33 protein-coding genes, 1 tRNA gene and 9 pseudogenes are annotated in these 45528 nt (G+C 63.8%); 25 read left to right on the plus strand and 18 right to left on the minus strand.

Translation table 11 applies throughout. The annotated features are described in order from the left end of the window. The coding region (locus OWR21_RS03105) for a molybdopterin cofactor-binding domain-containing protein (protein ID WP_332394593.1) at positions 1–878 on the plus strand (878 nt) is incomplete at its 5' end. 74 nt (positions 879–952) lie between these two features. Here OWR21_RS03105 and OWR21_RS03110 read toward each other — a convergent pair. From OWR21_RS03110 to lpxO, 12 genes and pseudogenes are all read right to left on the minus strand, one after another. Continuing rightward, the gene (locus tag OWR21_RS03110) at positions 953–1543 is read right to left on the minus strand and encodes a peroxidase-related enzyme (RefSeq protein WP_332394594.1); all 591 of its coding nucleotides are present in this window, start codon (positions 1541–1543) and stop codon (positions 953–955) included. Beyond that, a pseudogene (locus OWR21_RS03115) lies at positions 1540–3419 on the minus strand (acyl-CoA thioester hydrolase/BAAT C-terminal domain-containing protein). The gene OWR21_RS03110 and the pseudogene OWR21_RS03115 overlap by 4 nt, the downstream one beginning before the upstream one ends. Beyond that, a pseudogene (locus OWR21_RS03120) lies at positions 3382–4999 on the minus strand (ABC transporter substrate-binding protein). Before OWR21_RS03120 ends, OWR21_RS03115 begins: the two co-directional pseudogenes overlap by 38 nt. 48 nt (positions 5000–5047) lie before the next feature. After that, positions 5048–6048, minus strand: a pseudogene (locus tag OWR21_RS03125) (ABC transporter ATP-binding protein). Then, on the minus strand, positions 6045–7049 hold the full coding sequence (locus OWR21_RS03130) for an ABC transporter ATP-binding protein (RefSeq protein ID WP_027681129.1): 1005 nt from the start codon (positions 7047–7049) through the stop codon (positions 6045–6047). Before OWR21_RS03130 ends, OWR21_RS03125 begins: the two are co-directional and overlap by 4 nt. Further along, positions 7046–7975 carry an ABC transporter permease gene (locus tag OWR21_RS03135; RefSeq protein ID WP_147213849.1) on the minus strand — a complete coding sequence of 310 codons (930 nt, stop codon included), beginning with the start codon at positions 7973–7975 and terminating at the stop codon, positions 7046–7048. The genes OWR21_RS03130 and OWR21_RS03135 overlap by 4 nt, the downstream gene beginning before the upstream one ends. Further along, positions 7972–8955 carry an ABC transporter permease gene (locus OWR21_RS03140; RefSeq protein WP_027681131.1) on the minus strand — a complete coding sequence of 328 codons (984 nt, stop codon included), beginning with the start codon at positions 8953–8955 and terminating at the stop codon, positions 7972–7974. Before OWR21_RS03140 ends, OWR21_RS03135 begins: the two co-directional genes overlap by 4 nt. Continuing rightward, a complete protein-coding gene (locus OWR21_RS03145) occupies positions 8952–10451 on the minus strand; it encodes an NAD(P)/FAD-dependent oxidoreductase (RefSeq protein ID WP_332394595.1) in 1500 nt (499 codons plus the stop codon). Before OWR21_RS03145 ends, OWR21_RS03140 begins: the two co-directional genes overlap by 4 nt. Continuing rightward, entirely contained in the window at positions 10448–11422 is a 975-nt protein-coding gene (locus OWR21_RS03150) for a LysR substrate-binding domain-containing protein (protein WP_332394596.1), read from the minus strand. The genes OWR21_RS03145 and OWR21_RS03150 overlap by 4 nt, the downstream gene beginning before the upstream one ends. Positions 11423–11584: 162 nt before the next feature. Continuing rightward, complete coding sequence (locus tag OWR21_RS03155) at positions 11585–12736, minus strand: ABC transporter substrate-binding protein (RefSeq protein WP_332394597.1); 1152 nt, start codon at positions 12734–12736, stop codon at positions 11585–11587. Positions 12737–12940: 204 nt separating this feature from the next. Beyond that, on the minus strand, positions 12941–13558 hold the full coding sequence (locus OWR21_RS03160; RefSeq protein WP_147213845.1) for a BPSL1445 family SYLF domain-containing lipoprotein: 618 nt from the start codon (positions 13556–13558) through the stop codon (positions 12941–12943). Positions 13559–13872: 314 nt separating this feature from the next. Next, positions 13873–14775 (minus strand): lipid A hydroxylase LpxO, encoded by a 903-nt coding sequence (gene lpxO, locus OWR21_RS03165; protein WP_332394598.1) that lies wholly within the window; start codon positions 14773–14775, stop codon positions 13873–13875. Positions 14776–15037: 262 nt separating this feature from the next. Here lpxO and OWR21_RS03170 point away from each other — a divergent pair, with 262 nt between their 5' ends. Next, complete coding sequence (locus OWR21_RS03170) at positions 15038–15598, plus strand: hypothetical protein (RefSeq protein WP_332394599.1); 561 nt, start codon at positions 15038–15040, stop codon at positions 15596–15598. 26 nt (positions 15599–15624) lie between these two features. On the opposite strand, the pseudogene OWR21_RS03175 reads toward OWR21_RS03170, so the two are convergent. Next, positions 15625–16019 (minus strand): annotated as a pseudogene (locus OWR21_RS03175) (hypothetical protein). 104 nt (positions 16020–16123) lie between these two features. Here OWR21_RS03175 and OWR21_RS03180 point away from each other — a divergent pair. The 7 genes and pseudogenes from OWR21_RS03180 to OWR21_RS03210 all read left to right on the plus strand — a co-directional run bounded on the left by OWR21_RS03180 (position 16124) and on the right by OWR21_RS03210 (position 24280). Beyond that, positions 16124–16978, plus strand: a complete 855-nt coding sequence (locus OWR21_RS03180) for an NUDIX hydrolase (RefSeq protein WP_332394600.1) — start codon at positions 16124–16126, stop codon at positions 16976–16978. Positions 16979–16986: 8 nt separating this feature from the next. After that, on the plus strand, positions 16987–17853 hold the full coding sequence (purU, locus tag OWR21_RS03185; protein ID WP_332394601.1) for a formyltetrahydrofolate deformylase: 867 nt from the start codon (positions 16987–16989) through the stop codon (positions 17851–17853). A gap of 25 nt (positions 17854–17878) precedes the next feature. Then, the gene (gene dnaQ, locus OWR21_RS03190; RefSeq protein ID WP_332394602.1) at positions 17879–18604 is read left to right on the plus strand and encodes a DNA polymerase III subunit epsilon; all 726 of its coding nucleotides are present in this window, start codon (positions 17879–17881) and stop codon (positions 18602–18604) included. 71 nt (positions 18605–18675) lie between these two features. Next, positions 18676–18750: transfer RNA gene (locus tag OWR21_RS03195), tRNA-Val, on the plus strand. Between the two features lie 668 nt (positions 18751–19418). Beyond that, positions 19419–21341 (plus strand): PrkA family serine protein kinase, encoded by a 1923-nt coding sequence (locus OWR21_RS03200; protein WP_004634293.1) that lies wholly within the window; start codon positions 19419–19421, stop codon positions 21339–21341. 54 nt (positions 21342–21395) lie between these two features. Continuing rightward, positions 21396–22658, plus strand: coding sequence for a YeaH/YhbH family protein (locus OWR21_RS03205; protein ID WP_332394603.1), 1263 nt, complete (start codon positions 21396–21398; stop codon positions 22656–22658). 114 nt (positions 22659–22772) lie between these two features. Continuing rightward, positions 22773–24280 (plus strand): annotated as a pseudogene (locus OWR21_RS03210) (SpoVR family protein). A 90-nt stretch (positions 24281–24370) separates the two neighbouring features. Here OWR21_RS03210 and OWR21_RS03215 read toward each other — a convergent pair. Next, positions 24371–24649: a DUF1488 domain-containing protein gene (locus OWR21_RS03215; RefSeq protein WP_316873427.1), complete on the minus strand. Its 279-nt coding sequence runs from the start codon at positions 24647–24649 to the stop codon at positions 24371–24373. A 163-nt stretch (positions 24650–24812) separates the two neighbouring features. After that, entirely contained in the window at positions 24813–25472 is a 660-nt protein-coding gene (locus tag OWR21_RS03220) for a response regulator transcription factor (protein WP_332394604.1), read from the minus strand. Between the two features lie 248 nt (positions 25473–25720). Here OWR21_RS03220 and OWR21_RS03225 point away from each other — a divergent pair, with 248 nt between their 5' ends. The 4 genes from OWR21_RS03225 to OWR21_RS03240 all read left to right on the plus strand — a co-directional run bounded on the left by OWR21_RS03225 (position 25721) and on the right by OWR21_RS03240 (position 28247). After that, a complete protein-coding gene (locus OWR21_RS03225; protein ID WP_147214474.1) occupies positions 25721–26389 on the plus strand; it encodes a DUF2589 domain-containing protein in 669 nt (222 codons plus the stop codon). Between the two features lie 109 nt (positions 26390–26498). Then, on the plus strand, positions 26499–27257 hold the full coding sequence (locus tag OWR21_RS03230; RefSeq protein WP_332394605.1) for a DUF2589 domain-containing protein: 759 nt from the start codon (positions 26499–26501) through the stop codon (positions 27255–27257). Beyond that, positions 27247–27699, plus strand: coding sequence for a lysozyme (locus OWR21_RS03235; RefSeq protein WP_012762196.1), 453 nt, complete (start codon positions 27247–27249; stop codon positions 27697–27699). The genes OWR21_RS03230 and OWR21_RS03235 overlap by 11 nt, the downstream gene beginning before the upstream one ends. 41 nt (positions 27700–27740) lie before the next feature. Continuing rightward, positions 27741–28247, plus strand: a complete 507-nt coding sequence (locus OWR21_RS03240; RefSeq protein WP_332394606.1) for a hypothetical protein — start codon at positions 27741–27743, stop codon at positions 28245–28247. A 17-nt stretch (positions 28248–28264) separates the two neighbouring features. Here the strand turns inward: OWR21_RS03240 and rnhA are convergent, their stop codons facing one another. After that, the gene (rnhA, locus tag OWR21_RS03245; RefSeq protein WP_009240904.1) at positions 28265–28711 is read right to left on the minus strand and encodes a ribonuclease HI; all 447 of its coding nucleotides are present in this window, start codon (positions 28709–28711) and stop codon (positions 28265–28267) included. A gap of 39 nt (positions 28712–28750) precedes the next feature. Next, positions 28751–29656: a class I SAM-dependent methyltransferase gene (locus tag OWR21_RS03250; protein WP_316873434.1), complete on the minus strand. Its 906-nt coding sequence runs from the start codon at positions 29654–29656 to the stop codon at positions 28751–28753. On the opposite strand from OWR21_RS03250, the pseudogene gloB reads away from it, so the two are divergent. The 8 genes and pseudogenes from gloB (at position 29655) to OWR21_RS03290 (ending at position 40822) form a co-directional block, all read left to right on the plus strand. Continuing rightward, positions 29655–30492, plus strand: a pseudogene (gloB, locus tag OWR21_RS03255) (hydroxyacylglutathione hydrolase). The gene OWR21_RS03250 and the pseudogene gloB overlap by 2 nt on opposite strands. Before the next feature lie 136 nt (positions 30493–30628). Then, the gene (locus OWR21_RS03260) at positions 30629–32179 is read left to right on the plus strand and encodes a transglycosylase SLT domain-containing protein (RefSeq protein ID WP_332394607.1); all 1551 of its coding nucleotides are present in this window, start codon (positions 30629–30631) and stop codon (positions 32177–32179) included. 144 nt (positions 32180–32323) lie between these two features. Further along, a pseudogene (prpE, locus tag OWR21_RS03265) lies at positions 32324–34241 on the plus strand (propionate--CoA ligase). A gap of 327 nt (positions 34242–34568) precedes the next feature. Next, positions 34569–35705, plus strand: coding sequence for a glutamine-hydrolyzing carbamoyl-phosphate synthase small subunit (gene carA / locus OWR21_RS03270; RefSeq protein WP_147214480.1), 1137 nt, complete (start codon positions 34569–34571; stop codon positions 35703–35705). 21 nt (positions 35706–35726) lie between these two features. Continuing rightward, positions 35727–36401, plus strand: a complete 675-nt coding sequence (gene leuE, locus OWR21_RS03275; RefSeq protein WP_147214481.1) for a leucine efflux protein LeuE — start codon at positions 35727–35729, stop codon at positions 36399–36401. A gap of 16 nt (positions 36402–36417) precedes the next feature. Next, positions 36418–39663: a carbamoyl-phosphate synthase large subunit gene (gene carB, locus OWR21_RS03280; RefSeq protein WP_147214482.1), complete on the plus strand. Its 3246-nt coding sequence runs from the start codon at positions 36418–36420 to the stop codon at positions 39661–39663. A gap of 194 nt (positions 39664–39857) precedes the next feature. After that, positions 39858–40334 carry a transcription elongation factor GreA gene (gene greA, locus OWR21_RS03285; protein ID WP_027681156.1) on the plus strand — a complete coding sequence of 159 codons (477 nt, stop codon included), beginning with the start codon at positions 39858–39860 and terminating at the stop codon, positions 40332–40334. Positions 40335–40354: 20 nt separating this feature from the next. Then, positions 40355–40822 (plus strand): DUF4149 domain-containing protein, encoded by a 468-nt coding sequence (locus tag OWR21_RS03290; RefSeq protein WP_147214483.1) that lies wholly within the window; start codon positions 40355–40357, stop codon positions 40820–40822. A 51-nt stretch (positions 40823–40873) separates the two neighbouring features. On the opposite strand, the gene OWR21_RS03295 is transcribed toward OWR21_RS03290, so the two are convergent. Continuing rightward, complete coding sequence (locus OWR21_RS03295; protein WP_024972561.1) at positions 40874–41374, minus strand: YhbY family RNA-binding protein; 501 nt, start codon at positions 41372–41374, stop codon at positions 40874–40876. Positions 41375–41482: 108 nt separating this feature from the next. On the opposite strand from OWR21_RS03295, the gene OWR21_RS03300 reads away from it, so the two are divergent. The 4 genes and pseudogenes from OWR21_RS03300 to glmM all read left to right on the plus strand — a co-directional run. Further along, the gene (locus OWR21_RS03300; protein WP_332394608.1) at positions 41483–42148 is read left to right on the plus strand and encodes an RlmE family RNA methyltransferase; all 666 of its coding nucleotides are present in this window, start codon (positions 41483–41485) and stop codon (positions 42146–42148) included. Between the two features lie 131 nt (positions 42149–42279). Then, a complete protein-coding gene (gene ftsH / locus OWR21_RS03305) occupies positions 42280–44166 on the plus strand; it encodes an ATP-dependent zinc metalloprotease FtsH (RefSeq protein ID WP_147214485.1) in 1887 nt (628 codons plus the stop codon). Positions 44167–44379: 213 nt separating this feature from the next. Next, positions 44380–45173: pseudogene (gene folP, locus OWR21_RS03310) on the plus strand (dihydropteroate synthase). Between the two features lie 111 nt (positions 45174–45284). After that, positions 45285–45528, plus strand: a pseudogene (gene glmM / locus OWR21_RS03315) (phosphoglucosamine mutase); the annotation flags it as partial.

A 45528-nucleotide genomic window follows, 5' to 3' on the forward strand; every position in this document is an offset into this window, starting at 1 on the left:
AAGAAGATGTTCGTCACGACTTCTATCGCCCGCACGCCATCGCCCGGCTCAAGGCGCGCGTCGAAAACGGCAAGGTCACCGCGATTGCCTCGCGCAGCGCCGGCCAATCGATTCTGGCCGGCGAGCTGGATCGACTGTTCGGTGCGCCATCGGCGGGCATCGATCGCTACACCGCCGAAGGCCTGTTCGACCTGCCGTATGAAATCGAGCACGAGCACATCGCGCATCTGGCGGTCGATCTGCCGGTTCCCGTGGGCTTCTGGCGAAGCGTGGGGCACTCGTACAACGGGTTCTTCATGGAGGGCTTTCTCAACGAGGTGGCGGCCAAGGCCAAGCTTGATCCGCTGGCGATGCGGCGCGAGTTGCTGAAGGACCATCCGCGGGAGTTGAAGGTGCTGGACACGGCGGCGCAGGCTGCCGGTTGGGGACAGCCGCTGGCACCCGCCGCTGACGGCGCACCGCGTGCGCGCGGCATTGCGCTGCATCCGAGCTTCGGCTCCGTGGTCGCGCAAGTGGTGGAGGTGTCGATGAAGGATGGCAAGCCGCGCGTGCATCGCGTTGTGTGCGCGGTCGATTGCGGCACGGTGGTCAACCCGGGCATCATTGCGCAGCAGATGGAAAGCGCGGTCATCTTCGGCCTGACGGCGGCGCTGTACGGCCGGATCGACATCAATGACGGCCAGGTCGTGCAGTCGAACTTTCCCGACTACCCGGCGCTCAAGATGGCCGAGACACCCGTCATCGAAACACACATCGTGCCGAGCACCGCGGAGCCGAGCGGCATGGGCGAGGTGGGGGTGCCGCCGATCGCGCCCGCCGTGGCGCATGCCGTGGCGCAGTTGACCGGTAAACCGGTGCGGCAGTTGCCAATGGCGTGACGCTGCTGGGTTGAAACAAAAAAAGCCGCAGGCACAAACCTGCGGCTTTCTTCTTTGGAGCGATGCCGCCCGGCTCAGGCCGCGTCCGGAAACACCGGCTCGCCAAGATTCAGCATCAGCCGATTCGCCCACGCAAAGATGGCCACGGCGTGTATCAGGTCGAGAATCTCCGCGTCGGTCAGGCCAGCGGCCTTGAGGGGCTGCAAGTCTTCGCCGCGTACATCGCCCGGGCGCATCGTCAGGTCGATCGAGAACAGCACGATGGCTCGCTCGCGCGCGTTCGTGCCGGCGATGTGTGGGTCTTCAAAGACTTGCTTGATCACGTCGTTGCGCTTGGCAAGCTGTTCGAAGCGCTGTGCGTGGACAGACGCGCAATACACGCAGCCGTTGACGCGCGATACCACGGCGCTGGCGAGTTCGCGTTCCGCACGCGACAGGCCGCCCGGCGCATACATGATCGCGTTGAACGCCGCCGACCGCTGACGCAGGATCTCGGGCTGGTGAACGAGAAACCGGTAGTAGTCAGACGTTTTCGCCTTCGGATGGCTTTCTTCCAGCACGGCGATCTGCTTGGGCGTGGCGCGGTCGAGGTCGACCACATCCAGCCATGCTCGCCACTCAAGCGATTCGTTGGTGAAGCCGTGGGCGCGGATGATCTCGGTCATGCTGCGGTCTCCGTGGAGGCGGTGGCGCTGCCGTTGCCGGCAGCTTCGCGAAGCGCGCGCAAGCCGGCGACGAGCCGCGTCTGATACGACAGGAAAGCGATGAGCTGCGCGAGCGTCACGACGTCGGCCGTGGCGAGGCCCGCTGCGGGCAAGCGCAACAGCGCATCGCGGTCGCCCTCGATGGGGCGTTCGACGAGCGTGCGCGTGAAGGCGAGGATGGCGCGCAGGCGGGCGTCGGTCAGCGTGTCGATATCGCCGTGGTCGACGGCTTGCAACGCATCTGCGTCGACCGGCGTATTCGCGAGGCGTGCGCGGTAGTGTTCGGCCGGTTCAGCCGCCGGTGTCAGGCGGCAGGCGTACAGCGCGACGAGCAGGCGTTCGCCCAACGTCAGCCCGGGCAGGCCTGCGTCGAACAATGCGTCGTAGCTGCCCTGCGTAGCCGTGGCGACCTTTTCGCGGGCATGGCGCAGCGCATGCGTGGCGCTGCCGTCTTCCAGGCCGGCAACCTGGTCGACCACATCTTGTGCGGGCGTGAAATCCATCGATGAAAGGCTCCGGGAATCGGGTACGGACGCGCCGCGCGCGGCCACCGCGCTGGCGAGGAAGCGAAGCACAGCCGCCCATGACTGGGCGTCGGCGCGGGCATTGGCACGCGGCTCGCCGCCGCCGGTGCTGATGCGGCCCGACACGGGGTGCGCATAGACGAGCTGCGTGGTCGGCACGTATGGGAAGACGATGGCGTGACCCGCGCCTTCGTAATCGAAATGTTGGACGGGGTAGGGGTGGCGTACCTCGGCCAGTTTGGTGGTCACCATGCGCGAGTAGTCGCTCGAGGGCCACGAGCCGTCATCGGTGGCGGAGAGCAGCAGCACCGGACCGCGCGCGCGTTCGATGCGGATGCGCGCACGTGCCACGGCATCGGCATCCTGCAGCGCGGTGCGGATGGCGCGCTCGTGGCGATGCGGCGCGGGGCCTTCGTCGAACGGTGCCCAGGTCGCTGTGCGGTTGCCTTCCCACAGATGCGGCAACGGCTGACCGCGATACAGCCACGTCGGGCCTTCGCGGCCGACGGCAGGGTCCGCGGCGTTCTGCCCGCTATGCACGACGGCGCCCGGCACGTAGCCAATGACGGCAGATACCGCCTCGGGGAATGTAGCGCCGAGCAGCAATGCCAGTTCACCCCGCGCGACTGGCCGCTCACGGCAACGAAGTCGTGCAGCGGCTCCACGCGTTTGCGCAGCCAGGCAAGCGCGCGCTCGAAATACTCCAGCGGCGTATTCGAGATGTAGTCCGACAGCCCCGGCGCCTTGAAGTACGCCAGCGCAAACGCCGCATAGCCGTGCGAGGCGTACAGCGCCGCGCGTGGCTCGTTGATGCCGCCGCCCGAGCCGTTGAGGATGAGCACCGCAGGGCGCGGCCCCAGGTGCGCATACGGATCGGGCAGATAAAGCGTGCCGACCAGACCATCGTCGCGCACATCGTGGCGCGTCACACCCGGCGCGGCCAACCGTTGCACGAAGCTCGCATGGACCGACTCGCCGTTGGCCGTGGCGGTGAGCGTGGTCGTCAACGGCTCTGTGACTGGCTGTGGAAACACCTCGCGTGCCTTGCCGTCTTCCGGGCGCTGGCTCCAGACGATGCCCATCGCGCTGACGCCGGCGTAGTCACCGGAGACGGGCGCGTCGCGCGTCAGGTCCACGGTGCCGTGCGCATCGGCGACGAATGCGGCGCGGCTGTGCCACAGCACGCCATTGCCACGACGCGTTTGCGCGACGATGCCGACCTGGGCGCCGGGCGCGAGCCCCGTCACGACGATGCCGCGCGATACGTCGATCAGGTCATCCGCCGGCGTCACGCTGAGCGCGAACGTTCCCATGGCGCTTGCTTGCGTCCTTGGTGACCATTTGCGCCGCCGTGCGATCGCTTGTCATCGGCGTCACCTTCAGGCCTTTCTTGGCGGCCCACACGTTCTGGTAGTGATACAGCGGCATCACGCCAACATCATCCGAGACCAGCTTGACCGAATGGCGAAGAATCGCCGCGCGCTTTTCCACGTTGAATTCTTCGGTGGAGGCGTTCAACGCGTTGTCGACAGCCGCGTTGCTGTAGTGGCCCCAGTTGGATGCGCCCAGACCTTTCTTGGTGTCGACGGTGGCCAGCACGTTGACCAGCGCGTAGCTGGCTTCGCCCGTGCCGTTGCCCCAGGCCAGCATGCTCATCGCATATTCATTCTTGTTGGCGCGGCCCGAGTAGACCGACCAGGGCACCACTTCCACGCGCGCTTTCACGCCGATGCGCGTCCAGAACTGTGCCACCGCCTGCGCCGTTTCGGGGCCTTGCGGATAGCGGTCATTCGGCACGTGGATCACGAGGTTGAAGCCCTGCGGAAAGCCCGCGTCGGCCAGCAGCTTCTTGGCCTGCGCCGGGTCGTAGGCGATGTCCTTCACGTCGGGGTTGTAGCCGTACGTGTCCGACGGCATCCACTGGTTGGCGACGGTGGCGGCGCCTTGCAGGATGCGGTCGACGATGGCCTTGCGGTCGATGGCGAGCGACAGCGCGCGGCACGCGCACATCCAGCAGCGGATTGTTCGGCAGCGGCTTGCCGTCGTTGCCGGTGATGTAGTCGTTCGGCCCCTTGCGGAAGCTGGGTTGCAGCAGCATCACGCGCAGGCCCGGATAGGCGAACACCTTCACGTTGGGCGACTGGCGCAGGCGCGCAAGGTCAGACACCGACACCTTGTCGATGACGTCCACCTCGCCTGAGAGCAGGTTGGCCGTGCGCGCGGCAGCGTTGTTGATGTAGCGGTAGTTGACCTTCTCCCAGAGCTGCTTGCCGCCCCAGTAGTTGTCGTTGCGCGCCATCACCACGCGGTCGCCCGGCACATACGAGACGAACTTGTAGGGGCCCGTGCCCACCACGGCGCGGCCGGCGTTGTAGTCCTCAGTCGACGATTTTTCGCCCACATGCTTGCTGACGATGTGCACGGACGCGAGGTTCAGCGGCAGGTCCGGGTTCGGGATGTTCGTCTTGATGATCAGTGTCAGCGGGTCCTTGGCCGTGACGGACTCCACCGTGCGCAGATAGCCCGCGAACGTGGCCACGCTGCCCGGCACGCTGCGCGCGCGCTGGTACGAAAAGACGACGTCATCGGCCGTGAACGGCTGGCCGTCGTGCCATTTCACGTTCGGGCGCAGCTTGAATTCCCACGTCTTCGGATCCAGCGTCTTCCACGACAGCGCCAGGCCGGGCTGCAGCTTGTTCCACTTGTTCTCGACGAGCAGATCCCAGAAATGCACGTCGACGGAGCGGTCGCCGGCGTGGTTGTTCAACTGCGGGTCGAGCGACGACAGCGGATCGGCGAAGGCGATGTTCAGCGTCTGCGCGCTGACAGCGCCGGCAGCGCCGGCAGCGGCGAACAGCGCGACAGCAAGCGACGAGGCTAGGAGGCGTTTCACGTGGGTTCCCTTTTCCTGTTTTTGAATGGTTGGCTTATTGAATGTCGTTCAGGTCGCGTCGTTCAAATGGCAGGCGCTGACGTGGTTGACCGCAATGCCGCGCAGCGTCGGCGTTTCGGTCTTGCAGCGGGGCATGGCGTGCGGGCAGCGCGGGTGGAAATGGCAGCCAGTCGGCGGGTGCAGCGGGCTCGGCATCTCGCCTTGAATGGCGGTAAACGTCTTGTGCCGGGCCGACAGGCGCGGAATCTCCGCGAGCAGCGTCTGCGTGTAAGGATGGTTCGGGCGGCGGAAGACTTCCTCCGCCGGGGCCGATTCCACCACGCGGCCGAGGTACATGATCACCACCCTGTCCGACAGGTGTTCCACCACGCCCAGGTCGTGGCTGATGAACAGGTAGGTCAGGTTGAGCTGCTCGCGCAGGTCCATGAACAGGTTCAGGATCTGCGCCTGGATCGACACGTCCAGCGCGGCCACCGCTTCATCGCAGACGAGCATCGACGGCTGCACCGCCAGCGCACGCGCAATGCCGATGCGCTGTCGCTGGCCGCCGCTGAACTGATGCGGATAGCGGTCGCGCAGGGCGGGGTCGAGGCCGGCGCGCTGCATCTGCGCGGCCACGTAATCGGCAAAGTTGGCGCGGTCGGTCAGGCCGTGCACGCGCGCTCCTCGCCGACGATCTCTTCCACGCGCAGGCGCGGGTTGAGGCTTGCATACGGGTCCTGGAAGATCATCTGGATCTTCAGGCGGGCCGCACGGGCTTCTTCTGCGGAAAGCGTGTCGACAGCCTTGCCGTCCACGCGCACCTCGCCGGCCGAGGGCGGCATGAGGCCCGCTGCAATCCGGCCGAGCGTGGACTTGCCGCAGCCCGATTCGCCGACGAGGCCGACGACTTCACCGGGCTGGATCGCGAGGTCGACGCCATCGACCGCACGAACGATCGCAGGCGGATGCGCCAGGCCTGCGCGCTGCAGAAAGCGATCGGCCACACCGACCTTGCGATCGCCAAAGCGCTTGCTGACCTGCTTGAGTTCGACGAGCGGCGTGCTCATGCGACCTCCTGCGAGGAAGCGTGCTGCGCGCCCGGATGGAAGCAACGCACGAGGCGGTCGGGTATGGGCTGCGTGATGTCGGGGCGTACGCCGCAGACCTCGGTGGCACGCGGGCAGCGCGCCGCAAACGCGCAGCCCGCGGGCAGCGACAGCAGGTTCGGTGTCATGCCGGGAATCTGGCGCAAGCGCTGGCCGCGACGGTTCTCGCTGGGCAGGCTGTCGATCAGGCCCATGGTGTAGGGGTGCAGCGGGGCATCGAGCACCGCATCAACCGGCCCGTGTTCGACGATGCGGCCGGCGTACATCACGGCCACTTCGTCGGCCAGGCCAGCAACGACAGACAGGTCATGCGTGATCCAGATCAGCGCCGTGCCGTGCATGCGCGCGAGCTTCTGCACTTCGGACAGGATCTGCGCCTGGATGGTCACGTCCAGCGCCGTGGTCGGTTCGTCGGCAATGATCAGGTCGGGCCGATGCAGCATCGCAATGGCAATCGCCACGCGCTGACGCATACCGCCCGAAAGCTGATGCGGATAGGCGCGCAGCCGTTCTTCTGGGCTCGGAATGCCCATCAGGCCGAGCGTGTCGCGCGCGTGGTCCCACGCCTGTTTGTGGCTCATGCTGCTGTGCGCGCGCACGGCCTCGATCATCTGGGCATCGATGCGCAGCACGGGGTTGAGCGTCATCATTGGGTCCTGGAAGACCATGGCGATGCGGTTGCCCTGCAGCTTGCGCAATTCACGCGGGGGCAGCTTGGTGAGGTCGCGGCCCTGGTAGAGGATCTCCCCGCCGACGACGCGGCCGGGCGGGTCCACCAGGCCCATGATCGAGAAGCCGGTGACGGACTTGCCCGAGCCGGACTCGCCCACCAGCCCGAGGATGCGCCCGCGCGCGAGCGAGAACGACACGTCGTCCACGGCCGGCAGCACGCCTTCGCGCGTGAAGAAATGCGTGCGGAGGTTGCGGACTTCGAGGGTGGTCGCGTTGGTGGACGCCGTCATCGTTGCGTCCTCGGATTCAGCACTTCACGCAGGCGGTCGCCCACCAGGTTGATGGCCACCAGCGCCAGCAACAGCGCGATGCCCGGATAGAAACTGATCCAGTACTGGCCTGAGAGCATGTATTGGTATCCGTTGGAAATCAGCAGGCCCAGAGACGGCTCGGTAATCGGCACGCCCAGGCCCAGGAACGACAGCGTTGCCTCCAGCGTGATCGCGCGCGCCACCTGCAGCGTGCCCACGACGATCAGCGGCGGCAGGCAGTTCGGCAGGATGTGCCTGAGCGCGATGCGCCAGCCGGGCAGGGCGAGCGAGCGCGCGGCTTCCACGTATTCGCGCCGACGCTCGACCAAGGCTTGGCCGCGCACCGTCCGCGCGTAATACGCCCACTCCAGCAGCACGAGGGTCAGCACGACATTCGTGATGCTCTTGCCAAGATAAGCGAGGATCATCATCGCCACCAGCACCGACGGGAACGACAGCAGCAGGTCGACCGTGCGCATGATGATGCTGTCGACGCGGCCGCCGGCATACGCGGCAATCAGGCCGAGCAGCGTGCCGATCACCGCCGCCACGGCTGCCGAACCGATCCCCACGCCCAGGCTGATGCGCAGGCCGTAGAGGATGCCGGAATACAGATCACGCCCTTGGCCATCGGTGCCGAGCCAGTACGTGAACGTCCCCAAGCCATTCGGCGAGCCCGGCGGCAGGCGCGAGTCCAGCACGTCGAGCTGCATCAGGTCGTATGGATTCTGCGGCGTGATCCACGGCGCGGCCAGCGCGGCGAGCATCAGGATCACGACCACCACGAGCCCAAAGACGGCGGTCTTGGATGCCAGAAAATCGGACACCACGCGGCGCCACGGCGACTGCTTGCGCGGGGCGGCAACCGCCGCTGCGGTGGTGGGTCGCGGAGTTGTATTGATCATGCAGCCTCCGCGCTGTCCGCCGCACGCACGCGTGGGTCCAGCAGCCGATACAGGATGTCGACGATCAGGTTGAGCGACACGAACAGGCACACCACGACGATGAGGTAGGAAACGATGACCGGCCGGTCCAGCGAGTTGATGCTATCGAGGATCAGCTTGCCCGCGCCGGGCCACGCAAAGATGCTTTCCGTCACCACCGCAAAGGCGATGGTCGAGCCCAGCTCCAGGCCCAGCACCGTCACCAGCGGGATCAGCGTGTTGCGCAGCACGTGCGCCAGCACCACGCGCAGCGGCGACAGCCCCTTGGCACGCGCGAACTTCACGAAGTCCTGCGGCAGCACCTCGCGCACGCCCGCAGACGTCAGCCGCAGCACCAGCGAGAGCTTGAACAGCGACAGGTTGACCGCCGGCAGCACGAGGTGCCGCAGGCCATCGACCGTCAGCCACGACCATTCGATGCCGAACAGGCGCGCCGTTTCGCCGCGTCCGCTTGCGGGCAGCCAGCCGAGGCTCACGCTGAACGCCATGATCAGCATCAGGCCCACCCAGAACGTCGGCAATGAGAATCCCACCACGCTGCCCGTCATGAGCAGGCGCGACACCGGATGGCGCGGATACAGTCCCGCGAACAGTCCCAGCGGCACGCCGACCACCACCGCGATGATCAGCGCAGAAAACGCCAGCTCCAGCGTGGCCGGCAGCCGTTGCAGGATCAGCTGGATGGCCGGTTCGTTGTAGACGAAGCTCTTGCCGAGATTGCCGTGCAGCGCGCCGTTCAGAAAGGCGAGGTACTGCTCCCACAGCGGCTTGTCCAGACCCAGCTCGGCAATGATGCGCGCGCGGTCGATTTGGTCCACGTCCTGGCCGATCAGGATGTCGACCGGGTTGCCGATGGCGTGCAGGCCGATGAAGACGATCACCGTCATCACCAGCACGACCAGCAGCGCCTGGCCGATGCGGCGGATTAACCAACCTGTCATCGCGCAGCCTCCTGGCTGGATGTGGTATTCGCTTCCACGCCGGGCGGCGGGGCGGGCGTCCATTCATCGCCGAAGATTTCCGGTTCGGCATAGGCCTGGATGGCGGCGTAGTGCGCGTCGATGTCTTCCTGGTACAGCAAGCCGGCAATGCCTTGCGCCAGCCGCTTCGCACCTTCGCTGATGGCCGGGATGTCGCCCGAGACGCTGCCGTGCGTGACCGACGCCGGATAGCAGAAGCAATGCACGCGCGACAGGCCGGGCAGCGTGCCGGGCGTTTTCTCGCGAAATTCGAACGCGTGGCCGAGGTCGGGCGAATCGGCCAGTTCTGCGTCTTCCTCGCCGGGGCGCGGTGTGTAGCGGTCGCGCCATTGACGGATGTGCGGCGCCAGTGCGCTGAATTCGGGGCGCGCGGCCCAGTCGGTGCGAAAGCCCGTCGAGAAGATCAGGAAGTCCAGTTGGAATACGCCCTTGGTGGTGGCCACGTGCAGCACGCCGTCGTGCTCGTCGACGCCCAGGATGCCGCAACCCAGGTTGAAGCGCGCATTCGGATGCCGCGACACACGCAGCGTGCTGCCGCGCGGCGGGGGCACCTGCTCGACATTGATGTAATGGCGGATGCGCCATTTCCATGCGTCGGGCAGATGCAGGTGACCATGCACGAGGCCCGGGCTGCCGGCGCCCTTGCCCTTGTTCACGCGCGGCAGGTCGGGGCGGCGGATCAGCATGTCGACGCTGGCGGCACCGGCTTCCAGCGCCGTCGCGGCCGAATCCATCGCGGATGCGCCTGCGCCGATCACGCCCACACGCTTGCCGGCCAGCGTGCCGTAGTCCATCTCGTCAGACGAATGCGCCCACCAGCGGCGCGGCAACCGATGCGCGAAGTCGGGTACGGATGCACCGCCAAGCCCATCACGGCCGGTGGCCAGCACCACGCGGCGCGCAAACACGCGCTGCGTCGGTTGGCTCGGCGCGTCGATCAGCAATTCAACGGCGCCATCCACGCGCGGGTGGATCGCCTTCACGTAATGTTCGTTGCGCACGTCGAGCTGCAGGACGCGGCGGTACCAGCGCAGGTAGTCCATCCATTGCAGGCGCGGGATCTTGTCGAGCACCTCCCACGCATCGGTACCGAACTGCGCTTCAAACCATGCGCGGAACGTCAACGCCGGCAGGCCAAGCGCGGGGCCGGTCAGTTGCTTGGGCGAGCGCAGCGTTTCCATGCGCGCCGTCGTTGCCCACGGGCCTTCGAAGCCGGCTGGCGAGCGATCGAATATCACCACGCCGATGCCGAGATGTTTGAGCGATGCCGCCGCCGCCAGGCCGGCCATGCCACCCCCGATGACGGCCACGTCCAGCACGGGTTGCCCCTCTAAGGTGTGTGGCAGCGTCCAGTTTTTTGCGGGGAGTTCAAGCCACGACAGGTCCTGGTGCAAACGGGCTTCCAGCGCTGCAAGCCCGGTGACTTGCAGCGCGTTGTCTTGTTGTGCAGCGGTCATGCGGACGCGCCTTCGGTTTCGTTGATGGGTTCGCCATACAGCACCTGCAGCATGCTGGCATGGCGTGCCGGGTCGTGCAGCTTGCAGTCGGGCAGCAGGCGCTGCGCTGCCTGCGCGAGCGCGTCGGTCAGGGAAGTCACCGCCGCCGATGGCCGCTTGGCCTCGGGGGTGATCACACCAAAGAAGAAGGGAATGTCGGCGTCGATCGGGCGCACGGTGACGCCGTCGATCGGCACGCCGTAGGCCGTCACGGGCTCCAGCAACGCGACGCCCAGGCCTGCACGCACGGCGGTCAGCGCATTGAGCGAAGCGTTGGTCTCGATGAGCGAGGTGGGCTCTACGCCGGCCTTCGCCAGTGCCTGGTCCAGACGGCGGCGCAATCGATACGGGTTGTGCATCGTGATGATGCGCTGTCCGGCGCAATCGGCCAATGCGACGCGCTTGCCGGCGGCCAGCGGATCGTTTGCCTGTACGGCAGCCACGCATGCGGCTTCGCCGATCCAGTGCACGGTTACGCCGCGATGCTCCAGCGGCAGGCTGCTGATGCCAAGGTCGGCAGCGCCGGTCAGCACGGCGTGCACAACCTGTTCGGGCGACGCGCTGCGAATCTGGATGTGCTGCGCGAGTTCCGGCTCATCGGCCAAGGCAGCGGGCAGCAAGCCGGCCGCCAATGCGGACGTGGCCGCCAGGCGCAGCGGGCGTGCCTCGCCGCGCGCGATTTCTTCGGCACGGGTGCGGATCTGACGTAAGCTGATCAGCGTATGCTCAACGTCTTCGTACAGCAGGAAACCCTGCTCCGTCGGCGAGACGCGCGGCCCCGCGCGCGTGAACAGGGCGTAGCCGATTTCGGCTTCGAGGTCCTGGATGAGCCGGCTGATGGCAGGCTGCGAGCGCCCCAGCAGCTTGCCTGCCGCGGTGACGCTGCCGGTCGACATGACCGCGGCAAATGCTTCGAGTTGTCGGAGTTCCATCCGCCTGTTTGATCCCAGTCATGCATGTTGTTCGTGCATTCTGGTAGAGGCAGTATGCGATTTCCAAATAGTATTTTCTTATGTACTCATGCGTTTTGCGCTGGCAACCGCTATGTCCTGCGGTGTAACCACTGCCGAGGCAGGCTGCGGCGCAGCACGCGTCTATTTGACGAAGGTGCCGTTCGGCCCAATCACCGTCAGCTCGACATAGTTCGACCCCTTGCGCAGGTTCGGGCCGTAGCGGACTTCCAACCCCCCAAGGTCGATCGTGCCGGCTGATTCCAGCCCCGAGACAAAGCTGGCCCGCGTGGGTGACCTGCCCGCGCGCTTGAGCCCTTCGACCAGCACACGCGCGGCTGCGTAGCCTTCCATCATGGCGTACGACGGCGTCACCCCGGCCGCCTTCGCGCTGGATGCCAACTCCCGGCCCAGCAACGAAGTCGAGCGCACAGGGGAGGGCATGACCTGCGAAACCACCACGCCGCGCCCCAGCGCCCCCAGCGATTTCGCAAAGGCCAGACCGGCGTTGTTGGACAGCGCGGCAATCTGCGTCACCGTGCCTTGCTTGTTGGGCGCCTCGATCATTGCGCGCGCCGTCGTGCCCGGACAGGCCAGGATCACCGCTTGTGGTGCGAATTTGCCAACGTCTGCCGCCGCCTTGGCGATATCCGGTTTCAGGCGGTCGACGGTGAAGATGCTGTGCGCGTCGGCGGGAAGCTTTTTCGTGGCGTTGTTGAAGCCGATCTCGGTGTCTTTGCCGAAGGTGTCGTTCACGTTGACGAGCGCCAGGCGGCGCAAGCCGAGCGTGTCGAAGTAACGCACCAGCTCGGCAATCTCGGCCTGGTATTTGGCGCGCACCACGAAGAGCAGCGGGTCGGGCTGATCGAAGAACGTTGAGGCACCGGTGGACGGCGCCACCACCGGCACGCCGAGCGGACGCGCCTCCGTCATGATCGCCTCGGTATTCGGGGTGCCGCGCGGCAGGAAGAGGGCAAAGACCTGCTTGTCGACCAGCAGTGCGTGCGCGTGTTTCTTTGAGGCTGCGGCATCGAAGGCGTCGTCTTCCGAGATCAACTCGATCTTGCGCCCGTTCACGCCGCCCCCGCGGTTCACGGCATCGAGATAGAGCTTGGCGCCCTGCGTCATCTCCTGGACCTGTTCGCCGGCGGGACCCGTGAAGCCCGCCGTCTGGCCGATGATGATCTTGGTGTCGGTGACGCCCGGCTCGGCCATCGTGTGGCCAGATGCCAGCAACAGCCCCGACAGCCATGCGCATGCAATGGCGCCGCGCAAGGCGGTGTTGCGACCTGTCATGTCTCCCCTTTTTTTGGGTGATTGTTTTGTCTTGTGCCGATACGGCAGCGCACCGCAACATCGGCCGCACGATGCTAGCCGAGAAGCTCCGCACCGCCCCTCCGGATTTCCCTAGGGCTGCAACATTGCCACAACGCTGGATGCGGGATTCGGGCAAAAAACCGCCGTGCGAGACGGCGGCATTGGCGTTCAGCGAAGCGCCGGTCAGTTGTTCTGCTTCGTGATCTTCGTGCCTTCGATCGATGCGCCGGCCATCAGGCCCGCGTTGGTCAGGTTGAAGCCGATGATCGGCTGCTGGGCGGTGTTGGTATCGACCGCGCCGTTCGCGCCGATCTTTGCCAGCGCCACGGTGGCATCGACGCCGGCCGTCCAGCCTTGGCTGTTCTGGAATTTCTGCAGTGCTTCGTCCGTCATGAACAGAATGATGAGCGCACGCGATTGCGCACCGGCCTGGAAGCCCACCGACGCCGAAGCGATGTTGTAGTAGCCCAGCGGACGGCCGCCGCCGGTGCGCAGCACGCCTTCGCCGTACTGGCCGCCCACCACGAAGCCGGCGTTCAGCACCGATGGGAAGACCAGCACGCCCTTGGCGCGCGCAACCAAGTCACGCGAGCCATTGGCCGTGGTGTACAGGCGCGAGAGCACGGAATCCGCCTGCGAATTGGTGGTGGCGTGCTTGTTGGTCGACGACATTACGTCGGAGCCCTGCGCATTCGGGCTGGTCGTGGTACAGGCCGCGATCTGGGTACCGAGCAGTGCGACAGCAGCAAGCGCGGCGGCGCGGGTGACGAGGGTCTGGCGGCTGATGAGGTTCTTTTTCATGGCGATCGATCTCACTGTCTTTGTTGTTGACGAGGGACACAGGCACACGCGCATCCCGGCTCTGACTCGGTCCCATGCGCTTGGCAAGGGTGTCGACCAAGGTGGAGCAAGCGGCGTGCCCGCCATATCGCATAAGCGCCGGAGCGCTCAATTCCTGACATTAGGCGAGATTTGTGCCTCATGTGGCGCTTTTGCTTCACTGCTTTGTAAAAACGCAAGCCGACTGCAATGTGGTTCGCATTTTTCACGCGCAACAAAAAACCGGCGTTTCAGGCCGGTTCTTCGTGCAAGCAGGAGACGCGCAGGATCAGCGGTCAGATCCAGATGATCAAAGCTGCCACGCCAATGATCAGGCCGAACTTCACCACGTAATAGACCTTGCGGTTCCACGCCTTGAAGCGTCGGCGGTACTGGCCCATCAACCACACATAGCGGAACAGCTTGTTGATGCCGCCGGTCTGGTCGCCGTCGTCGTTGGGCGAGCTGGCGGCGGTCATGACCTTGCGGCCCAGCCATTTGTTGATGCGCTGCGCCCAGCCGAATTTCATCGGGCGTTCGATATCGCAGAAGAGGATCAGGCGGTCCTTGTCGGAGGCGTTTTCGGCCCAGTGCAGATAGGTCTCGTCAAAGACGACGCCCTGGCCGTCGCGCCAGCTGTGGCGCTCGCCGTCGACTTCGATGAAGCAACGGTCGTCGTTGGGGGTAGACAGGCCCAGGTGATAGCGCAGCGAGCCGGCAAACGGATCACGGTGCGGGTTCAGCTTGCCGCCCGGCGGCAGTTCGGCAAACATCGCCGCCTTCACGCTGGGCAGATCGCGCAGCAACGCGACCGTCTGCGGGCAGAGCTGTTCGGCTGAAGGGTGATGCGCTTCGTACCACTTCAGGTAGAAGCGCTTCCAGCCATTCTTGAAGAACGAGTTGAAGCCAGCATCGTCGTTCTTCTCGGCGGCCTTGATCTTGCGCAGGTTGATGAGCGCCAGGCCTTCGTCGCGGATCTGCGGCCACGCGGCCTGCAGCTTTTCCAGATCCGGAAAGCGTTCGACCGGCACATACGGCGTCTGCGGTACGCCGGAAAACGCGTACATGAAGCAATTGACCGGTGCCACGACGGCCGAGTGGTCGAACATCTGGCGCCAGAATTTCAGGCGCACCTTGCCGCGAAAGTGCACGTACAGAATGGAGCCCAGATAGAGGGCCACGATAATCCACTTGATCAAGGCGATTTCCTTGCCGCGCGAAGGCGGTCAGCAATTGAGTGCATGCGCTGTCAGCGCAATCCGGCATTTTACCCGTGGCGAGACCGCGCCGCGTATATGCCTGCCAACAGAGCACCGTGGTTTTGTGACGCCACGTTATCGTTTGCGGTGTCTTCGTAATATGGAACGTTTGTGTCGATTTGTCGCGAAATGTGCGTCGCGTTCTACAATTCCGTTTTCGTCCACCAGGCCCCCTGGTTACGGGCGATCACCGGAGGGAGCGATGGACGTCAAAAAACGCGACGAAGAATCCAGCGACATGCCGACCACCATCGGCATCGCGCCGGGCAGTGCGGAATCGCTGGAGGCGTCCATCCGCCGCGCCCAGGAAGCGTTGTCCGCGGTGTCCACCCGACTGGCAGGCCGGCCTGCTGCGCCGCGCCCGGAACCGGCCAAGGATCGCTTCGTAGAAACGGACGACGCCATGTCACCCGCGCAAGCGCGCGCCCTGGCCGAGCGTTGCATCGCCGGCGATGTCGTGGAGCCGGCAAGCCTCGCGCGGGCGTTTTCTGCGTTGCTCGGACAAATCGATGGATTGGAAGCCGACCATGCCGGCCGGCGTCGCGTGCTGCGGCAGTGGATGGTGAGCCAACTCACCTACAAGATGCTGTATCTGCACCACACCGGTCAGGATTCGACCGTGCCGCCACGCGCGTTGCGCGCTCAGAAGGAGCGGGTGAAGGCGCAGGTTTCGGCGTTGCTGGACGCTGGGCGCGCCTATGCCGATGTGCGCCTGACCGACCTGTGCTTTGCCGAGGATGGCGGTGCAGCCGGTCAGGACTGAATGATCATGCGATCAAGCGATCAGGCTCAATCGTCATCGTCTTCGTCGGGTTCGGAGTCGAGAAAATCGCGGCGGGTGAGCCAGTCGGCGATGGCCTGGTCGCAGGCGTTCTTCAGCTTGGACTTGTTATCCACCTTGTCGAACAGGGTGAAGTTCATCAGGGCCAGGCCCAGGTCGGTGATGTAGAACATCCGCTTCGGGTTGTCGAAGTGGACGATGCGGCCGTCGATGTCGCCTTCGTCTTCGGGCTCGGCGGGCGCGTCTTCGAGTTCGACCACGCGGCAGGTGAAGCGCGGTGTGCGGTGTGCGTCAGATATTCGAATTCATCGTGCGACACTTCGCCGGACGGTGTGACGGCAATGGCGAAACCCCAGATAAAGCGCGGGGTCGGCAGATCCGACAGCTCGTCGATTTCATCCATCCTTGTTTCTCCAGTCTGATGACGGCTTGTATTAACGGCGCATTATCGCGCGACCCGTGCTGCACGGAAAGCACAATGCACGCCCGACATTGTGGGGCGCCGGCATGACGGACCTGCGCATCCAGCGCATTCGGGACGGGTTGGCGGCACGGCAGGCATTCGACGCCGACGCGCTGATTCCCTGGATTGTTGCCGGACAACGCGTCGGCTGGCTGAGCCGCGAGCGCGCGTCGCTGCTTGCGCGCTGGCCGCAGTGGTTCGACGTATCGGCGCAGCGGGTCGATTTGCGGGAGGCGCTCGGCAACGAGGCCGCCCGCACCGCAGCGCTGGCCGAAGTCATCGCGCGCCTTGCCGAAGATGGCCACGTGCGGGGCTGGCGCGACGAGCGTTTCGCCGTCAACACCGGCTGGGGTACGCCCACGCTGGCGCTGATCGAGCGCGCTGCCGCGCGTTTCTTCGGCATCCGAACCTATGCCGCGCACATGAACGGCCTGATTGCCGGCGCGGACGACGCCGGGCCGGCGCTCTGGCTGGCCCGCCGCGCCGAAACCAAGCCGATCGACCCCGGCATGTGGGACAACCTTGTCGCCGGCGGCATCGGTCATGGCTTCGATGCACGCGGCGCTCTGGAGAAGGAATGCTGGGAAGAGGCGGGCATCGGCGCCGACCTGGCTGCGCAACTTGCGCCGTGCGGCACGCTGGATGTGCTGCGCGAAGTGCCGGAAGGCATCCAGCGCGAAACGCTGTTCGCCTTTGACCTGACGCTGCCGGACAGCTTTGTCCCCGCCAATCAGGACGGGGAGGTCGCCGGCCACTTGCGTGCCAGCCGCGACGCGGCGCTTGATATCATGGCGGACTTCGCGATGACGGTCGACGCGACGCTCGTCACCCTCAACGCCCTGGCGCGGCTGGGCTCGTCCCCTACGCCACAGCGGTTTGCGCCCGACAACAATACATAAAACGCTTCATGAGTCACTCCGGTTTCATTCTTACCTTGTCGTGCCCGGACCAGCCCGGCATCGTCCACGCCGTGTCGGGTCTGCTGTTCGAGCAAGGCTGCAATATTCTCGATTCGGACCAGTTCGGCGACGAATTCACGGGCCGTTTCTTCATGCGCGTGCATTTTGTGCCGCAGGGCCAGCCGCTGGACCTTGCCGCCCTGCGTGACCGCTTTGCGCCCATCGGCGAACGTTTCTCCATGCAGTGGGGCATGTTCGACGCGGCGGTCAAGCCGCGCGTGATGATCCTGGTCTCGAAGATCGGCCATTGCCTGAACGACCTGCTGTTCCGTGCCCGCGCAGGCCAGCTGCCGATCGAGATTGCGGCCATCGTTTCGAACCACCGCGATTTCTATCAGCTGGCGGCGTCGTACGACGTGCCATTCATGCACTTGCCGTTGCTGCAGGCGACGGACGCGCAGAAGGCCCAGCAGGAAGCCCGCATCTGGGAAATCGCGCAGGAGCAGCAGATCGACCTCGTCGTGCTCGCGCGCTATATGCAGATTCTTTCCGACGATCTGTGCCGCAAGCTGGAAGGCCGCGCCATCAACATCCACCATTCGTTCCTGCCCAGCTTCAAGGGCGCCAAGCCGTATTACCAGGCGCACGAGCGCGGTGTGAAGCTGATCGGTGCAACAGCCCATTACGTGACGGCCGACCTGGACGAAGGCCCGATCATCGAGCAGGAAATCGAACGCGTGGACCACAGCATGGACCTGGAACAGCTCACCGCCGTGGGCCGCGACGTGGAATGCGTGGCGCTGGCCCGCGCGGTGAAGTGGCATGCGGAACACCGCATCCTGCTCAACGGCCACAAGACCGTCGTCTTCAAGTAATCCAGTCAGAGTAGGGGAGCGCGCGATGCGACAGATCATTCTCGATACCGAAACCACCGGCCTGAATGCCGCCACCGGCGACCGCGTGATCGAAATCGGCTGCGTGGAGATGGTCAACCGCCGCCTTACCGGCCGAAACCTGCATTTCTACATCAACCCCGAGCGCGAGATCGACGCGGGCGCGATGGCCGTGCACGGCATCACCAACGAGTTCGTGGCCGACAAGCCGAAGTTTGCCGAGATCGTCGACGAGATCCGCGACTACGTACAGGGCGCCGAGGCGATCATCCACAACGCCGCGTTCGACTTGGGCTTCCTGGACATGGAATTCCAGCGCCTCGGCCTGCCGCCCTTCCGCGAGCACCTGTCGGGGCACATCGACACGCTGCGCGAGGCGCGCCAGATGTTCCCCGGCAAGCGCAACTCGCTCGATGCGCTGTGCGACCGTCTGGGCGTCAGCAACGCGCACCGTACGCTGCACGGCGCATTGCTGGATGCGGAACTGCTGGCCGAGGTCTACCTCGCCATGACGCGCGGCCAGAACACGCTGGTGATCGACATGCTGGAGTCGAGCGAGGGCGCATCGGCCGAAGCCGTCGCCGTCGACCTGAGCGCGCTGCAACTGCCGGTGCTGCTGGCGACCGAAGCCGAGGCCGAGGCGCACGCAAGTGTGCTGAAGGAGATCGACAAGGCCAGCGGCGGCAAAACCGTCTGGACGCGCGAGACTGTGGAAGTTGCGCCGGCTGCCTGATCAAAAAAATGTGCGGTCAGGGTATTTACACGGCCGCGCCTTTTCGCCATAATCTCGTTTTCACCGCATTCGGGTGGTTAGCTCAGCGGTAGAGCACTGCCTTCACACGGCAGGGGTCACAGGTTCAATCCCTGTACCACCCACCAAACTGGCGAGAAATCGCTTAAAAGGCCCTCAGGCAAACGCCGAGGGCCTTTTCTTTGTCCGCTCTCTGTGCGGCCTTTCCCGAACGCTCGTCCGGAGCGGCCGGCAAAACTTTCCCGCTGGCGCAAAAAAGAGACACCTCCCGTCGATCCGTCCCCATCCTTCCGCCGGACGGCGGGTGCGCGACTGGGTCGGAAACGCATTTCGTCCAATACTTTGCACAATGCGTTGTTGCGTCACGACGAGAAAAGCTGCCGCTACAAACGTACCGCCGCAGGCCGGTGCCATGCGCATCTCTGCGTTATCACGGTTGGCGCCGCGCTGAAATGCAGGGATATCCCCCTCCTGTATTCAGCGTGCGCGCGGGAACTCGCGCCGATCGGTTACGTACCAACCTGCGAGCGCGCGGCGGATGTCATGGGTACGCTTTCTGCTGTGCTCGGTGTAGCCGACCGTCGTGGTGCATGGGCTGATGCATCGTGCAAGGTTCGTTTAGCACTTGATGCAGTCGAGCGCTAACGCAATCGCGACGTGTTGTGCACCGTTCCGGGTCGTCAACCGTTCTTGTGATCATCGGTGATTCGTCTACAGTGGAATCAGCAACGCACGCAAGAACTAGCCTGGCTCTCGCTTGTTGGTGTGGAGTAGGGAAGAAATCTACGGGGGAGATATGGATATTTTCCGCCACTACGCAACGCGTTTTGAAGCTCGCAAAGAGGACGAGTACAGCATCCAGGAGTATCTGGATATCTGCAAAAAAGACTCGACCGCCTATGCGACTGCCGCCGAGCGCATGCTCACCGCGATTGGTCAGCCCGAACTGGTGGACACCCACCACGATCCTCGGCTGTCACGATTGTTCTTCAACAAGGTCATCAAGATCTACCCGGCCTTCCGGGAGTTCTACGGCATGGAAGACACGATCGAGCAGATCGTCTCCTTCTTCAAACATGCCGCGCAGGGCCTTGAGGAACGCAAACAGATTCTTTACCTGCTCGGGCCTCCGGGCGGCGGCAAATCCTCGCTTGCCGAGAAGTTGAAGTCGTTGATGGAGCAAATCCCCATCTACGCACTGAAGGGCTCGCCGATACACGAGTCCCCGCTCGGGCTGTTCTCGCCCGAGGAAGACGGCAAGATCCTGGAGGAAGACTACGGTATCCCGAGGCGCTATCTGAACTCGATCGCTTCGCCGTGGGCGGTCAAGCGGCTGCACGAGTTCAATGGCGATATCACGCGTTTCCGCGTGGTGAAGCTGCATCCGTCGGTGTTGTCGCAGATTGCGATCTCCAAGACGGAACCCGGCGACGAAAACAATCAGGACATTTCGTCGCTGGTCGGCAAGGTCGACATTCGCAAGCTGGAGGACTATCCGCAGGACGATCCGGATGCGTACTCGTATTCGGGCGGGCTGTGCCTGGCCAACCGCGGGCTGCTCGAGTTCGTCGAGATGTTCAAGGCGCCGATCAAGGTCTTGCACCCGCTGCTGACGGCCACGCAGGAAGGCAACTACAAGGGCACGGAGGGCTTTGGCGCAATCCCGTTCGATGGCGTCATCCTGGCGCACTCGAACGAGGCGGAGTGGCAGAGCTTCAAGTCTGATCGCAACAACGAGGCGTTCCTGGATCGCATCTACATCGTCAAGGTGCCGTACTGCCTGCGTGTGTCGGATGAGGTGAAGATCTACGACAAGCTGCTGCGTAACAGTTCGCTGGCGGCCGCGCCGTGCGCACCCAACACGCTGAAGATGATGGCGCAGTTCGCGGTGCTCACACGCATCAAGGAGCCCGAGAATTCCAACATCTTCTCGAAGATGCGCGTGTACGACGGTGAGAGCCTGAAAGATGTCGACCCGAAAGCGAAGTCGTATCAGGAGTACCGCGACTTTGCCGGCATCGACGAGGGCATGACGGGCTTGTCGACGCGCTTTGCGTTCAAGGTGCTCTCGAAGGTCTTCAACTTCGATGGAACGGAGGTGGCGGCGAATCCGGTGCACCTGCTGTACGTGCTCGAGCAGCAGATCGAGCGCGAACAGTTCCCGCCGGAGACGGAATCCAAGCTGATGTCCTATATCAAGGAGTACCTCACGTCGCCGTACGTGGAGTTCATCGGCAAGGAGATTCAGACGTCGTATCTGGAGTCGTATTCGGAATACGGGCAGAACATCTTCGACCGCTACGTGGTGTTTGCCGACCTGTGGATTCAGGATCAGGAATATCGCGATCCGAACACCGGCGAGATTCTCGATCGCAGCGCATTGAACGACGAGCTGGAGAAGGTGGAAAAACCGGCGGGCATTTCCAACCCGAAGGATTTCCGCAACGAAATCGTCAATTTTGTGCTGCGGGCGCGTGCCAAGAACGGGGGCAAGAACCCCGTCTGGACGAGCTACGAGAAGCTGCGCGCGGTGATCGAGAAGCGGATGTTCTCGACCACGGAAGATCTGCTGCCCGTCATCTCGTTCAATGCCAAGTCGTCGCATGACGACAAGGAAAAGCACGAGAACTTCGTCAATCGCATGGTGGAAAAGGGCTACACCCAGAAGCAGGTCCGCTTGCTGGTGGAGTGGTATCTGCGCGTGCGGAAGTCATCTTAAGGAGATCAGGAGAGGGCGAACACACCCAGCGGACTTCCAATCGAGGGCAGTTACATGGGCACGATCATTGATCGGCGGGAGAACGGTGGCGGCAAGAGCACCGTCAACAAGCAACGCTTCATCAAGCGTTACCGAGACCAGATCCGCCGCGCGGTGGCCAAGGCCGTGACGGGCCGCAAGATCATGGACATCGAGCAGAGCGGGCAGGTGTCCATTCCCGTCAAGGACATCTCGGAGCCCATGTTCCACCACGGCTCGGGCGGGCGCCGCGAGGGCGTCCACCCGGGCAACAAGGAGTTCATTCGCGGCGACAGCTTCGATCGCCCGCAGCAGGGCAGTGGCGGCTCTGGCTCGCAGGCCAGCGACTCGGGCGAGGGCGAAGACGATTTCATCTTCACGCTCTCGCGCGAGGACTTTCTCAACTTCTTCTTCGAAGACATGGCGTTGCCCGATCTTGCCAAGCGCAGCCTGGCCAAGATCGCCGAGGTGCGCAAAGTGCGCGCGGGTTTCTCGCTCGATGGCACGCCGTCCAACCTGTCGATTCTGCGCACGATGCGCAGCTCGCTCGGTCGCCGTATCGCGTTGTCCAGCCCGTATCAGCGCCGCCTGCACGAGTTGGAACGCGAGTACAACGAAGAGCTGGAAAACGACGGCCCTTACAGCGTACGCGCGCAAGAGCTGATGAAGGAGATGCGCCATCTGCGCTCGTGCCTTGATCGCGTGCCGTTCATCGAAAAGCTCGACCTGCGCTATAACAACCGCGTCCTGCGCAAGCGACCGCAGGCGCAGGCGGTGATGTTCTGCGTGATGGACGTGTCCGGCTCGATGGACGAATCGCGCAAGGACTTGGCCAAGCGTTTCTTCATGCTGCTCTATCTGTTCCTGAAGCGGAACTACGAACGCATCGATGTCGTCTTCATCCGCCACCACACTGTGGCCAAGGAGGTGGATGAGGAGGATTTCTTCCACTCGCGCGAGTCGGGCGGCACTGTGGTGTCGAGCGCACTCAAGCTGATGGCGGAAGTGATGCAGGAGCGCTATCCGCCCAGCCAATGGAACATCTACTGCGCGCAAGCTTCGGACGGCGACAACTGGGCGGGCGACTCGGAACTGTGCGCCAAGATCCTGCGCGAGTCGATCCTGCCGCTGACGCAGTATTACGCCTATGTCGAGGTGGTCTCCACGGAGCCGCAGAACCTGTGGGAGGAGTATCTTACGTTGAAGGCCGGGCACGAGAACTTCGCAATGCAGCGCATTCTCAAGGCGGATGAAATCTATCCGGTGCTGCACGAGCTGTTTCAGAAGCGCGCCGCCTGATCGCTGATTGGGCAGCAGCAGGTTGCTCCGGCTCGGCACCGCTGTGCAGTGGCAGCGTGAGCCATGGCGAGCACGCCACCTGTGACCCTGTGTGATGGACCAACGGGAACGAGCATGGCCTACCTATCTACGGGCTCGGAGTGGACCTTCGAGCTGATCAGGCGCTACGACCAAAGCATCGCCCAGATTGCCGCAGACTTCGGTCTGGACACGTATCCGAACCAGATCGAGATCATCACCGCCGAGCAGATGCTCGACGCCTACGCGTCGTCCGGCTTGCCGCTGGGCTACAACCATTGGTCGTACGGCAAGCACTTTCTGGCGTCCGAACGCGGCTATCAGCGCGGCCTGATGGGGCTGGCCTACGAGATCGTCATCAATTCGAACCCTGCATCGCCTACCTGATGGAGGAGAACACGATGCCGATGCAGGCGCTGACGATCGCGCATGCCTGCTATGGCCACAACTCCTTTTTCAAAGGCAACTACCTCTTCCGCACGTGGACGAACGCCGACGCCATCGTCGACTACCTGCTCTTCGCCAAGAACTACGTGGCCGAATGCGAGCAGCGCTATGGCGAGCAGGAGGTGGAACTGCTGCTCGACTCCTGCCACGCATTGCAGAACTACGGGGTCGATCGTTATCGGCGGCCCAAGAAACTGTCGATCAATGAGGAACAAGCCCGTCAGGCGGAGCGCGAGAAATACCTGGAAGCGCAGGTGAACGACCTGTGGCGCACGCTGCCCACGCACCGGACACGCGCGCTGGCGACGGCCGACGACGTGCCGGAGCCGGAGCCGCAATTCCCGCCCGAGCCGGAAGAGAACCTCCTGTACTTCATCGAGAAGAACGCGCCCAAGTTGCAGCCGTGGCAACGAGAGATCGTGCGCATCGTGCGCAAGATCGCGCAGTACTTCTATCCGCAGCGGCAGACCAAGGTGATGAACGAGGGCTGGGCCACCTTCTGGCACTACACCATCCTGCACAAGCTGTACGACGAGAAGCTCGTCAACGACGCCTTCATGCTCGAGCTGCTGCAGGCGCATACAAACGTGATCTACCAGCCGCCGTTCAACAGCCCGTACTACAGCGGCCTGAATCCGTACACGCTCGGTTTCCTGATGTTCCAGGACATCCGCCGCATTTGCGAATCTCCTGAGGAAGAGGACTACCGCTGGGCCCCCGAGATTGCCGGCAGCGACTGGCAGAAGACGCTCGACTTCGCCATGCGCAACTTCAAGGACGAGAGCTTCCTGCTGCAGTTCCTGTCCCCTCGCGTGATCCGCGAGTTGAAGCTGTTCTCGGTGCTCGATGACGACCGCGACGCGAGGCTGCGCGTCACCGCGATCCACGACGACGATGGCTACCGCAAGATCCGCGAGTTGTTGGCTGGGCAGTACGACCTGTCGAACATCGAGCCCAACATCCAGGTGACCAACGTCGACGTAGGCGGGGATCGCTCATTGACGCTGCGCCACCTGCAAAGCAACCGGCGCCCGCTTGGACCGAACTACGAAGAGATGCTGCGGCACGTCGTGCGCCTCTGGGGCTTCACATGCCGGCTTGAGGTGGTCTATGAAGACGGCCGACGCGAGATGAAGCACGAGTGCAAGCCTGACTAGCCCACGCCCGTTTCCACGAGGCCAGCCTTGCGCTGGCCTTCTTTTTGCCTGCTGCCGACACGGATGTCGACCATGCTGCCCACGGCGCAGCTACATGCCGAAGCGGAAATGGCCGCTGCGCAGCACGATGTTGTGTGAGTCCGTCAGCTTGAACAGCGAGCGCGCCATGTCTTCAATGGTGCCGCGATGCGATTCCATGGCTTGCAGCAAATCTTCCTGCCGCCACGAGCGCGCGCCGAAATGTTCTTCGAGCGCTTCGGCCGTCACGGCATAGCAGGCCGGGCGGCCGTCGACGCTGGCGGTGCAGGTGAGAGTGAGATCCGCGGCGCAGTAGCGTGGCGGGCTGGCGTGGAATTCGATGGTTTCCATGGGCGGCCTCCATGAAAAAACGGCGATGCACCGTGCGCCGCCTTCCAACCAGTGTATGGCGTGGTCGCATGAATGCAATGTCGCCGCTCAGTGTTTTCACCGGCGGCGTAATCCTGGCCCGCAACGTCCGACCAGGGCGGCGGCCACGGGGAGGCGAGCGGCGCTACATCGCACACATCTGCAGACGGGCAAGGCTCGCCTTGCAACGCGACAGCCACAGCGCCGCTTCTGTCCGGTTGTTAACGCCGATCTGCCGGAACAGCGCGTACAGATGGTTCTTGATTGTCCCTTCGGCCACGTTCAGTACGCGACAGATCTGCTTGTTGGATTTGCCCTCTGCAAGCAGTTGCAGCACCTCATGCTGCCGTGGCGTGAGGCGGCGCCAGAGTTCGGCCGGGCTTTCTCCGGAGCCTTGGCGCGGATCGTCGGGTGAGAGATTGCTGATGGGCGGCAAGTAGACCGCGCCCGAGGTAATGCGCTGCAGGGCTTCCAGCAGAATATCCGCCGTGGCCTGCCGGTCGACCACGCCGGCCGCGCCGAAGCGCAGTGCGTCGCCTACCACGTGCCGGCCGACGGTTTGCACCGTCAGCAACACAGGCACTTCCGGCAACACCGCTTTCAGCTCCGATAAACGTTGTCGTGCGTCGTCGTCTTCTGCGCTCCATTCCATCACGACGGCGCTCGGTTCGGCTTGCCTGCAAGCCGGTCCGATTTGCGCAGTGTAGTGCGTATCGATAAACACACCCTGTGCGTCGAGTGCATTCAATACATTGGACACACCTGCCGCAAAAAGCGGCAAGCTATCGATTACCAGAATATTCATCGACCCCTCGTACTTCAGTTAATTATTTTCGGCGAAACCGATTATTTTGTAGGGCGGGATCGACCCGGATGCATTGAAACGGAAGTTCAGTGCCGAAAGTCACGGGCTGCCTATCGCCATGTACTGGGCCGCTGTACCGTGGCCTTGGCTGGGACTTTCGAGGCATCGAACCTTGGCGGGAAAACTCTTACTTTGGATTCGGGCGCACAAACCTGTGCGTCGAAATAATTCAATGTGAGGAGTTTTAAATGGACAACGGACTTATCGGGTCGGTTATCAATGCGCTGCCGATCGACAAGATGATCTCTGCGCCGCTGCAGGCCATGATCGCAGCGCAAACCTCGGCGGCAAAATCCTATGCGGATTTTCTGCTGCAGGTCTGTATTCAGAACGGCAAAGCCGTCGCGGTGCAATTTGACTACGACGAAACCATCGTCGACGAGAAGGGCGTGTCGCAAGGCACGATCCAGAAGACGATGCGCATTCCGCTGCTGTGCGCGGTCGTGCATCCGGTGATCGCCATCGAGGAAGGCACGATCGACTTCGAGCTGGAGATTTCGCAGTCAGAGAAATCGTCGTCCACCACCGAGGCGGAAGGGTCGTTCCAGGCCAAGCTGGGCTGGGGCCCGTTCAGCGTGTCGGTGTCGGGCCGCGCCTCGCACAAGTCGGAGCAGACGCGTAGCACCGACACGCGCGCCAAGTACTCCTTCCACACCCAGGTCAAGCGTCAGAACCCGCCGGAAGCGCTGATGCGCGTGATGGAGTTCCTGACTGACGCGGCAACCAAGCCGGTGGTCGTCAAGGGCAAGGAGAACGACGTCAAGCCGCTGCCCGCCACGCCGACCGACGGCACGATGATCGGCGAAAAGGTGCCGGCTGGCGGCAACGCGCCGGCCCCGGCTCCGGCAAATCCGTAAGCCGCCACGGCGATGGACGCCGGCCGGCCTCCCCACGGCCGGTGTCCTGATCGGTGCGCGCCCGCCGCGCGCCGCCCATTGATCTCATCGATCCGACCGACCCGACACCATGTTCAATCTCTTCAGCCGCCGCAGGCGTGACGATGGCCGTGCGTCGTCAGCGCCCGCCACACCGACAGCGCCGCCACCCAGTTCGCCACCTGCGCCGCCTGCATCTTCCGATGCCGCGCCGTTTCCCGAGACTGCGTCGGACACGCCTCCGCCATCGCCGCCGAGTTCGTTGCCCCCTGGCGGCGGCATCGGCGGTGGCAGTAACGGCCACGGTCATCCAGGCGTGAATGGCCTGACGCTGGACGACATCACGCGCGGTATGCAGCACGCCGCAGCTTCCGCCAACCAGATGCTTGCGCAGCAGTACACCACGTTGCTCGACCAGTTTTTCGACGCCGACGAGAGCGGCACGCTGGTCGCCCGCGAAGTGGAACTTGCGCTCGACAGTCAGCACCGGCTGGCGCTGCCACTGGTGTCGCTGGCGATGCCGCGCGGCCTCGCACTCGACGAAATGACGGTGAACATGACCGTGCGCAGCGACCTCGCCGAAGCCTTGCCCTTGCACGGCGCAGCCACCGGCGGTGTGGGCCGGTTCTACGTTTCGCTTGCGCCGCATTCCCAGCGTGAGACCGGCCGCGATAGCGAGCACATCGACATCGAAATGAAGTTCACCGCGCTGCAGCCGCCGGAAGCCGTGATGCGCGTGATCGACGAATACACGAATCGGCTGGTGCCAAGGCCCTTGCAGCCCAATGCCGCAGGTTCCGACGGCCCCGGCACCACCAGCACGCCCCAGGAGAAAAGCGATGAGCACTGAGCACAACCCGCGCACCACAGGCGAGCGAGGCCTCGCGCTGATCAAGGAATCGGAAGGGCTGCGTCTGTCGACGTATCTGGATGCGGTCGGCAAACCGACCATCGGCTACGGCCACCTGATTCGGCCCGGCGAGACCTTCAACGGGCCGATCTCTCAGCAACAGGCCGAAGCGCTGCTGCGCAAGGACCTGGCCGACACCGAACAGGGCATTGCCAAGGCCGTGCGCGTGTCGATCACGCAAGGGCAGTTCGACGCCCTGGCGTCATTCGTCTTCAACCTGGGGGCGGGGCGGCTGCGCTCGTCGACGCTGCTGCGCAAGCTCAACGCGGGCGATTACGCCGGCGCGGCCAATCAGTTCCTGCTGTGGGACAAGGCCGGCGGCAAGCCGCTCAAGGGGCTGACGAAGCGTCGTCAGGCCGAACGCAAGCTGTTCCTGTCCTGATTCACCACCACGTTACTTCAACGTTCAACGGAGAAGCTCGCATGCATACCGAACCGATGTCCGTGATTCCCACCACCCGTCCGCGCCGCTTGTATCGCGTGCTGACATGGCTTGCCGCCGCTGCCGTTGGGATCGGCATGTCCTACGCCCGCGCAGCCGACGCCGGAGCCTCTACGTGTACGGCCGAGGTGCAGCGCATCCGCGTCGAACTCGGAAGCCAGGATCTTCCGACGTTCAACGATCAAGCCGGGCGCTACCTGGCCGACACGCTGAATCAGCTCTACGCATACGGCACGTTGCCCAACCGTTACGTGCCGGAGCGCCAAGCCAACTGGGAGCCGGGCGCGAATCGCCCCGTCATGATGCAGAAGCGCAGCATCGGCGGTGATGCATGGGCGCAGACCGGTCTGCTGCAGGCGGATATCGACGATGGCCTTTCCAAGCGCGGCCCGCTGCGGCTGATCTATGCGCAGGACGGCAAGCCGCAGTACGTCACCACCGCCGCCAATGCACCGCAGATCCCGACGCAGCGTTGCGCGGGCAAGTGAGCGTGTGCGAGGGTGCGTCAGGCTTTTGCCTGGCGCGCCATTTCGACGCCCTTGTTGGCCAGCGCATCAGCGCGCTCGTTGCCGGGGTGGCCGGCATGGCCCTTGACCCAATGCCAGCTCACCTCATGTCCGGCGACGAGTTCATCCAGCGTGCGCCAGAGGTCGTCGTTCTTGACCGGCTTCTTGTCGGCCGTCTTCCAGCCGCGCGCCTTCCAGCCGGCCAGCCATTCGCTGATGCCTTTCTGGACGTACTGCGAATCGGTATAAACCTGCACCCGGCATGGCCGCTTCAGCGCGCGAAACGCTTCGATCACGGCCATCAATTCCATGCGGTTGTTGGTGGTCAGCGCTTCGCCGCCAAAGAGTTCTTTTTCGTGGCTGCCCGAGACGAGCACGGTGCCCCAGCCGCCAAGGCCGGGGTTGCCCTTGCACGCGCCATCGGAATAAACGGTGACTTCCTGCATTGAGAAACGATGGGTGATCAGTGAGTGGAACGGGCGCGCTCAGACGCCCGATTTGCCGTCACGCGCGGTGGCCGATGGCGCCTTGGTCGAATGTGAGCCCGAAGGTGTCGCGACCGGGGTGCCGGCCGGCACCAGGGCCGGCGATTTGCGTGTCTTCCATGCCGGGCCGACCAGGCGCATGGTGCGCACGCGCTTGACGGCCTGCAGCATGTACACCGCGCCGAAGATCGGCCACCAGCGGTCGCCGGCCTTTTCCATGAAGGCGGTGCGCTGCAGCCATTTGTCCGAGCGATTGGGCGGGCAGTAGCAGCCGAAACGGCCGCGCACGATATCAAATCCAAGCAGCTTGAGCCAGTCCTTCAGACGCGTGAACGCAATCATCTGGCTCTGCGCAGGCAGAAACGATTCCGTGCCCAGGCGCCGCATGCCCTGTCGCATGCCCCATAGGCTGAGCGGGTTGAAACCGGTGATGACGAGACGCCCCTCCGGCATCAGCACGCGCGCCACTTCACGCAGCACTTCGTGCGGATCGTCAGTAAATTCCAGCACGTGGGGCAAGGCGACCAGGTCGATGCTCTGCGACGCGAAGGGCAGCTCGTCATAGCGGCAGATTACGCGGGGCGTGGCCTGGCGCTGCGGCGTGTTGGCGTCCGGATCTGCGTCGGCGGCATCGGCGGATTCTGCCGGGTTGCCGTCCATCGGGTCGAGCGTTTCGATGGGGGCCGTCGGGTCAATGTCGTCCACCACGCGGGCGATCAGCGGGATGCGGTTTTCGCGCAGTGCCCCAAAGCCGGGGTGGCCCAGCTGCAGCGCGTGATAGCCGAACATGTCGGCCACCGTGCGATCGAATTGAGCCTGCTCCCAGCGCAGGACATATTGCCCGGGCGGCGAAGCGAGCCAGTGGTGCCAATCTATAATGCGACGATCGTTAGAGGAGTCGGACATGGTCCAGGGTGGTGTGCCGCGTGGTGTAGCGCTTGAGGTGGAGGCGATCGCTGCGTTTGCCGACAATTATATTTGGGCACTACACGATGGCCGAGTGGCTGCTGTCGTCGATCCGGGCGACGCGCAACCGGTGCTGCGCTTCCTGAAGGAGAGGGGCTCGCGCTCGGTGCCATTGTAATCACACATCATCATGGCGATCACGTCGGCGGGGTGCGCGAACTGCTCGCGGCGTATCCGGAGAATCCCGAAGGAGCGCCGCTTCCGGTCATCGGCCCAGCCAACGAGTCGATTCCGTGCCGCACGCAGGCCGTGCGCGAAGGCGATGTCGTCACGCTCACGCAGCCGGCCGCCACATTCCGGGTGCTCGACGTGCCGGGTCATACCAGCGGTCACGTTGCCTATGTGGGGCGCCTTCAGGGTAATGCCGCATCGGCGAGCCTGTTTTGTGGCGATACACTCTTCGCTACCGGTTGCGGCCGGCTTTTGAAGGGACGCCTGCGCAGATGCGCGCGTCGCTGGCCAAGCTGGCGGCGCTGGCGCCCGATACGCGTGTCTATTGCGCGCATGAATATACGGCATCGAATGTGCGCTTTGCGCGTGCAGTCGAGCCTGGCAACGCCGACTTGGCAGCCTGGGAGGACGAGGTAACGGCGTTGCGGGCCGAGGGCCGCTCGACTGTACCCACTACCGTTGGCCACGAGCGGGCGACCAACCCATTCATGCGATCGGATGACGCCAATGTGACGCAGGCGGTGGCCCGCCATGCGGGTATCGACGCCGATGATCCGGTTGCGGTATTCGCTGCGTTGCGCCAGTGGAAGAACGATTTCCGTTGAGAAACCCGGCGCGCGGCGATGACGCAGCCCATGTGATGCCTCCAGCCGGCGCCCCGCCGGGTGAACGCGGGTTGACGCGGTCGGATGCGTTTCTTACTATCTGGGGCAATTTTTAGCCCTAACCCCACAGAACTTGATGCGATCCGTGCGACTTCTTGCGGCAACTGTGCTCAGTCTGCTCCTTGCGGCCTGTGCAACGGCTCCCGGGCCGAATGCCGACACGGCCAGCACCAGTGCCTCCTCCGCCACCGGCCAATCCCCCGCGCCGGTCGTCAATGTCGATCAGCAGCCCGTCGCGTCCCTGAAAGGGCCGGCCAAGGACCTCTGGGCGCGCATTCGCCAAGGTTTCTCCATGCCCGACCTGCAAAGCTCGGCCGTGGATGACCGTACCGATTGGTATGCGCAGCGCCCGGACGCCTTCCGCCGCATGGTGGATCGCTCCAACCGCTACCTGTATCACATCGTCGAAGAGCTGGAGCGGCGCAACATGCCCACCGAGCTGGCGCTGCTGCCGTTCGTGGAAAGCGCGTTCAACCCGCAGGCGGTGTCGAGCGCCAAGGCTGCCGGAATGTGGCAGTTCATCCCGAGCACCGGCAGAACGTACAACCTCAAGCAGAACGTTTTCCAGGACGAGCGCCGCGATGTGCTGGCCTCGACCGACGCTGCGCTCGACTATCTTTCCAAGCTGCACGACCAGTTTGGCGACTGGCAACTCGCGCTCGCTGCCTACAACTGGGGTGAAGGCGCGGTGGCGCGGGCGATTGCGCGCAACCAGGCCGCCGGCCTGTCGACCGATTACGTCAACCTGAACATGCCCGCCGAGACGCGCATGTACGTGCCCAAGCTCCAGGCGGTGAAGAACATCATCGCCAACCCGGAGCGCTACGGCGTTACGCTGCCGGATATCCCGAACCACCCATATTTCGTCACCGTCACCACGTCACGCGATATTGATGTGACGCTGGCGGCCAAGCTGGCGAATCTGCCGATGGATGAGTTCAAGGCACTGAACCCGTCGTTCAATCGGCCGGTGATCCTCGGGGCGTCGAACCCGCAGATTCTTCTGCCGTACGACAACGCAGAAACGTTCCAGTACAACCTGAACACCTATCGCGGCGGGCTTTCCAGCTGGACGGCCGTGACGGTTGGCAACCGCGAGCGTGTGGAAGCGCTGGCGGCCCGGCTCAAGGTCGACCCCGACACCATTCGCGAGATCAACCGTATTCCGAAGGGCATGCGTTTGAAGGCGGGCTCGACCGTGGTCGTACCGCGTGCCGACGGCGCCCAGGAAAACGCACCCGACATCAGCCCCGAGCTGGCCGAGAACGCCACCATGGCGGTCGAACCCGACATGCCGGATCTGAGAAAGGTGGTGGTGCGCGCGGGCAAGCGCGACACGGTGGCGGGTCTGTCGCGGCGTTACGGCGTATCGGTTGCGCAGATTCGTGCGTGGAACCAGTTGGCTGGCGACGCCATCCCGAAAGGGCACAGTGTCGTGCTGATGCTGCCGCAAGCGCGCGGTGGCAGTCGTGGCGGGCATGTGCGTGTGATGCGGGTATCGGCCGCAACGTCGCGCGCCGCAACGGCAACCCCGCGCGTGCCGACTGCAAAGGTGGCCGGCAAGCCGGTGGTCAAGGCGAAACCGGTGGCCACCTCATCCAGTTCGGTCAAGCGCAAGAAGCGCTGAGGCTGGCAAGAAAACGGCGTCCTTCGGGGCGCCGTTTTGTTTTTGGCCCGCCGGTAAGACCTGCGTAAGTTGGCCGCCGCACAGTAGGCGCATACAGTACATCCAAGATCGAGCCATCGCAGACGATGGCCAGGAGACAACGTCATGCCCATGTCCGCCGCGTATCGCGCGCTGTATCAGCGTTCCATTGACGACCCTGTCGGCTTTTGGGGCGAGCAGGCCCAGCGCATCGATTGGCAAACGCCGTATTCCGCCGTCCTCGACGATTCGCGCCTGCCGTTTGCCAAGTGGTTCGTGGGCGGACGCACCAATCTATGCCACAACGCCGTCGATCGGCATCTCGCCACGCGCGGGGAACAGGCGGCGCTCGTGTACGTCTCCACCGAAACAGGCGTGGAGACGGCGTACACGTATCGCCAGCTCCATCGCGAGGTCAACCGCATGGCGGCGAGCCTGCAGGCGCTGGGCGTCAAGCGCGGCGACCGCGTGCTGATTTATCTGCCGATGATTCCCGAAGCCGCATTTGCCATGCTGGCCTGTGCACGCATCGGCGCGATCCATTCGGTGGTGTTCGGTGGTTTCGCATCCAACAGCCTCGCCACGCGTATCGACGACGCCACGCCGCGCGTGATCGTCAGTGCGGATGCGGGCTCGCGAGCGGGCAAGGTGGTCGAGTACAAGCCGTTGCTCGACGCTGCGATCGAGCTGGCAGGGCACAAGCCCGAGCGCGTGCTGCTCGTCGATCGCAAACTCGCGCCCATGCAGCACAACGCCCGCGATGTCGACTACGCAACGCTCGCCGCACAGCATGCCAACGCTGATGTGCCGTGCGAATGGATGGAATCCAGTGAGCCCTCGTACATCCTTTACACATCAGGTACGACCGGCAAACCGAAGGGCGTCCAGCGCGACACGGGCGGCTACGCGGTGGCGCTGGCGGCGTCGATACCGCTGATTTTCGGCGCCCAGCCTGGCGACACGATGTTCACCGCATCCGATGTGGGCTGGGTGGTGGGGCACAGTTACATCGTCTATGCGCCGCTGCTCGCGGGCCTGACGACGGTCATGTACGAAGGCACGCCAATCCGCCCCGACGGCGCGGTCTGGTGGCGCATCGTCGAGCAATACCGCGTGAACGTGATGTTCTACCGCGCCGACCGCCATTCGCGTGCTCAAGAAGCAGGATCCTGCGCTGCTGCAGCGGCATGACCTGTCGAGCCTGCGCCGCCTGTTCCTTGCCGGCGAGCCGCTGGACGAGCCCACCGCCAGCTGGATCGGCGAGGCGCTGCACAAGCCCATCGTCGACAACTACTGGCAGACCGAGACGGGCTGGCCGATGCTGGCGATTCCGCAAGGTGTCGAGCCGTCCATGCAAAAGCTTGGCTCGCCGGGCTTCCCGGTCTATGGCTACAAGCTCGACATCCTGGACGAGGCCACCGGCGAGCCCTGCGCCCCGGGCGAGAAAGGCCTGCTGGCTGTTGCGGCGCCCCTGCCACCGGGCTGCATGACCACCGTCTGGGGCGACGACGCCCGCTTCCTGCAGACGTACTGGTCGGCGTTTCCGGGCCGGCACATTTATTCGAGCTTCGACTGGGGTGTGCGCGACGAGGAGGGCTACGTGACCATCCTCGGCCGCACCGACGACGTGATCAACGTGGCCGGCCACCGCCTCGGAACGCGCGAGATCGAAGAAAGCCTGTCGTCGCATCCCGCCATCGCCGAGGTGGCGGTGGTGGGCGTGGCCGATCAGCTCAAGGGCCAGGTGGCGATGGGGTTTGCCATCGTGCGTGACGCCTCGCGCATTGCGGATCCGGCGGGGCGCTTGGCGCTGGAGGGCGAGTTGATGCGCACGGTCGAGGCGCAGCTTGGAGCCGTGGCGCGGCCATCGCGCGTATTTTTTGTCGGGGCGCTGCCCAAGACGCGCTCCGGAAAACTGCTGCGGCGGGCCATGCAGGCCGTCGCGGAAGGGCGGGATCCGGGCGATCTGACCACCATTGAAGACCCCACGGCGCTCGCTCAGGTGCAGGCGGCCATGCGCGGTGAGCAGGGCCACGAGAAGTGACGTTCCAGCCAGTCAGGAGTGGCGTTTGCCGGCATGGCGGGGCGTCACAATTCGGCGGGCATGCGCCGTTAAGTCCTTCCTTTCATTGAGTTTTTTGCGGCGCCGGGGTATACTCGTCGGGTTTGAGTTCAGAAACCCATCACCCTAGCGCCAACCGCTTCCTACCTCCCGCCTACCGCCCCGTCTGCCTCGTTCCTCGGTGATTTCTGGTGAGTTCTGTCCCAGTCCCGACTCGACGCGCAAACGGCCGGATTCCGCGCAGCCGGAATTCCGCTTTGGCGCCAAGGTGATCAGGTCGGCACAGGGTGAATCCAGCAGGAGCTACCCGTGTTGCCGTCTTTCCCGCCCGCCATCCTCGCGCTTGCAGACGGCACGGTCTTTCGTGGCTATTCCATCGGTGCGGCCGGTCATACGATCGGCGAAGTGGTGTTCAACACCGCGATCACCGGCTATCAGGAAATCCTCACCGATCCGAGCTACTCGCGCCAGATCGTCACGCTCACGTACCCGCATATCGGTAACGTTGGCGTGAACCGTGAGGACGTCGAAGCTACGAAAGTCCATGCCGCCGGCCTCATCATCAAGGATCTGCCGATCCTCGCGTCGAACTTCCGCAAGGAGCACTCGCTCTCGCATTACCTGAAGGGTGAGAAGGTCGTCGCCATTGCCGGCATCGATACCCGCAAGCTGACCCGCATCCTGCGTGAGAAGGGCGCCCAGAACGGCTGCATTCTCGCCGGCGAAGACAACGTGCAGAAGGCCATCGACCTGGCGCGCTCGTTCCCGGGCCTGTCGGGCATGGATCTGGCCAAGGTCGTGTCCGTGACCGAACCGTACGAGTGGACCCAGACCGAATGGGCGCTGGGTCGCGGCTACGGCAAGCAGGAAGCCCCGAAGTACCACGTGGTCGCATACGACTTTGGCGTCAAGTTCAACATCCTGCGCATGCTGGCCGAGCGCGGCTGCCGCGTGACGGTGGTGCCGGCGCAAACCAGCGCAGCCGACGTGCTGGCGCATAACCCGGATGGCGTCTTCCTCTCCAATGGCCCCGGCGATCCGGAACCGTGCGACTACGCCATCGCCGCTGCCAAGGAGTTCTTGGAGCGCCGCCTGCCGACGTTCGGCATCTGCCTGGGTCACCAGATCATGGGCCTGGCTGTCGGCGGCAAGACGCTGAAGATGAAGACCGGCCACCACGGCGCCAACCACCCGGTCAAGGATCTGCAGGACGGCCGCGTGGTCATCACCTCGCAGAACCACGGTTTTGCAGTCGATCCGGAATCGCTGCCGGCCAACGCGCGCGTGACGCACGTCTCGCTGTTCGACGGCACGCTGCAGGGCTTCGAACTGACGGATCGTCCGGCATTCTGCTTCCAGGGTCACCCGGAAGCGTCGCCCGGTCCGCACGACATCGCGTATCTGTTCGACCGCTTCACTGCGGCGATGGACGCAGCGAAGCAGTAAAGCAATCGAGATCGCATCGCCATGAACGCTTTCATGCTCGCCCACTTCGGCATCACCGAGTTCTGGACCTTCCTGCTCGGCACGATCTTCATCGTGCTGCTGCCCGGGCCGAACTCGATGTACGTGCTGTCGGTGGCGGCCCGTCGCGGTGTGCGCGCGGGCTACCAGGGCGCGTGCGGCGTGTTCCTGGGCGATGCCATCCTGATGGTGTTGTCGGCGGCGGGCGTGGCTTCGCTGTTGAAGGCGAGTCCGGCGCTGTTCTACGTCGTGAAGTACATCGGTGCGGCGTATCTGGCTTGGATCGGCCTGCAGATGTTGCGCGGCGCGGTGCGCAACTGGCGCGCGCGCAAGGCTGGTGAGTCCGGCGCACAAGACGCGGCCCCGGCTGATGAATCGCACCCGTTCAAGAAGGCGCTGATCATCAGCCTGCTGAACCCGAAGGCGATCCTGTTCTTCATCTCGTTCTTCATCCAGTTCGTCGATCCGCACTACGCGCTGCCGGTGGTGTCGTTTGTCGTGCTGGGGCTGGTCTGCCAGATCTGCAGCTTCCTGTACCTGACCACCATCATCTTCGTGGGCGCGCGGCTGGCCGCGGCGTTCCGCGCGCGACGACGTTTGTCTGCCGGTATGAGCAGCGGCGTCGGCGCCATGTTTATCGGCTTTTCCGCCAAGCTGGCGACGGCCACACTGAATTAATCGAATCGAGCGGGTTATGCCAAAACGTACAGATATCAAAACCATCCTGATCATCGGCGCGGGTCCGATCATCATCGGCCAGGCGTGTGAATTCGATTACTCCGGCGCGCAGGCTTGCAAGGCGCTCCGTGAAGAAGGTTTCAAGGTGGTCCTGGTCAACAGCAATCCGGCCACGATCATGACCGACCCCAGCACGGCCGACGTGACCTACATCGAGCCGATCACCTGGGAAGTCGTCGAGCGCATCATCGCCAAGGAGCGCCCCGACGCGATCCTGCCGACGATGGGCGGCCAGACCGCGCTGAACTGCGCGCTGGACCTGCATCGCCACGGCGTGCTGAAGAAGTACAACGTCGAGCTGATCGGCGCGTCGCCCGAGGCCATCGACAAGGCCGAAGACCGCCAGAAGTTCAAGGACGCGATGACCAAGATTGGTCTCGGTTCGGCCAAGTCCGGCATCGCACATTCGATGGACGAGGCCGTGGCCGTGCAGTCGCAGATCGCCAAGGAAACCGGCACGAGCGGCTACCCGATCGTGATCCGTCCGTCGTTCACGCTGGGTGGCACGGGCGGCGGCATCGCCTACAACCGTGAAGAATTCGAAGAGATCTGCAAACGCGGTCTCGACCTCTCGCCGACCAACGAGCTGCTGATCGAAGAATCGCTGCTCGGCTGGAAGGAATACGAGATGGAAGTCGTGCGCGACAAGGCCGACAACTGCATCATCGTCTGCTCGATCGAGAACCTGGATCCGATGGGCATCCACACCGGTGACTCCATCACCGTGGCCCCGGCGCAGACCCTGACCGACAAGGAATACCAAATCCTGCGTAATGCCTCGCTGGCCGTGCTGCGCGAGATCGGCGTGGATACCGGCGGCTCGAACGTGCAGTTCTCGATCAATCCGAAGGATGGCCGGATGATCGTGATCGAGATGAACCCCCGCGTGTCGCGTTCGTCGGCGCTGGCGTCGAAGGCCACCGGTTTCCCGATCGCCAAGGTCGCTGCCAAGCTGGCCGTGGGTTACACGCTGGACGAGCTGAAGAACGAAATCACCGGCGGTGCGACCCCGGCGTCGTTCGAGCCGTCGATCGACTACGTGGTCACCAAGGTGCCGCGCTTCGCGTTCGAAAAATTCCCGCAGGCCGACAGCCACCTGACCACGCAGATGAAGTCGGTCGGTGAAGTGATGGCCATGGGCCGGACCTTCCAGGAATCGTTCCAGAAGGCGCTGCGCGGCCTGGAAGTCGGCGTGGACGGTCTGGACGAAAAGTCCACCGACCGCGACGAGATCATCGAAGAGATCGGCGAAGCCGGTCCGGACCGCATCTGGTATCTGGGCGATGCATTCCGCCTGGGCCTGTCGATCGACGAGGTCTACGCCGAGACGTCCATCGACCCGTGGTTCCTCGCGCAGATCGAAGACATCGTCAAGACGGAAGCACTGGTCAAGGCACGCACGCTGGAAAGCCTGTCGGCTGCCGAGCTGCGTCTGCTCAAGCAGAAGGGTTTCTCCGACCGTCGCCTCGCCAAGCTCACCAAGACGACCGCCAAGGCCGTGCGCGAAAAGCGTATCGCCGAGAAGGTGCGCCCCGTCTACAAACGCGTCGACACCTGCGCCGCTGAATTCGCGACCAACACGGCGTATCTGTACTCGACGTACGAAGCCGAGCATGGCGAGTGCGAAGCCGAGCCGACCGGAAACAAGAAGATCATGGTTCTGGGCGGTGGCCCGAACCGGATCGGCCAGGGTATCGAGTTCGACTACTGCTGTGTGCACGCCGCGCTGGCACTGCGCGAAGACGGGTACGAGACCATCATGGTCAACTGCAACCCGGAAACCGTCTCGACCGACTACGACACGTCCGATCGCCTGTACTTCGAGCCTGTGACACTGGAAGACGTGCTCGAAATCGTCGACAAGGAAAAGCCGGTTGGCGTGATCGTGCAATACGGCGGCCAGACCCCGCTGAAGCTCGCGCTGGATCTGGAGGCCAACGGCGTGCCCATCATCGGTACGTCGCCGGACATGATCGACGCGGCCGAAGACCGTGAGCGCTTCCAGAAGCTGCTGCACGAGCTGGGCCTGCGTCAGCCGCCCAACCGCACCGCGCGTGCCGAAGACGAAGCCCTCAAGCTAGCCGAAGAAATCGGCTACCCGCTGGTGGTGCGTCCGTCGTATGTGCTGGGTGGGCGCGCGATGGAAATCGTGCACGAGCCGCGCGACCTCGAGCGTTACATGCGCGAAGCCGTGAAGGTGTCGAACGACAGCCCCGTGCTGCTCGACCGCTTTCTGAACGACGCCATCGAATGCGATGTGGATTGCCTCTCCGACGGCAAGCGCGTGTTCATCGGCGGCGTGATGGAGCACATCGAGCAGGCCGGCGTGCACTCGGGCGATTCGGCTTGCTCGCTGCCGCCGTATTCGCTGTCGCAGGCGACCGTCGACGAACTGAAGCGCCAGACCGCCGCGATGGCGAAGGCGCTGAACGTGGTTGGTCTGATGAACGTGCAGTTCGCCATCCAGCAGAAGGGCGGCGAAGACATCGTCTACGTGCTGGAAGTGAACCCGCGTGCCTCCCGCACGGTGCCGTACGTTTCGAAGGCGACCGGTGTCTCGTTGGCCAAGGTTGCGGCTCGCTGCATGGCAGGGCAGTCGCTGGATTCGCAGGGCGTCGAGACGGAAGTCGTGCCGGCGTACTACAGCGTCAAGGAAGCGGTGTTCCCGTTCAACAAGTTCCCGGGCGTTGATCCGGTGCTCGGACCGGAAATGCGCTCGACCGGCGAAGTCATGGGCGTCGGCAAGACGTTTGGCGAGGCGCTCTTCAAGAGCCAGCTCGCCGCCGGTTCGCGCCTGCCCGAGAAGGGTACCGTGCTGATGACCGTCAAGGACAGCGACAAGCCGCAAGCCGTGGAAGTGGCTCGCGCGCTGCATACGCTCGGCTACCCGATCGTGGCGACGCGCGGTACCGCCTCGGCCATCGAGGCCGCTGGCATTCCGGTGCGGGTGGTCAACAAGGTGAAGGACGGCCGTCCGCACATTGTCGACATGATCAAGAACAGCGAGATCGCGCTCGTCTTCACGACCGTCGACGAGACACGTGCCGCGATTGCCGACTCGCGTTCCATCCGCCAGGCTGCATTGGCGCAGCGCGTGACTTACTACACAACCATCGCTGGTGCGCGCGCCGCGGTGGAAGGTCTGAAGCACATGCAGCACCTCGATGTGTATGACCTGCAGGGCCTGCACGCCACGCTGTAAGCCCATCGTCAGCGCCCGCGACGCGGCATAGCGTCGCGGTGAACCAGCCGGAGAGGAGCAGTTGCCGCCTCCGGACGGTTCGCCTAAACTAGAGCGTCCGTGTCAAAACAACGACAGCCGCCGTCAGGCGGGTGTGCGCTACGCGCCCTCCCGCTTCGCAGCGGCTGATTTTTTGTGATTCCGAATTACTTACGATGAGCACCATTCCGATTACCAAGCGCGGTGCCGAGATGCTGAAAGAGGAGCTTCAACGTCTGAAGACCAAGGAGCGTCCGGCCGTCGTCAACGCCATCGCCGAGGCGCGAGCCCAGGGCGATCTGTCCGAAAACGCCGACTATGATGCCGCCAAGGAGCGCCAGGGCTTCATCGAAGGCCGCATCCAGGAAATCGAAGGCAAGCTGTCTGCTGCGCAGATCATCGATCCGGCTTCGCTGGACGCCGACGGTCGCGTGGTTTTTGGCGCCACCATCGATCTGGAAGATCTGGATTCGGGCAAGCCCGTCACATACCAGATCGTCGGCGATGATGAAGCCGATCTGGAAACGGGCAAGATCTCGATCAGCTCGCCGATCGCACGCGCGTTGATCGGCAAGTTCGAAGGCGATGTCGCTACCGTGGTTGCTCCCGGTGGCGAACGCGAATACGAAGTCCTGGCCGTCAAGTACCTCTAACCAGATCCAAGGCAACCACCATGCCGCAGCGCTTCTTCCAGTTGCTTGCCACGGTATGGTGCGGTTCGCTCTGGACCATCGGTTACATCGTCGCGCCGACGCTGTTTGCGATGCTAGAAGATCGCCAGTTGGCCGGCTCCATTGCCGGCCGATTGTTTCATGCGCAAGCGTGGATCGGCCTGGCGACAGGGTGTTTGCTGCTGCTGGCTGCCACGGCGCTCGTGCGCCGCGGTGAGGTCGGTTACCGGCGGCTGCGCTGGCTTGTGCTGGCGATGCTGCTATGTGTGCTGGTGGGCTATTTCGGCCTGCAGCCGTTCATGGCTTCGCTGCGCGAACAGGCCGATGCGCTTGGCGTGGCGGTGGGGGATTCGCCTTACCGCGCACAGTTTGGCATGCTGCATGGCGTATCGAGCGTGTTCTATCTGGTGCAGAGCCTTCTGGGGGTGGCCCTGATCTGGAAGGCGGCGGGCATTCGGCAAACCGCCTGAGGCAAAGACCGGCTGAAAAGCCGGTCGTTTTCTGTGCAGCCCCGAATTGGATCAGGACAGCGCCTTCTTTTTCTGGCTGGTTTGACGCGGCTTTGCACGCTTGACGTTGCCGCCGGCCGTGACGCGTTCGTTGCCAAGGACGCTCAGCCGCACCGGCTTCGGGCGGCGCGCGCTATTCGGGTTCGGCTTGCGCACGGTCACCGAACGTGGACCGGCGCCCACCGTGGTCTTGCGCGGCGGCTTGAGGTCTCGCGGCTGGTTTTCCTTCAGGTACGCTGGGCCTTCGCGCCAGATCACCAGCAGCTTGCCGATGTGCTGTACGGGAGCTGCCTGCAGGCGAGCGCAGATGGTGTCATAGAGTTCGATGCGTGCTTCGCGGTCATCGCCGAAGACGCGGATCTTGATCAGCCCGTGGGCCGCCAGCGAGCGGTCGATTTCAGCCAGAACGGCCTTTGTCAGACCCTCCGCACCGATGATGACGACCGGGTTCAACGCGTGCGCTTCGGAGCGCAGTTCCGATCGTTGGGCAGGGGTGAGGGTAAGGGCGGGCATAAATGAGGGCGGAATCGCGCAAATAGACAAACGGCGCGTATTATCCGCCAAAACCAGTCCTGGCCGCCATGTTTGGCGCTACATCCGGGCGAAATTGCAACCAATTCGATGGCAAAGAACAAATTCAACCAGTCGTGGCTGCACGACCATATCAACGATCCGTACGTAAAGCTGGCGCAGCGCGAAGGCTATCGCGCCCGTGCTGCCTACAAGCTCAAAGAGATCGACGAGCAGGACAGGCTCATCAAGCCGGGTCAGGTCATCGTCGATCTTGGTGCCGCGCCCGGCAGCTGGAGCCAGTACGTACGCAACAAGCTGGCCGCCTCGCCGCGCGCCAAGGACGGCCGGATTGACGGGGCGATCGTCGCCATCGACATCCTCCCGATGGAAGCCATCGCCGACGTCACCTTCATTCAGGGTGACTTCCGAGAGGAGGACGTTTTCCGGCAACTGGAAGAAATCGTGCTGGAAGCCACCGGCGGGGGCAAAGTGGACCTTGTTTTGTCCGACATGGCCCCCAATCTCTCAGGCGTGGCGTCGGCAGACGCCGCGCGCATGGAGCACATCGCCGAGCTGGCTGTCGAATTTGCCATGGCGCACCTGAAACCTGAGGGCGCGCTGCTGATCAAATGTTTCCACGGCAGCGGCTATAGTCAGATCGTCGAGATGTTCAAGCGTCATTTCAAGATCGTGGCGCCGCGCAAGCCCAAAGCCTCCCGGGACAAATCGTCCGAGACATTCCTGTTGGGCCGCCAGCTCAAGCATCCGGGCTGACGGACGATACTCAGGAAGGGGCCGTCGGCTGGCACGGTGGTCCGTCGGTCTTGCGGGCAATCAACCCGCGGCGGTGTCCGTGCATTACAATGCCAAGCATCCCGTCAAGGCATTTCTAAAGGAGTCTCGCCTTGAATAACAACTGGTTTCAGAAGGCGGCCATCTGGCTGGTGATTGCCTTGGTGCTGTTCACCGTCTTCAAGCAGTTCGACAAGCCGCGCACCCAAGAAGGTGTGACGTACTCGCAATTCATGGACGACGCGAAGGCCGGCAAGGTCAAGCGTGTTGAAGTCCAGGGCCGCACGTTGTTGGTTACGCCCAACGAGGGCAACAAGTATTCGATCATCTCGCCGGGCGACATCTGGATGGTCGGCGACCTGATGAAGTACGGCGTGCAGGTGACCGGCAAGGCGGAAGAAGAGCAAGGTGTGCTCCTTACCGCGCTTTACTACCTCGGCCCCACGCTGCTGATCATCGTGTTCTGGTTCTACATGATGCGGCAGATGCAGGGCGGCGGGAAAGGCGGCGCCTTCTCGTTCGGCAAGTCGCGGGCGCGGTTGATCGATGAGAACAACAACAGCGTCACGTTTGCTGACGTGGCAGGCTGTGACGAATCGAAAGAAGAAGTCGTCGAACTGGTCGACTTCCTGAAAGATCCGCAGAAATTCCAGAAGCTTGGCGGGCGCATCCCGCGCGGCGTGTTGCTGGTGGGCCCCCCGGGTACCGGTAAGACGTTGCTGGCGCGCGCCATTGCCGGTGAAGCCAAGGTGCCGTTCTTCAGCATCTCCGGTTCGGATTTCGTTGAAATGTTCGTCGGCGTGGGCGCGGCCCGCGTGCGCGACATGTTCGAAAACGCCAAGAAGCAGGCGCCCTGCATCGTGTTCATCGATGAAATCGATGCAGTGGGTCGTCATCGCGGCGCTGGCATGGGCGGCGGCAACGACGAGCGCGAGCAGACTCTGAACCAGATGCTGGTCGAGATGGACGGTTTTGAGGCCAACTCTGGCGTCATCGTGATCGCGGCAACCAACCGGGCTGACGTGCTCGACAAGGCGTTGCTGCGTCCGGGCCGCTTCGATCGTCAGGTCTACGTGGGCCTGCCCGACATCCGTGGCCGCGAGCAGATTCTCAAGGTTCACATGCGCAAGGTGCCGATCGGCAACGACGTCGATGCATCGGTGCTGGCGCGTGGCACGCCGGGCTTCTCGGGCGCCGATCTGGCCAACTTGGTTAACGAAGCTGCGCTGTTTGCTGCACGCCGTAACAAGCGCGTGGTGGACATGCAGGACTTCGAGGACGCCAAGGACAAGATCTTCATGGGTCCGGAGCGCAAGTCGGCCGTCATTCGGGAAGAGGAGCGCCGCGCTACGGCGTACCACGAGTCGGGCCACGCGGTTGTCGCCAAGCTGCTGCCGAAGGCTGATCCGGTGCACAAGGTCACGATCATGCCGCGCGGCTGGGCGGGCGGTCTGACCTGGCAGCTGCCCGAGCACGACAAGCACTACGCCTACAAGGACACGATGCTCGAAGAGGTTGCGATCCTGTTCGGTGGCCGTGCCGCAGAAGAGGTGTTCCTGGGCGCGATGAGCACCGGTGCCTCAAACGACTTCGAGCGTGCCACCAAGATGGCCCGCGACATGGTGACGCGCTATGGCATGAGCGACGCGCTCGGCACCATGGTCTACGTTGATACGGAACAGGACGGCTTCTTTGGCCGCATGGCATCGAAGACGGTGTCTGAGGCAACTCAGCAGAAGGTGGATTCGGAAATTCGCCGTATCGTTGATGAACAATACGCCTTGGCGAAGGGTCTCCTCGAAGCGAATCGCGACAAGGTCGAAGCGATGACTGCGGCGCTGCTCGAGTGGGAGACCATCGACGCCGACCAAGTCAACGACATCATGGACGGCAAGCCGCCGCGCCCGCCGCGCTACGGCTCGACCGGCGGCGGTAGCACTCCTCCGGGTGGCGGTACGCCGGCTGGCGTGAGCCCTGGCAACGTGCCTGCCACGGCGTGATGACGCTCCATTAAGTTTGTCGCCTCGGGGCGGCGCGGAAGAGCCGGTGCAAGCGCACCGGCTTTTTTGTTGGCGCTTTCTGGCGTGCCTGGCGTAGCATTCCGGTCCTGCGCAGCATTTCCGTCTATCTATATCTTGTCTGTCTCCATTCCGACCACCACACACTTCCAGTGCGGACGTTTTCTTTACGCGCGTGACCGGCGCCCCCTGGTCATGGGCATTCTTAACGTTACGCCGGACTCGTTTTCCGATGGCGGGCAGCACGCCACGCGCGATGCGGCCTTGCGCCACGCAGAGCAATTGATCGCCGAAGGCGTCGACATGATCGACATCGGCGGCGAATCGAGCCGGCCTGGTGCCGAGCCGCTGAGCCTGCAAGCGGAATTGGACCGCGTGATGCCCATCGTCGAGGCGCTGCGCGATTGCGGCAAACCGCTCTCGATCGATACCTACAAGCCCGAGGTGATGCGCGCCACGCTGAATGCAGGTGCCGATCTGATCAACGATATCTGGGGCTTCCGCCGGGCGCCATTGAGGCAGTGGCCAAGGGCAATGCGGGTTTATGCGTCATGCACATGCAGCGCGATCCCGAAACGATGCAGGAAGCGCCCAGCTATGCGGATTTGATGGGCGAGGTGGAGGCTTTCCTCCGCGTGCAAACGGAGGCGCTGCTGGCCGCCGGCGTGGCGCCTGAGCGTATTTCGCTTGATCCGGGATTTGGCTTTGGCAAGACGCCGGATCACAATCTCACCATGCTCAATCGCTTGGCCGAGTTCGAGCGGATCGGTCTGCCGCTGCTGGCCGGGTTGTCGCGCAAATCGACGCTGGGCGCCGTGCTGGGCGGCAAACCGCCTGCCGAACGCATCACGGTCAGTGTGGCGGCAGCGCTGCTGGCCGTGGAGCGGGGCGCGTTCATCGTACGGGTGCACGACGTACAGCCGACCGTGGAAGCGATCCAACTCTGGTGGGCCATGCGTCATGAGCGCGTAAATCCCCCACTGGACTGACAGCCGCCCCAGCCTCACGCGGCTGGGGGTCAAGCGAACAGAGGATTGCCCGGCGATGGCCGGCGCCTTACAAACAACAAAGAAAGAAACATTCTCCAGGAGAGACTCCCAATGTCCAGGAAGTATTTCGGCACCGACGGCATCCGGGGGCGTGTCGGTGAAAGCCCGATCACGCCGGATTTCGTGTTGCGTCTGGGTTATGCCGCCGGTCGCGTGCTGGCGCACGGCGGTGAAGCGCATGGCCACGGCCGTCCCACCGTGCTGATCGGCAAGGACACGCGCCTGTCGGGTTACATGCTGGAAGCCGCGCTGGAAGCGGGCTTTACGGCAGCCGGCGTTGATGTGCTGATGAGCG

Source organism: Ralstonia sp. 1B3 (genome assembly GCF_036631435.1).

Excerpts from the sequence above, each read along its gene's own strand:
- OWR21_RS03110 (WP_332394594.1), bottom strand. The coding sequence starts at position 1,543 with ATGACCGAGATCATCCGCGCCCACGGCTTCACCAACGAATCGCTTGAG.
- OWR21_RS03130 (WP_027681129.1), bottom strand. The coding sequence starts at position 7,049 with ATGACGGCGTCCACCAACGCGACCACCCTCGAAGTCCGCAACCTCCGC.
- OWR21_RS03135 (WP_147213849.1), bottom strand. The coding sequence starts at position 7,975 with ATGATCAATACAACTCCGCGACCCACCACCGCAGCGGCGGTTGCCGCC.
- OWR21_RS03140 (WP_027681131.1), bottom strand. The coding sequence starts at position 8,955 with ATGACAGGTTGGTTAATCCGCCGCATCGGCCAGGCGCTGCTGGTCGTG.
- OWR21_RS03145 (WP_332394595.1), bottom strand. The coding sequence starts at position 10,451 with ATGACCGCTGCACAACAAGACAACGCGCTGCAAGTCACCGGGCTTGCA.
- OWR21_RS03150 (WP_332394596.1), bottom strand. The coding sequence starts at position 11,422 with ATGGAACTCCGACAACTCGAAGCATTTGCCGCGGTCATGTCGACCGGC.
- OWR21_RS03155 (WP_332394597.1), bottom strand. The coding sequence starts at position 12,736 with ATGACAGGTCGCAACACCGCCTTGCGCGGCGCCATTGCATGCGCATGG.
- OWR21_RS03160 (WP_147213845.1), bottom strand. The coding sequence starts at position 13,558 with ATGAAAAAGAACCTCATCAGCCGCCAGACCCTCGTCACCCGCGCCGCC.
- OWR21_RS03170 (WP_332394599.1), top strand. The coding sequence starts at position 15,038 with ATGGACGTCAAAAAACGCGACGAAGAATCCAGCGACATGCCGACCACC.
- OWR21_RS03180 (WP_332394600.1), top strand. The coding sequence starts at position 16,124 with ATGACGGACCTGCGCATCCAGCGCATTCGGGACGGGTTGGCGGCACGG.
- purU (WP_332394601.1), top strand. The coding sequence starts at position 16,987 with ATGAGTCACTCCGGTTTCATTCTTACCTTGTCGTGCCCGGACCAGCCC.
- dnaQ (WP_332394602.1), top strand. The coding sequence starts at position 17,879 with ATGCGACAGATCATTCTCGATACCGAAACCACCGGCCTGAATGCCGCC.
- OWR21_RS03200 (WP_004634293.1), top strand. The coding sequence starts at position 19,419 with ATGGATATTTTCCGCCACTACGCAACGCGTTTTGAAGCTCGCAAAGAG.
- OWR21_RS03205 (WP_332394603.1), top strand. The coding sequence starts at position 21,396 with ATGGGCACGATCATTGATCGGCGGGAGAACGGTGGCGGCAAGAGCACC.
- OWR21_RS03215 (WP_316873427.1), bottom strand. The coding sequence starts at position 24,649 with ATGGAAACCATCGAATTCCACGCCAGCCCGCCACGCTACTGCGCCGCG.
- OWR21_RS03220 (WP_332394604.1), bottom strand. The coding sequence starts at position 25,472 with ATGAATATTCTGGTAATCGATAGCTTGCCGCTTTTTGCGGCAGGTGTG.
- OWR21_RS03225 (WP_147214474.1), top strand. The coding sequence starts at position 25,721 with ATGGACAACGGACTTATCGGGTCGGTTATCAATGCGCTGCCGATCGAC.
- OWR21_RS03230 (WP_332394605.1), top strand. The coding sequence starts at position 26,499 with ATGTTCAATCTCTTCAGCCGCCGCAGGCGTGACGATGGCCGTGCGTCG.
- OWR21_RS03235 (WP_012762196.1), top strand. The coding sequence starts at position 27,247 with ATGAGCACTGAGCACAACCCGCGCACCACAGGCGAGCGAGGCCTCGCG.
- OWR21_RS03240 (WP_332394606.1), top strand. The coding sequence starts at position 27,741 with ATGCATACCGAACCGATGTCCGTGATTCCCACCACCCGTCCGCGCCGC.
- rnhA (WP_009240904.1), bottom strand. The coding sequence starts at position 28,711 with ATGCAGGAAGTCACCGTTTATTCCGATGGCGCGTGCAAGGGCAACCCC.
- OWR21_RS03250 (WP_316873434.1), bottom strand. The coding sequence starts at position 29,656 with ATGTCCGACTCCTCTAACGATCGTCGCATTATAGATTGGCACCACTGG.
- OWR21_RS03260 (WP_332394607.1), top strand. The coding sequence starts at position 30,629 with ATGCGATCCGTGCGACTTCTTGCGGCAACTGTGCTCAGTCTGCTCCTT.
- leuE (WP_147214481.1), top strand. The coding sequence starts at position 35,727 with ATGAACGCTTTCATGCTCGCCCACTTCGGCATCACCGAGTTCTGGACC.
- carB (WP_147214482.1), top strand. The coding sequence starts at position 36,418 with ATGCCAAAACGTACAGATATCAAAACCATCCTGATCATCGGCGCGGGT.
- greA (WP_027681156.1), top strand. The coding sequence starts at position 39,858 with ATGAGCACCATTCCGATTACCAAGCGCGGTGCCGAGATGCTGAAAGAG.
- OWR21_RS03290 (WP_147214483.1), top strand. The coding sequence starts at position 40,355 with ATGCCGCAGCGCTTCTTCCAGTTGCTTGCCACGGTATGGTGCGGTTCG.
- OWR21_RS03295 (WP_024972561.1), bottom strand. The coding sequence starts at position 41,374 with ATGCCCGCCCTTACCCTCACCCCTGCCCAACGATCGGAACTGCGCTCC.
- OWR21_RS03300 (WP_332394608.1), top strand. The coding sequence starts at position 41,483 with ATGGCAAAGAACAAATTCAACCAGTCGTGGCTGCACGACCATATCAAC.